The sequence below is a fragment of the Streptomyces sp. NPDC088746 genome (genome assembly GCF_044751065.1).
Taxonomy (GTDB): domain Bacteria; phylum Actinomycetota; class Actinomycetes; order Streptomycetales; family Streptomycetaceae; genus Streptomyces.
The window spans coordinates 1-57,058 of sequence record NZ_JBIVLA010000005.1 but is presented as its reverse complement, the minus strand read 5'-3'; the positions used below and the strand labels follow the sequence as shown (position 1 = coordinate 57,058).

Below are 57,058 nucleotides of genomic sequence, written 5' to 3'. Positions count from 1 at the left end.
GTGAGGCACCCCGTCACCCCCACCTCGCCGCCCGCTCCACCTACGTGGAGCACAGCGGACTCACCCAGCCCGCCCCCGCGCCGCGCTTCTCCGCGACGCCCGTCTCCGTGCGCAGCGCACCCGCCCTGCCCGGAGCGGACACCGAGGCCGTCGCCGAGGACTGGGACCTGCCGGGCCTGATGACCACCGGAAAGGAAACGACCGGCTGATGGAACTCTCCCTGCCGCTGAGCTACGCGGGCGACCCGCGCACCGCCTGCGACGAGGTCGCGGAACTCGAGTCCGCCGGACTCGACGCCGTCTGGGTCGCCGAGGCGTACGGTTTCGACTCGCCCACCCTCATGGGATACCTCGCCGCCCGCACCGACCGCCTGAAGATCGGCGCGGCGATCCTCAACGTCTACTCCCGCACCCCCGCCCTCATCGCCCAGACCGGCGCCGGGCTCGACGCCGTGTCCGGCGGCCGCGCCCTGCTCGGCCTCGGCGCCTCGGGCCCGCAGGTCGTGGAGGGCTGGCACGGCAAGCCGTACGACAAACCCCTCGGCCGGACCCGCGAGACCGTGGAGCTCTGCCGCCGGATCTGGCGCCGCGAGGTCATCGACCACCACGGCATCACCGACATGCCCCTGCCGAAGGAGAAGGGCGGCAAGCTCGGCAAGCCGCTGAAGATCCTCACCCGGCCGGTGCGCGACACCATCCCGCTCTACGTCGCCTCGCTGGGTCCGGCCAACGTCCGGCTGACCGCCGAGATCGCCGACGGCTGGCTGCCCACCCTCTACATCCCGGAGAAGGCCCAGCAGGTCTGGGGCACGGCCCTGGCCGAGGGCACGGCGAAGCGCGACCCGTCGCTCGGCCCGCTGCAGACCGTCGCGGGCGGCCTGCTGGCCATCGGCGACGACGCCGCCGCCCTCCGCGATCTCGCCCGTCCGCAGATCGCTCTCTACGTCGGCGGCATGGGCGCGCCCGGCAAGAACTTCTACAACGACCTCGCCGTCGCCTACGGCTACGAGAAGGAGGCCGCCACCGTCCAGGAGCTCTACCTCTCCGGGAAGAAGAGGGAGGCCGAGGCCGCCGTCCCGGACGAGTTCTGCGAGCTCATGACGCTCTGCGGCCCCGAGGGGTACGTACGCGACCGCATCGAGGCCTTCCGCGAGGCCGGCGTCACCATGCTCAACGTCACCCCCGTCGGTCCCGAGCCGGCGCGGCTGATCTCCACCGTCAAGAACTGGCTCCAGGGGGCTTGAAGTGCAGCGGCAGATCTTCACCGAAGAGCACGACGCGTTCCGCGAGACCGTCCGCACCTTCCTCGCCAAGGAGGTCCTCCCGCACTACGAGCAGTGGGAGAAGGACGGCATCGTCTCCCGCGAGGCCTGGCTCGCGGCCGGCCGCCAGGGACTGCTGGGGCTCGCCGTCCCCGAGGAGTACGGCGGCGGTGGCACCACCGACTTCCGCTACAGCGCCGTCCTCGCGGAGGAGTTCACCCGGGCCGGGGTCTCCGGGCTGGCGCTCGGCCTGCACAACGACATCATCGGCCCCTACCTCACCGGCCTCGCCACCGAGGAGCAGAAGCGGCGCTGGCTGCCCGGCTTCTGCAGCGGCGAGACCGTCACCGCCATCGCCATGACGGAACCCGGCGCGGGCTCCGACCTCCAGGGCATCCGCACGAGCGCCGAGGACAAGGGCGACCACTGGCTCCTCAACGGCTCGAAGACCTTCATCTCCAACGGCATCCTCGCCGACCTGGTGATCGTCGTCGCGAAGACCTCACCGGAGGGCGGCGCGAAGGGCCTGTCCCTGCTCGTCGTCGAGCGCGGCGCCGAAGGCTTCGAGCGGGGCCGCAACCTCGACAAGATCGGCCAGAAGTCCCAGGACACCGCCGAGCTGTTCTTCAACGACGTACGCGTCCCCAAGGAGAACCTCCTCGGCGAGCTCGACGGCGCGTTCATCCATCTCATGACCAACCTGGCCCAGGAGCGCATGGGCATAGCGGTCGCCGGGATCGCCGCCGCCGAACACCTCCTGGAGATCACCACCGAGTACGTCAAGGAGCGCGAGGCCTTCGGGCGTCCGCTCTCCAAGCTCCAGCACATCCGCTTCGAGATCGCCGAGATGGCCACCGAGTGCGCCGTCACCCGGGCCTTCCTCGACCGGTGCATCGTCGACCACTCCGAGGGGACGCTCGACGCCGTCCACGCCTCGATGGCCAAGTGGTGGGCCACCGAGCTCCAGAAGCGCGTCGCCGACCGCTGCCTCCAACTCCACGGCGGCTACGGCTACATGACGGAGTACCGGGTCGCCAAGGCCTTCACCGACGGCCGCATCCAGACCATCTACGGCGGCACGACCGAGATCATGAAGGAGATCATCGGCCGCTCGCTGCTCTCCTGACCTCCCCGCCCCGCACCGACCCCGAAAGGCAGCTGCCTTGAGTACCGAAGCATTCGTCTACGACGCGATCCGCACCCCGCGCGGCCGCGGCAAGGCCAACGGCGCCCTGCACGGCACCAAGCCGATCGACCTCGTCGTCGGCCTCATCCACGAGATCCGTGACCGTTTCCCAGGCCTCGACCCGGCGGCCATCGACGACATCGTCCTCGGCGTCGTCAGCCCGCTCGGGGACCAGGGCTCCGACATCGCCCGGATCGCCGCGATCGCCGCGGGACTCCCGGACTCCGTCGCCGGCGTACAGGAGAACCGCTTCTGTGCCTCCGGTCTGGAGGCCGTCAACCTGGCCGCCGCCAAGGTGCGTTCGGGCTGGGAGGACCTCGTCCTGGCCGGTGGCGTCGAATCGATGTCCCGGGTGCCCATGGGCTCCGACGGCGGTGCCTGGGCCATGGACCCGATGACCAGCTTCGAGACCGGCTTCGCCCCGCAGGGCATCGGGGCCGACCTCATCGCCACCATCGAGGGCTTCTCGCGGCGCGACGTCGACGAGTACGCCGCCCTGTCCCAGGAGCGCGCCGCGATCGCCTGGAAGGAGGAGCGCTTCGCCCGCTCCGTCGTCCCGGTCAGGGACCGCAACGGCCTGCTCGTCCTCGACCACGACGAGCACATGCGCCCCGGCACCACCGCCGACTCCCTCGCCTCGCTCAAGCCGTCGTTCGCGACGATCGGTGAGATGGGCGGCTTCGACGCGGTGGCCCTCCAGAAGTACCACTGGGTCGAGAAGATCGACCACGTCCACCACGCGGGCAACTCCTCCGGGATCGTGGACGGCGCCGCCCTCGTCGCGATCGGCTCGAAGGAGACCGGCGAGCGCTACGGCCTCACCCCGCGAGCCCGGATCGTCTCCGCCGCCGTGTCCGGCTCCGAGCCGACCATCATGCTCACCGGGCCCGCCCCCGCCACCCGCAAGGCACTGGCCAAGGCCGGGCTCACCATCGACGACATCGACCTCGTCGAGATCAACGAGGCCTTCGCGGGTGTCGTCCTGCGCTTCGCCAAGGACATGGGTCTGAGCCTCGACAAGGTCAACGTCAACGGCGGTGCCATCGCGCTCGGCCACCCGCTCGGCGCGACCGGCGCGATGATCCTCGGCACGCTCATCGACGAACTGGAGCGGCAGGACAAGCGCTACGGCCTCGCCACCCTCTGCGTCGGCGGCGGCATGGGCATCGCCACCGTCATCGAGCGTCTCTGACCGTCCCCGGCCCCTCTGCTTACGGAGAAAACAGCAATGACCGAGAGCACGACCATCCGCTGGGAACAGGACGAGACCGGCGTCGTCACCCTCGTACTCGACGACCCGAACCAGTCCGCCAACACCATGAACCAGGGCTTCAAGGAGTCCATCGCGGCCGTCGCCGAGCGCGCCGAGGCCGAGAAGGACTCCATCCGGGGCATCATCTACACCTCCGCCAAGAAGACCTTCTTCGCGGGCGGCGACCTCAAGGACATGATCAGGATCGGTCCCGAGAACGCCCAGGCGGCGTTCGACGCGGGTACCGCGATCAAGAACTCCCTGCGCCGCATCGAGACCCTCGGCAAGCCGGTCGTCGCCGCCGTCAACGGCGCCGCGCTCGGCGGTGGTTACGAGATCGCGCTCGCCGCCCACCACCGCATCGCGCTGGACGCCCCCGGCTCCCGTATCGGCCTGCCCGAGGTCACCCTCGGCCTGTTGCCCGCCGGCGGCGGTGTGACCCGCACCGTACGGCTGATGGGCATCACCGACGCGCTGCTGAAGGTCCTCCTCCAGGGCACCCAGTACACCCCCCGGCAGGCGCTGGAGAACGGCCTCGTGCACGAGGTCGCCGCCACCCGTGAGGAGATGCTCGACAAGGCCCGCGCCTTCATCGACGCCCATCCGGAGTCGCAGCAGCCGTGGGACGTCAAGGGTTACCGGATCCCCGGCGGCACCCCGTCCAACCCGAAGTTCGCGGCCAACCTGCCCGCCTTCCCGGCGAACCTGAAGAAGCAGCTGGCGGGCGCGCCCATGCCCGCGCCCCGCAACATCATGGCCGCGGCGGTCGAGGGGTCGCAGGTCGACTTCGAGACCGCGCAGACCATCGAGGCCCGCTACTTCACCGAGCTGGTCACCGGCCAGGTCGCCAAGAACATGATCCAGGCGTTCTTCTTCGACCTCCAGGCCGTCAACTCCGGCGCCAGCCGCCCGGCCGGCGTCGAGGAGCGCCAGGTCCGCAAGGTGGCCGTCCTCGGCGCCGGGATGATGGGCGCGGGCATCGCCTACTCCTGCGCCCGCGCGGGCATCGAGGTCGTCCTCAAGGACGTGACCGCCGAGGCGGCGGCCAAGGGCAAGGCGTACAGCGAGAAGCTCCTCGCCAAGGCGCTCTCCCGGGGCCGCACGACCGAGGCGAAGCGGGACGAACTCCTGGCCCGCATCACCCCGACCGGGGACCCGGCCGACCTCGCGGGCTGCGACGCCGTGATCGAGGCGGTCTTCGAGGACACCGCGCTCAAGCACAAGGTGTTCCAGGAGATCCAGGACATCGTCGATCCTGACGCTCTGCTCTGCTCCAACACCTCGACGCTGCCCATCACCGCGCTCGCCGAAGGGGTCACCCGCCCGGCGGACTTCATCGGGCTGCACTTCTTCTCGCCCGTCGACAAGATGCCGCTCGTCGAGATCATCAAGGGCGAGAAGACCGGCGACGAGGCCCTGGCACGCGCGTTCGACCTGGTGCGCCGGATCAAGAAGACGCCGATCGTCGTCAACGACTCGCGCGGCTTCTTCACCTCACGCGTCATCGGCCACTTCATCAACGAGGGCGTCGCCATGGTCGGCGAGGGTGCCGAGCCCGCGTCGGTGGAGCAGGCCGCGGCGCAGGCCGGCTACCCGGCCAAGGTGCTCTCCCTCATGGACGAGCTGACGCTCACCCTGCCCCGCAAGATCCGCGTCGAGACCCGGCGCGCCGTCGAGGAGGCGGGCGGCACCTGGGCCACGCACCCCGCGGACGAGGTCGTCGACCGGATGGTCGACGAGTTCGGACGGCCGGGACGCAGCGGGGGAGCCGGGTTCTACGAGTACGGCGAGGACGGCGGGCGGGGCGCGCTCTGGACGGGTCTGCGTGAGCACTTCACGAAGCCCGGCACCGACATCCCCTTCGAGGACATGAAGGAGCGGATGCTCTTCTCCGAGGCGCTGGACAGCGTCCGCTGCCTGGAGGAGAACGTCCTGATGACGGTCGCCGACGCCAACATCGGCTCCATCATGGGCATCGGCTTCCCCGCGTGGACCGGTGGTGTGCTCCAGTACATCAACGGCTACGAGGGCGGCCTGCCCGGTTTCGTGGCGCGCGCCCGGCAGCTTGCCGAGCGCTACGGGGACCGCTTCCTGCCGTCCGCGTACCTGGTGGAGAAGGCTGAGAAGGGCGAGACCTTCCACGACTGACGGCTGCCCCACGGGCCGCGTTCACTTCTCCTCGCTCGCGGTGAACGCGGCCCGCAGTTCCTCCTTCAGCGACCGCTGGAACGCTGTCAGCAGGGCCTGGAGCACCATCGGCTGCATATTGGCCGAGAGCGACTTCATCGCCTTCACGTGCTCCGGGTCCGACTCCCGCTCCCGGTAGGGGTTCCACACCTCGTCGCGGAACAGCCGCGTCAGCTCGTGGGCGGCCGACCGGGTGTGCTCCAGCAGGACCGTCCGTGCCGCCAGGATCGTCTCGTGGGCGATCGGTACGTCCAGGAGCTCCACGCCGAGCCGCAGCAGACCGGGATCCACCTGGAAGGGCGCCTCGGGCTTCCCGGGGCGCTCCAGTACGCCCATGGCCCCCAGCCGGTCCACGTCCTGCTCGCTGAGCGGCCGGCCCGCCCGGCGCTCCAGCTCCGCGCGCTCCATGTCCTCGGCCGCGTCCGGGGCCCACGACGCCACCAGGGCACGGTGGATGGCCAGGTCCTGCGCGCTCAGGTCGGGCGGCAGCTGCTGGAGATAGCGCTCGATCGCGGCCAGCGTCATGCCCTGGTGCTGGAGCTCCTCGATGAGGGCCAGCCGGGAAAGGTGGTCGTGCCCGTAGTGCCCGACGCGCCGGGGCCCGATCACCGGAGGGGGCAGCAGACCTCTGGTGCTGTAGAAGCGCACGGTGCGCACGGTGACTCCCGCGCGCGCCGCCAGTTCGTCGACGGTCAGCGTCGGCTCGTCGGTCCCGGTTGCCATGGCTGCTCCTTGTCGCGGGCAGGCCCGTCCTGCGGGGCCTGGGTCGATCAGGTGCAACAGTATTGCTGTATCACCACTGTTGTGAAAGTGCCGGTCGCGAAGCCGCGCTACCCGACGGGCACACCTACGTCGCCCACGGCCGCTGAACGTCCTCGCCGGCCTGAACAACTTCAGCCGCGTCTCCTGCTCCTCCGGCGCCCAGCCGGCCCCGTCCCTCGGTGACGGCCGACGTGTCACCTGGCCGGACACCACGGCGGCGGCCACCGATGTCGCGACCCGCGCGACCTTCGCCGGCAGCTGCGAGGAGTAGGCCCTCACCGACCCGTGCCAGGGCGTCCGCCGGAACTCCGGTGGGCGCCCTGGTCCGTCGACACCCACGGGGGTCCGCACCGGCGGAGTTGTACCAATCGGGTGCAACAGTATTGCTGTCTCACCGGTGGTGTGAAAGTCTCCGGCACCATCGAAGCGCGTCATTCCCTCCGGTACGGGCCCGTACAGCGCCCGGCCGACGGCAACAGGAGACGGCCGTGACCACGATCCTGCGAGTTCCCACCGAGACCGACCGGCTCACGCTGCCGGCCCTGCTGGCGCGTAACGCCGAGGACCACGGGGACCTGCCCGCCCTCTCCTGGCGGAGCCCGGGGGGCGGCGACGGATGGACCACCCTGACCTGGCGGGAGGTGCGCCGCGAGACCGCGGTGCTTGCCGCCGGGTACGGGGCCCAGGGCGTCCGGCGCGGCGAGCAGGTGCTGATGATGATGGGCAACCGCCCCGAACACTGGCTCAGCGACCTGGCCCTCACGCACCTCGGCGCGGTACCGGTCACCGTCTACGGCACCGCCGCCCCGGAGCAGATCGCCCACATCGCCCGGCACAGCGGTGCCCGGCTGGCGGTCGTCGAGGGGGCGCGGGAACGCGCACGCTGGGAGCCCCTCCTCGCGGACGGCACCGTCCCCCTGGAGGCGCTGCTCGTCGTGGAGCCGGAGGGTGCCGGTGACCGGACGTACGCCTCCCTGTACGCGACCGGGCAAGAGGCCTACGACGACAAGGAGTTCGAGGCGGCCTGGCAGGCATCGGTGGCCGACGACCCCCTCACGGTCGTCTACACCTCGGGCACCACCGGCGACCCGAAGGCCGTGCCCGTCACCCACCGCAGCGTGGTCGTCAACGCGCTGGCCCTGGACCGGGTGGTGGAACTCCCGGACCACGTCGCGCACATCTGCTACCTCCCCTTCGCCCACATCGCCGAGCGGATGCTGGGCATCTACCTGCCGGTCTTCCGGGCGTCCCACGTCCATCTCTGCGCCGACACCGCGGCCGTCGCGGCCACCGCGCGCGCCCTGCACCCCGCCCAGTTCTTCGGTGTGCCCCGGGTGTGGGAGAAGCTCGCCGCCTCCGTCAGGGCCGCGCTCGCCACCCTGCCCGAGGGGCAGCGGGCCGCGATCGAGGCGGCCGGGGACACCGCCCGCGAGCACGTGGCCTTCCGCGAGCGGGGCGAACAGCCGCCCGCGGAGCTGGAGACCGCCTACCGCCGCGCCAAGGAGACGGTCCTCGACCCGGTGCTCGCCCTCGCCGGCTTCGAGCGACTGGTGTGGACGGCCAGCGCCTCCGCGCCCATGCCGCTGGACGTGGTGCGCTTCTGGGCGGGCTTCGGCATCGTGATCATGGACGCCTGGGGACTGACCGAGACGGTCGGCGTGTTCACCACCAACAGCCCCTCCGGGTTCCGCCTCGGCTCGGTCGGCAGGCCGCTGGACGGGCTGGAGCTGAGGATCGCCGAGGACGGCGAGATCCTGGTCCGGGGCGAGACGGTGTTCGCCGGGTACCTGCGCGCCGACGGGACCGTCGAACGGGCGCTCGACGCGGACGGTTGGTTCCCGACCGGGGACATCGGCCGGATCGACGACGACGGCTACCTGTGGCTCACCGACCGCAAGAAGGAAATGATCATCACCTCGACCGGGAAGAACGTCTCCCCGGCCCTGGTGGAGAACGCCCTCAAGGAACACCCGCTGATCGGCCAGGCGTTCGTCCACGGCGACGGGCACTCCTACCTGGTGGCGCTCCTCGTCCTGGACGCGGAGATGGCACCCGCCTGGGCCGCGGCCCAGGGCATCGAGGCCGGCGAGGACTTGGCGGCGCTCGCCGACCACCCCGCCGTACGCGAAGAGGTGGACCGCGCCGTCCAGGCGGCCAACGCCCGGCTGAACCGCACCGAGCAGGTCAAACGCCACCGGCTGCTGGCCAGGGAATGGGGCCCCGACACCGGCGAGCTGACCCCCTCGCTGAAGCTGCGCCGCCGCGTGGTCCGCGAGCAGTACGGCAAGGTGCTGGACGCCCTCTACGAGGAGAGCGGCGCCTGACCCGGGGCCGGTTGTCGGTGGGGGGACGTACGGTGAGGGCATGTCGGGGATCACCTACGTACAGGGCGACGCCACCAGCCCCCGGGGCAAGGGCGTCAAGCTGATCGTGCACTGCTGCAACGACCTGGGCGGCTGGGGGAAGGGCTTCGTTCTGGCCCTCTCCCGCCGCTGGCCCGAGCCGGAGGCCGCGTACCGCCGCTGGCACCGCGAGCGCGCGGGCAACGACTTCGGCCTGGGCGCCGTGCAGTTCGTCCAGGCCGGCCCGTACACCTGGGTGGCGAATCTGGTCGGGCAGCGGGGGATACGCACCGGCAGCAAGGGCGTGCCGGTGCGTTACGAGGCGATCGACGCCGGCCTGGACAAGGTGGCCGCCAAGGCTGCCGAGCTGGGCGCGTCGGCCCACATGCCGAGGATCGGCTGCGGGCTGGCGGGCGGCACCTGGTCCCGGGTCGAGCCGCTCCTCACCGACCGGCTGGTGAGCCGCGGTATCGAGGTGACGGTGTACGACTTCGGCTGAGTGCCGCCCGCGTGGTGCCCTACAGGCCGTAGCTCTTGCCGATGATGTCGCGCTGGATCTCGCTCGTGCCGCCGTAGACGGTCGACACGACAGCCGCCCGCAGATGCCGCTCCATGTCGTACTCCGTCGCGTAGCCGTAGCCACCCATCATCTGCATGCCCTCCAGAGCCGCGTGCCGGGCCGTCTCGGTGGCCTTGAGCTTCGCCATCGAGGCCTGGCGGGGGAAGAGCCGCTCCGGCTCGGCGTCGCAGGCCGCCGCCACGTCGAAGACCAGCAGCCGGGCACACTCGATCTCCGTCGCCAGATCGGCCAGCCGGTGCCGCAGCGCCTGGAAGGAGCCGACCGGGCGGCCGAACTGCTCGCGTCCCCGCACGTACGCGACGGTGTCCTCCAGGATCCGCTCCGCCAGGCCCAGCATGTTCGCCGCCAGGAAGAGCCGCTCCGCGTCGAGGCCGGCCATCAGCTGGGTCCAGGCGCGGTCGGCCGTGCCCACCACCGCGTCGGCCGGCAGCGAGACATCGGTGAGGAAGACGTCGTTGACCTCGCGTCCCCCCATCGTCTCGATGGGCCGGATCTCGATCCCGGGCGTCCCGGCCGGGACGTGGAACATGGTCAGCCCCTCGTGCTTCGCGCCGCTCGCGTCGGTCCGGGCGACCAGCAGGATGTGCTCGGCCAGATGCGCGTTGGAGATCCAGGTCTTGTGACCGTTGACCAGCCAGCGCCCGTCCGGCGTCCGTTCGGCCTTGCACCGCAGCGCCGCCACGTCGGAACCGGCCTCGGGCTCGGACATCGCGATGGACAGCACCTGGCCGTCCACCGCACCACCGATCGCCGCCTTGCACTGGGCCTCGCTGCCGAAACGCTCGTACGCCTTCGCCGTGATCACGGAGGTGATGAACCCGCCCGCCGGTACGAGGCCGCGTGCCGTCTCCCGGAGGAAGAGGCAGGCGTCCGTCATGCCGCCGCCCGAGCCCCCGTACGCCTCGGGCAGGCACACGCCGAGCCAGCCGAGCTCCGCCAGCCGGGCGTAGAGGGACGGCGCGTGCGGGCCGCCCGCCTCCGCCGCCAGCGCGTCGCGCTGCTCACGCGTACCGCACTCGCGCCGGGCGAAGTCGCGCAGGGCGCCGACGAAGGCCCGCTGCTCGGCGGAGAGCCAGCGGGGGAGGGCGTGGTCGGTGGACATGGAAGCCTCCATAGGGGAGTGACGAAGAAGCGGGAGAGTTACAAAGAAGCGGACCAGGTAACTTTGTCGCGTTGTCGATATGGTTGAGTGGTCACGACGTACGGGGAGGGCTCATGGCGGCACCGGGTACCAACGAGACACTGCTGGCCGAGGCGCTCGGCGAGACCCCACCGTCCGACGCGCTGAGCGAGCAGATCCTGGACGCCGCACGCGAGCAGTTCATGACCTTCGGACTGCGCCGCTCGACCGTCGACGACGTGGCCAAGCGGGCCAAGGTCTCGCGGGTCACCGTGTACCGCCGGATCGGCAACAAGGACAGCCTGGTCTCCGCCTGCCTGCTGCGGGAGTACCGCCGATTCGTCCTGGACGTGGACAAGGCGGTGGCCGCACTGCCCACCATGGAGGAGCGGCTCGTCGCCGGCTTCGTCGCCGTCCTCAAGCACATCCGTGAACACCCGCTGGTGGGCGGGCTGCTGCGGCTGGAGCCGGAGATCATGCTCCCCTTCCTCACGCTGGAGAGCGGGCCCGCCTTCCTCGCGATGCGCGGATATCTGGCCGACCGGCTCCGCCACGCCCAGCGCGCGGAAGGGCGGCCGGAGACGGACACGACACCGGTCGCCGAGCTCATGGTGCGGATCACCGTCTCCTTCCTCCTCAACCCTGTGAGCTGCTTCGAGCTGGACGACGACGAGCAGGTGGGCACGTTCGCCAGGCGCTACCTGGTGCCGCTGCTCGGCGTCGGGTGAACGCCCTCAGAACCGGGCGTGCAGCCTCCTGCCCAGCTCGACGGCCCGGGCGACCTTCTCCCGGGGCGTCGAGAACGACGTCAGGTCCACCGCCGGCGCGAACCGCCGTACGGTGACCGAGTGCGGCGCGGCGAAGGCCCGCAGCCCCTCCTCACCGTGGATCCGTCCGTACCCCGACTCGCCCGCGCCGCCGAACGGCAGGGACGGGATCGCGGCGAAGCCCAGCACCGAGTTCACCGACACGGCGCCGGAGCCGAGGCGTTCGGCCAGTGCGAGCCCGGCCGCCCGGGAGCGGGTGAAGACGGCGGCGCCCAGGGAGTACGCCGACGCGTTGGCCCGCTCCACCGCCTCGTCCATGTCGCGCACCGGGTTCACCACGACGACCGGGCCGAAGGTCTCCTCCGTGACGGCCGGTGAGTCCTCCGGGACACCCGACAGGACCACCGGCCCGAGCACGCGGTTCCGCAGGGCGTCGGGCCCGCCCAGTTCGGCGGTGCCGCCGTCCACCAGCGCCTGTTTCACATGGCGCTCCACCACACCGAGCTGGGACGGCAGGGTGAGCGGGCCGTAGGCGTCACCCGGCACCAGCGCCCGCGCACGGCTCACGATGCGCGCGCACAGCGCCTCGTGCACCGAGGCCACCGCGTACACCCGCTCCACACCGGCGCAGGTCTGGCCCGCGTTGCCCATCGCGCCCCACACGATCGCGTCGGCCGCCGCGTCCAGATCGGCGTCCGCCGCGACCAGCACCGCGTCCTTGCCCCCGCACTCGGCGAGCAGCGGTGTGAGCGTGGCAGCGCAGGCCGCCGCGACCTTGCGCGCGGTGCCGGGCGAGCCGGTGAAGGCGACCTTGTCCACGCCGGACGGCCCTTCCGCTCCGGCCAGTGCGGCCCCGGTGGACCCCGGCCCGGTGACCGTCCGCAGCAGACCCGCGTGGTCCGGCACTGCCTCCCCGAAGCTCCGGGCCAGCAGGACCCCGACCCCGGGAGTGAGTTCGGACGGCTTGAACACCACGGCGTTGCCCGCCGCGAGGGCGTAGCCGATCGAGCCCATCGGGGTGTAGAGCGGGTAGTTCCACGGGCCGATCACGCCGATCACCCCGAGCGGGCGGTAGGCCAGAAGTGCCCGCTGATGGACCGACAGCAGACCGGACGACACCCGCCGCCTGCCCAGCACCCGGCGGGCGTTGCGGGCCGCCCAGTCCAGATGGACCAGCGTCAGCAGCACCTCGGAGCGGGCGTCATGCGCCGGTTTGCCGGTCTCCGCAGCGATCACCTCGGCGAACTCGTCCGCGCGTCCGGCCAGTTCACGCTTCCAGCGCAGGAGCGACGCGCGCCGTTCCCGCGCCCCGAGCGCTGCCCAGCCGCGGCCGGCGCTCCTGGCCTGCGCCACCGCGGCGCGGATGTCGTCGATGCCGTGCACCGCACGGTCTGTTCCGGTCGTCATGACTTCTCCATCGGCAGTGGTTCCAGCGGGCGGCTCTGCGCCCAGTGCGGTCCGAGGTCGTCGAGCTGGTATCCGAAGGGGTAGCTGCGTGGCCGGGGGCGGGAGGGCAGCCACCGGGGCCGCGCGGGCAGCAGTCGTACGCCGTACGAGCGGGCGTGCACCAGGCGGACGGCCGCCGCCCGCACCCACCGCGGCTGCGCCGGGAAGCCCAGCGCGCGCAGTAACGGCTCGTCCAGCAGCGCCAGCGAGAACCTGGCCACCAGAGGGCGCAGCGGGGCGGGGTACCAGGCGGCCATGACCCGGAAGGTGGCGTTGGCGACGCGCCGGTTCGCCGGGTCGTACGCGAACATCCGGGCCTCGTAGGAGTCGTGCAGCTCCTCGAACCCCTCGTAGGTGCCGGGTGCGCCCTCGATGCCCATCATGGCCGCCATCCGCCGCCCCACCTCCGCCAGCGCCCCCGCCTCCTGCGCGCACAGGGGCCGCCACCCGAACCGGTCGATCCAGCGTCTGGGGCCGACCACCGTGGTGGCCAGCACATAGAGGTAGTCCTCGTTCGGGATGCGGTACCTGCCGTGGATCCGGTTGAGGTGCCGGGCGGCGGCCCTGGCGCGCTCCGAGTCGAAGCCCTCGGCCGCCATCTCGTACCCGAACAGGACGGTGTCGTCGTAGCGCTTCTGGCCGTTGCGCTCGAACTCCTGGGTGCGGTCGAGCAGTACGGAGATCCTCGGAACCCCGTAGTCGCGCAGGAAGGCGACGCTGATGCCCTGCCGGTAGTCCCACGGGAACTCGTACTGGGACATCAGCCGGAGTATCTCGGCGCAGTCGGCGGCGGGGTCCATCCGGCGTATCTCGCGCAATCGGCTGTAGCGGCCCATGGTGTGTGCCCTCCTCTGCTCAACACACGTGCTGCACAAGGCATATGGCCGAACCTCTCGCCCTGGAGAGTCAAAGTTACAAATACTATTGACTTGTTTCACGCGGCGCGTCAACACTGCTGCGGGATCGCATACTGGAACACACACGGTCCGGGCGCCGCCCGAGCGCCCGCCGACCTCTGGGAGCATCCGCATGACCAGCGCAGGAGAGCCCGCACCGCCCCCGCCCGGCGGCGTCCTGTGGAGCCTCGCGGGCGATATCCGGGGACTGCTGATGCTGCCCGCCGCCCTCACGCTCCAGGTCGCCCACCCGGCCGTCGGCGCCGGCGTCGACGACCACTCGGTCTTCCGTACGGACCCCTGGGGGCGCGGCGAGCGGTCCCTGAGTTCGCTCCAGCTCTGGGTGTACGGGGGAGAGGCCGCCGCCGAGGAGGGGCGCAGGCTCAGGAAGCTGCACCGCACGATCCAGGGGACCGACACCCGCGGCCGCCGCTACCACGCGCTCACCCCCGCGAACTACGCGTGGGTGCACGCCACGGGCTTCCCCGTCTACCAGCACGCGTCGCGCTACCTGGTCCGCCCGCTCACCGAGGCGCAGGAACGCGCCCTGTACGGGGAGTGGCTCCAGGTCGGCCGGATCCTCGGCATCCACGACCGGGACATGCCGCAGACGATCGAGGAGTTCTGGCCGTACTACCGCGCGATGCTGGCCGACGAGGTGGAGGCCACCGTCGTCGTACGGGAACTGGTCGCCACGGACGCTCCCGTGCCACCGCCCGACCGGGGGCCCCTCGCCCTGCGCGTGGTCCTGAAGGCGCTGTGGCCGGTGCTCCTCCCGCCGCTGGCGCGGTTCCGCAGGTTCATCACCGTCGGGCTGATGCCGCCGGACGCCCGCGAGGCCATAGGGCTCGACTGGACCCCGGACCAGGAGCGCCGCCTCCGGCGCTTCGGCGCCGTGGTGCGGCGGATCGTGCCCCTGCTCCCGGAGCGGCTGCGCTACCTGCCGCTCGCCAGGTCGGCGCGGGCCGAGTGGCGGGCCGGGGGAGGGCTCAGGCCGAGGCCCGGCGGACCAGTTCGGTCGGGGTGATCACGGACTCGGGCCACGCCCCGGTGTCGCTGTTCAGCCGCTCCATCAGCAGCCGCACCATCAGCCTCCCCATGCCCTCCACGTCCTGACGGACCGTCGTCAGCGGGGGCACGGAGGCCTCCGCGACCGAGGTCATGTCGTCGAACCCGACCACGGCCACGTCCTCCGGCACCCGGACGCCCCGCTCGCGCAGCACCCGCAGGGCACCCGACGCCATCAGATCGTTGGACACGAAGACGGCGTCGAGATCCGGATGGGCGTCCAGCAGGTCCGACATGGCCCGGGCTCCGCCCTCCGCGGTGAAGTCCCCGTCCGCGACGAGCTCCGCTCCCGCGTCCGGCAGCACGTCGTGGTATCCGTCGATCCGGTCGAGCGCCGACGTCTGGTCCCGGGGCCCGGCGATGTGCGCGATGCGCCGCCGGCCGAGCGAGACCAGATGACGCACGGCCTCGCGGGCACCGCCCCGGTTGTCGCAGTCGACGTACGGCACCTGCGTCGTGTCCTCGCCCGCCGCCGAGTGTTCCGGGCGGCCCCCGTAGACCGTCGGGACGCGGAACCGCCGGATGATCGCGGGCAGTTCGTCGTCGGTGTGCAGGGAGAAGGCCAGTACGCCGTCCACGTGACCGCCGGCCAGGTAGCGGGTGACCCGGTCGAAGTCGCCGCTGCCCTCCACCAGGAGCAGGACCAGCTGCGCGTCGTGGGCGTTGAGCTCGCGGCTGATCCCGCGGATCTGGCGGGAGAAGAAGGGGTCGGAGAAGATCCGGAACTCGGGCTCGTCGATGATCACGGCGACGGCGCCGTTGCGCCGCGTGACCAGTGTCCGCGCCGCGTGGTTCGGGATGTAGCCGAGCTCGTCGACCGCCTTGCGCACCTGGTCCACCAGGGGCTGGCGTACGCCCGCGCCGCCGTTGACGACGCGGGACGCCGTCGCCCTGGACACTCCGGCGCGGGCCGCCACGGCCTCCAGGGTGGGCCGGGCGTCACGGTGCGGATCGGGGGTCGGGTCGGGCAAGGTCGCTCCTCGTACACGCGCGCCCGGGGCTGGGAACGGCTGGGACCGGAGGGTTCGGGCACGGACGCCGTCAGCCTATCGGCCCGGCCGGAGGCGGCCGATGCCGGAGACGCGGACCCGTTCACTCCGAAACGGCCGCGCGTGTACCGCTCGGGGATCCCGGAAGACGCGCACCGAGTGTGGTACTGCCTACGGAGAGCGAAATACTCGCATTGCGTGAAAGGTGCCATTTGTGTCACACGATGAGCAGAGAACGGGTGGGCGAGGGGAGTATCTGCCGGTAACGGCCGATCTGCCCACCGATCCGCACCACGGCCGCCGTGCCACGACCGACCGGGTGGTGTTCGGCGTCTCCGCAGTGCTCACCATCGCCTTCGTGATCTGGGGCGCCACGGCCACCGACTCGCTGACGGACGTCTCCAGCACACTGCTCACCGGACTCATCCACAACGGCGGCTGGGCCTTCATGCTGGCGGCCTCCTGCTTCGTGGTCTTCGCCCTCTGGCTCGCGATCAGCCGCTACGGGAAGATCTCGCTGGGTCAGGAGGGGGAGAAGCCCGAATTCAAGACGGTCTCCTGGGTCGCGATGATGTTCAGCGCCGGCATGGGCATCGGCCTGATGTTCTACGGAGTGAGCGAACCGCTGGCCCATTTCGTCAATCCGCCCCCGGGCACGCACCCCGCCGACGCGGCCGAGGCCATGCAGACGGCCATGGCGACCACCCTCTTCCACTGGACGCTCCACCCCTGGGCGATCTACGCGGTCGTCGGGCTGGCCATCGCCTACAGCGCCTACCGGCGGCACCGGCGCCAGACCATCAGCGCGGTGTTCATCCCGCTCATCGGCGAGCGGCACTCCCACGGGGTCGTGGGCCGCATCATCGACATCCTCGCCATCTTCGCGACGCTCTTCGGCTCCGCGGCCTCGCTGGGCCTCGGGGCCCTGCAGATCGGCAGCGGCTTCCAGGAGCTCAACTGGATGGAGAAGACCGGGACCGGCCTGCTGGTCGCGATCATCGCGGTCCTGACGGCCGCCTTCGTCGCATCGGCGGTCTCCGGTGTGGAGAAGGGCATCCAGTGGCTCTCCAACATCAACATGGTGCTCGCGCTGATCCTGGTGATCTTCGTGTTCGTCGTCGGCCCCACCATCATCATCCTGGACCTGCTGCCCACCTCGATCGCGGCGTACTTCGGTGACCTCGCCCAGCTCGCCGGCCGGACCGAGGCGACGGGAGAGGGCGAAGTCGCCGACTGGCTCGCCAGCTGGACCGTCTTCTACTGGGCGTGGTGGATTTCCTGGACGCCCTTCGTCGGCATGTTCATCGCGAGGATCAGCCGCGGTCGCACGATCCGGCAGTTCGTCGGCGGCGTGATCCTGGTGCCCAGCACGGTCAGCCTCATCTGGTTCGCCGTCTTCGGCGGCTCGGCGATCGAGCTGCAGAGGGACGGAAAGCTCGGGGGCGTCGGTGACACCCCCGAGGCCCAGCTCTTCGGGGTCCTCCACGAATACCCGATCGCCACCGTGATGAGCATCCTCGTCATGATCCTGGTCGGCATCTTCTTCGTATCCGGCGCCGACGCCGCCTCGATCGTGATGGGGACGCTCTCCCAGAAGGGCGTCCTCGAACCCGCGAAGTGGGTGGTGATCTTCTGGGGTGTCGTCACCGGGGCCGTCGCGGCGATCATGCTGCTCATCGGCGACGGGCAGGGGGACGCCCTGGCCGGCCTCCAGAACCTGACCATCCTGGTGGCCGCCCCCTTCACCATCGTGATGATCGGGATGTGCGTCGCGCTCATGAGGGACCTGCGCCAGGACCCGATGATCGTCCGCAGGGAGTTCGGCGTGGAGGCCGTCGAGTCCGCCGTCATCGAGGGGCACGCCAAGTACGACGGGGACTTCGAGATCCGGATCGGGCCCGGCACCGCGGAGATCACCACCGACGAACGCCACAAGCACGACCCACCGGCCTGACGGGACCGCGGCTCAGTCCACCAGCTGGGCCGCAGCCCGCGCACAGCCCCGGGCCACCGTCACCCCGGCGCCGCCGTGGCCGTAGTTGTGCACCAGCAGTCCGCCGCCCGGCAGCTCCTCCGCCTCGATGCGCACCCCCGCGTCGCGGGCCGGCCGCAGCCCCACCCGGTGGCCGAGGACCCGGGCCCCCGCGATCTCCGGCCGTATCCGCGCGCACCGCGCCACGATCTCCGCGGCCGTACGCGGATCGGGCGCGGTGCGCGCGTCGTCCGTCTCGGCCGTGCCTCCCAGCACCAGCCCGTCCGGCTGCGGGAAGAGATACGTCGTCGCGCTCGACGCCGGATCCGCCTCGGTGAACCACTCCTCGATGCCCGGGTTCTCCACGACCACCAACTGCCCTCGGACCGGCCGGACCCCGGGGTCGGGAACCAGGTCGCGCGCGCCGAGCCCGGTGCAGTTGACGACCACCCGCGCCTCGGCCGCCGCCTCCGCGAAGCCACGCACCGTACGCCGCTCGACCACGCCCCCCGCGGCGGACAGCCGGCCCTCCAGCCAGTTCAGATGGGCCGGCATGTCGATCAGCGGAAGCGTGACCCGCAGCCCCTCCGGCACCTCGGACGCGCCCTCCAGGCGGCGGGCCCACGGCCCGAGCGCGGCCAGGCGCTCGCCCCCGTGCACCCCGGCGACCATGCGGACGCCCGTCTCGGCGGGGGCGGCGGCCAGCTCCTCGTAGACCCGGAGGGTTTCGAGCGACCAGTCACCCACCAGAGCCTCGGGCTCGATCCGGTACGGCCACCAGAGCGCACCGGCCACGGCCGAGGTCGTGGCCGCTGCCGGGTCCCTGGACCAGACGCGCACCCGCAGGCCGCGCTCCGCCAGCAGCAGCGCCGTGGTCAGCCCGCTGACCCCGCCGCCCACCACGATCACGTCCGCCACCGTGCTCACCCCCGTCTCCGTGCCGCCCTCGCGTGTGCCGAGGACGGGAAGGGCCATGGTCGCACCCTCGTAGGGCGGGAGAACCGGCCCCCGCGGTTGGTTAGGATCAGCACCCTGATGACTGCCACCCTCGTCGCCAAGGAACTCGCCGCCGGGCACGGCGACCGCACACTCTTCGCGGGACTCGACCTCGTGGTCGCGCCCGGCGACGTGATCGGTCTCGTCGGAGCCAACGGAGCCGGCAAATCCTCGCTGCTCCGCCTGCTCGCGGGGCTCGACCGGCCGGAGGAGGGCGAGCTGAGGCTCTCCCCGCCCACCGCGACCGTCGGGCACCTCCCGCAGGAGCCCGAGCGCCGTGCGGGTGAGTCCGTACGGGAGTTCCTCGCGCGCCGTACCGGGGTCGCCGACGCCCAGGCCGCCATGGACGCCGCCACCCAGGCACTGGTCGACGGGGCGCCTGGCGCGGACGACGCGTACTCCGAGACGCTGGAGCGCTGGCTCTCCCTCGGTGGCGCCGACCTGGACGAACGCGCTGAGGAGGTCGCCGCAGACCTCGGTCTGACCATCGGTCTCGACCTCCCGATGACGGCGCTCTCCGGCGGCCAGGCCGCCCGCGCCGGCCTGGCCTCGCTGCTGCTGTCGCGCTACGACGTCTTCCTGCTCGACGAGCCCACCAACGACCTGGACCTCGACGGCCTGGAGCGCCTGGAGCGCTTCGTGTCAGGCCTGCGCGCCGGCACCGTCGTCGTCAGCCACGACCGTGAGTTCCTGATGCGTACGGTCACCAAGGTCCTGGAACTCGATCTCGCCCAGCAGGAGATCAACCTCTACGGTGGCGGTTACGCCTCCTACCTGGAGGAGCGCGAACGCGCCCGCACCCACGCGCGCGAGGAGTTCGAGGAGTACGCCGACAAGCGCTCCGCGCTGGAGGGCCGCGCCCAGATGCAGCGGGGCTGGATGGACAAGGGCGTCAAGAACGCCCGCCGCAAGGCCACCGACAACGACAAGATCGGCCGCAAGTTCCGCAGCGAGGCCAGCGAGAAGCAGGCCGCCAAGGCCAAGCAGACGCAGCGCATGATCGAGCGCCTCGACGTCGTCGAGGAACCCCGCAAGGAGTGGGAGCTGCGGATGGAGATCGCCTCCGCACCGCGCTCCGGCTCCGTCGTGGCCACCCTCCGCGACGCCGCCGTCGTCCGCGGGGACTTCTCCTTCGGGCCGGCCACCCTGCAGATCGACTGGGCCGACCGGGTCGCCATCACCGGGGCCAACGGGGCGGGCAAGTCCACCCTGCTCGCCGCCCTCCTCGGACGGCTCCCCCTCGACGCGGGCCACGCCTCGCTCGGCTCGGGCGTCGTGGTGGGCGAGGTCGACCAGGCCCGCGAGCTGTTCCACGGCCCGGAGAGCCTGCTGGACGCCTTCTGCGCGGCCGTCCCCGACACCGAGCCCGCCGAGGTGCGCACCCTGCTCGCCAAGTTCGGTCTGCGCTCCGGCCATGTGCTGAGGCCGGCCACGACCCTCTCCCCGGGCGAGCGCACCCGTGCGGGGCTCGCGCTCCTGCAGGGCAGGGGGGTCAACCTGCTCGTACTGGACGAGCCGACGAACCACCTGGACCTGCCGGCGATCGAACAGCTGGAGTCCGCGCTGGAGGCGTACACCGGGACGCTGCTGCTGGTCACGCACGACCGGCGCATGCTCGACGCCGTCCGGACGACCCGCCGCGTCGAGATCGCCGGCGGCAAGGTCACCGAGACCGCCTGACGCGAAGGCCCCGCCCGTCCCGTCGTACGGGAGGAGCGGGGCCGGTACACCGGTGCCTCAGTCGACGTAGCTGATCTCGGACGAGGAGTAGATGCAGTTCGTGCCGTCCGCGCCCGAGCCGATCTCGCTCGGCTCGCCGCTCGTCGTGCCCTTGTACTTGGTGCAGATCTTCATGTCACGGTCGCCGTCCTCGTAGATCGTGACGTCCGAGATCCGGGCCGTGTCGCCGTAGTTCGTGTTGATGCCGACCAGGCTCGTGCCGGGGGCCGTCGCCCAGATGTTCTGGAGCTGGATGTGCCGGGCGTTCTGCGTGGAGCAGTTGCCGCAGGAACGGACCAGCTTGCCGAAGTCGTCCACCTGGAAGTTCTTCACGACCAGGGTGCCGACGCCGTTGTGCTGGAACACCTTGTCCTCGGCCAGCTTCGCGCCGCCGCCGTCGATCGTGCGGACCGTCGAGGAGGAGCCGCCGCGGAAGGTCGCGGCGTCCTCGCCCACGTCCTCCCACCACACGTTCTTGATCGTGCAGGTGCCCGCGCAGTGCACACCGTCGGCGGCCGGGGCACCCAGGATGACGTTCTGCAGGGTGGCGCCGTCCGCCAGCTTGATCATCGGCGGCTGGTCCTCGTCCTGACCGCCGCTGCCCAGGTCACCGCTGCCGTACAGGCGCTTCATGCCCCCGTCGTACGTGCCCGAGACCTCGATGGTCGACGAGACGGCCTGGCTGCCGTTGGCGGCCGGCCACGACGGCCGGTCCGTGGGCGGCTCGGTCGGCGGGTCCGTCGGGTCGGTGGGCGGGTCCGTCGGAACGGTGCCCGCGGCGGTGAAGGTCCAGTTCTTGCTGCTCACCGAGTCGCAGGAGTTCTGCTGGACCAGGGCGCCGGACGCCGTCGAGCTGTCCTTCACGTTCAGGCACTTGCCGCCGTTGCTGTTGACGACGCGGTAGGTGCTGCCGCTGACCGCGGTCAGGGTCCACACCTGGGTGGCCGTACCGCCGCAGTTCTGCTGCTCCACGGCCTTGCCGGCACTCGTGGAGGCGTCCCGCACCCCGGCGCACTTGGCGCTGTGCGCGGCGACCAGGGTGTAGCCGCTGCCCGAGGCGGTGAGCTTCCAGGTCTGTGCGGCGGCGCCGTTGCAGGCGCTCTGCGCGAGCTGCGTCCCGGCGGAGGTGCTGGAGCTCGGCACTCCCAGACACAGACCGCTGGCGGCGTTCGCCAGGCTGTACGAGCCGACGGCGGGAGCTGCCGAGGCGGAGCCGGTCGCGAAGAGTGCGGTGAGTCCTGCGGCGAGCAGTGAGACGATGGCGACGAGGGTGGCGGCCGCTCGACCGCCCCGTCTTCTGACCTGCTGATTCTCTGTATTCACGAGCATCCCTTTCACCGCCCGCGGTATTCTCCGCAGGCACCTGACGGTGGGTGGTGCGGTGGTTGGCGCAGTGGTGAAGCCGTCCCCCGGCTCCGGTGCAGAAATCTGCATGGTGAACCGAGTTCGCGTACATGAATCGCCGTGACCGTACGTCACTCACCCGTAGCGGTCAATACAGCGGGACGGACGATCAGTAACGGCGACGGGCGGGCAGGAGAAGTTCCTGCCCGCCCGTCGCCGCGTCCCGGCTCAGCGCTTGCGGCCGCCCGAGTCGGAGCCGCCCAGTCCGGCCCGCCGCAGCGCGTCCGCCATCGCGCTGTTGGCCGGCGCGGCCGCCGGACGCGGTGCGCCGCCCTGGCCACCGCCCCCACGCCGGTCACGGCCCTGGCCGCCGCCCTGGCCACCGCCCTGGCGGGCCCCCTGGCCACCGCCCTGCGCCTGCCGCTGGCGCGGCGGGCGTTCCCCGCCGCCCTGGCCGCCCTTCTCGCGCCGCGGCCCCTGTCCGCCGCTCCGGTCCGCCCCGGCCTCGTCGTCGAGCCGCAGGGTCAGGGAGACGCGCTTGCGCGGGATGTCGACGTCCATGACCTTCACCTTGACGATGTCGCCGGGCTTCACGACATCCCTCGGGTCCTTGACGAACGTCCGCGACATCGCCGACACATGGACGAGACCGTCCTGGTGGACACCGACGTCCACGAACGCGCCGAACGCCGCGACGTTCGTGACGACACCCTCCAGCACCATCCCGGGAGCCAGGTCCCCGAGCTTCTCCACACCCTCCTTGAAGGTGGCCGTCCGGAAGGCGGGCCGCGGGTCCCGGCCCGGCTTCTCCAGCTCCCTGAGGATGTCCGTGACCGTCGGCAGACCGAACTTCTCGTCCACGAAATCGTCCGGCCGCAACGACCGGAGGACCTCGGTGCTGCCGATCAGCGAGGCCACGTCGCCGCCCGTACGCTTCACCATCGTCCGCACCACGGGGTACGCCTCGGGGTGCACGCTCGACGCGTCCAGCGGGTCGTCCCCGCCCCGGATCCGGAGGAAGCCCGCGCACTGCTCGTACGCCTTCGGGCCCAGCCGTGCCACGTCCTTGAGCGCCCGGCGGGAGCGGAACGGGCCGTTCGTGTCCCGGTGGGCCACGATGTTCTCGGCCAGCCCGGAGCCGATGCCCGACACCCGCGAAAGCAGCGGCGCCGATGCCGTGTTGACGTCGACGCCGACGCCGTTCACACAGTCCTCGACCACGGCGTCCAGGGAGCGCGACAGCTTCACCTCGGACAGGTCGTGCTGGTACTGGCCGACGCCGATCGACTTCGGGTCGATCTTCACCAGCTCGGCCAGCGGGTCCTGGAGCCGGCGCGCGATCGAGACCGCTCCGCGCAACGACACGTCCATGTCCGGGAGTTCCTGCGAGGCGAAGGCCGACGCCGAGTACACGGAGGCGCCCGCCTCCGAGACCATCACCTTGGTGAGCTTCAGCTCCGGGTGCCTGTCGCACAGTTCACCCGCGAGCTTGTCGGTCTCGCGGGACGCGGTTCCGTTCCCGATCGCGATCAGGTCGACCTGGTGCTCCCTGGCGAGGCGCTCCAGCGTGGCGAGCGACTGGTCCCACTTGTTCGCCGGCACGTGCGGGTGGATGACGTCCGTCGCGACGACCTTGCCGGTCGCGTCCACGACGGCGACCTTCACACCCGTACGGAATCCGGGGTCGAGCCCCAGCGTCGCCCGGGTGCCGGCCGGGGCGGCGAGCAGCAGATCGCGCAGGTTCGACGCGAAGACGCGCACGGCCTCGTCCTCCGCCGCGGTGCGCAGCCGGAGCCGCAGGTCGATCCCCAGGTGCACGAGGATCCGGGTCCGCCAGGCCCAGCGGACCGTGTCGCCCAGCCATTTGTCCCCCGGCCGGCCGCGGTCCGCGACCCCGAACCGGCGGGCGATCATGTTCTCGTACGAGGAGGGGCCGGGCTGCTCCGACGGCTCCTCCGGCTCCAGGACCAGGTCGAGCACGTCCTCCTTCTCGCCCCGGAGCATCGCGAGGACGCGGTGCGAGGGCAGCGCCGTGAAGGGTTCGGCGAAGTCGAAGTAGTCGGCGAACTTCGCGCCCGCCTCCTCCTTGCCGTCCCGCACCTTCGCGACGACCCTGCCGCGCGACCACATGCGTTCGCGCAGTTCGCCGGTCAGATCGGCGTCCTCCGAGAAACGCTCGGCCAGGACCGCCCGGGCGCCCTCCAGCGCCGCAGCCGGGTCCGCCACCCCCTTCTCGGCGTCGACGAACGCCGCGGCGGCGACGAGCGGGTCCACGGACGGGTCGCCGAGCAGCCCGTCGGCGAGGGGCTCCAGGCCGGCCTCGCGTGCGATCTGTGCCTTCGTCCGGCGCTTCGGCTTGAAGGGCAGATAGATGTCCTCCAGGCGCGCCTTGGTGTCGGCCGCCCGGATCCGCGCTTCCAGGGCGGCGTCGAGCTTGCCCTGCTCACGGACGGACTCGAGGACCGCCGTACGGCGGTCCTCGAGTTCTCGCAGGTACCTCAGCCTCTCCTCGAGCGTGCGCAGTTGCGCATCGTCGAGCATCTCGGTCGCTTCCTTGCGGTAGCGCGCGATGAACGGCACGGTCGACCCGCCGTCGAGCAGGTCGACGGCCGCCTTCACCTGACGCTCACGTACGCCGAGCTCCTCGGCGATCCTGCCTTCGATGGACGTCGTCACGGTTTTCCCGACTCGCCTTCTCGTACTGGCTGTGCTGGCTGTGCCACTGGGGTGCTCCACACCCGGTGGGCCCCTTCGCCTGCATTGTGCCGGGTGGCCGGGGGCCGTGTCGCGTGACCTGCTCGATCACGGCCCCGGCGTCCTGCCGAAGGACCGGCTACGCGCGCCGGGTCCTGCCGCTGCGCGAGGCGCCGCCGAAGAGGCTCGCCAGGAGGCGGAAGGGCAGAGTCACCACGGTGGCGATGGCCGAGCCGACGGTACTCAGAGCGTTTGCGATCGCACGGAACACGGTGTGCCTCCTTCGTAGGGTGTCTCTGCCGCCTGGCCGGTTCCCCGCCTCGTAAACGTGTACGGGCTCAGCCCTTGCCGACCAGGTCTTCCGGGAAAGCGCCCGCCGAGGCCGCGGCGAACAGGAATCCCCGGCCCAGCTCGGTGAGCCTCTCCACGCCGTCGGCGCCCAGGTGTTCGTACGGCGCGGAGTCCATCCGGTCGGTCGCCTCCTCCAGGTCCGCCCTGAGCGTGGTGCCCGCCTCGGTCAGCTCGCCCGCCGCGTCCAGGACACCCCGCTCACGCAGCCGCTCCACCGCCGCGTCCCAGTCGGTGCGCCGCCAGCCGCGGGTGGCGAGGATCCAGCGCGGCGCCATGCCCTTGCCGGTGGCGGTGTGGCTCACCAGGGCCTCGACGGGATCGAGACCGGCGGTCAGGAGGGCGGCCAGGTGCCCGTCGCCGCGGTGCTCGCGCAGCAGCGTCGTCGCGTGCCAGTAGGCAAGGTGCGGCTGCTCCGGCACCTCCAGATCCGCGTGCGCGGCGTACAGGGGCCGGGCGTGGCGGGTGCAGGCCTCGGCGGCCGTGAGGGCCAGGCGGGCCGCCTCCGCCATCTCCGGGGACGCGAGGGTCTCCTCGCCGAGCACCCGGCGCAGGGTCGAGTCGGCGGCCCGCAGGCGGGCGTCGAGTGCCGCCTGCGGGGTGATGTCCGACCAGACGGCCGGCAGATGGCGGCCCACCAGCTCGTGGTTGAAGTTGTAGAAGGTCGCGGTGACCGCACCCGCTCCGACCGCACCCAGGGCGGCGCCGCGCGCGGCGAAGTAGACCCGGCTCTCGTTGTCGATGCCGAGCTCCCCGAACTCCTTGCCGAGGTCGGGGGAGAAGTAGACACAGGAGTGCATCGGATTGAGCGCGTTGTGGCAGCGGCGTCCGGCACGTGGCGGAAGAGTACTCATGCCCGCACGTTACCGACTGGTTGGTACGTGGAACAGGGCCGGGGCGGCCGTGAGGCACTCGTGGCAGGAAAGGTGGGAAATTCGTCATTGCGGCCATCGGGCCGTCCGCCCAGGATGAGGGGCATGAAGCAGCGATCCGTACTCGTCGTCCTCTTCGAGGGCGTTCAGAGCCTCGACGTGAGCGGCCCCATGGAGGTCTTCGCCGGCGCCTCCCGCTTCCCCGGCGTCTCGTACGACCTGCGCACCGCCTCGCTGGACGGAGCCCCGGTCCGCTGCTCCAGCGGCCTCACCCTCGTCCCCGACGGCACACTCGCGGACGCCCCGGCGCCCGATCTGCTCCTCGTGCCGGGAGGCGCGGGGACGAGGACACCCGCCCCGGAGCTGGTCGACTGGATCCGCGCCCACGGCCCCCGGGCCCGGCAACTGGTGTCGGTGTGCACCGGCGCCCTCCTCCTCGCCGAGGCGGGCCAGCTCGACGGCCACCGGGTGACCACCCACTGGTCCGTCTGCGAGACGCTCGCCCGGACGTACCCGGCGGTGCGTGTGGACCCGGACCCGATCTTCGTACGCGACGGACGGCTGGCGACCTCCGCCGGCGTCACCGCCGGCATCGACCTCGCGCTCGCCCTGGTCGAGGAGGAACACGGCCGGGACGTGGCGCTCACCGTCGCCCGCCATCTCGTCGTGTTCCTGCGGCGCCCCGGCAACCAGGCGCAGTTCAGCGCCCAGCTCACCGCCCAGACCGCCGTCCGTGAACCCCTCCGCGAGCTCCAGCACTGGATCTCCGAGCACCCGGACGCCGACCTCTCCGTGGAGGCACTCGCGGAACGCGCGCGGCTCTCGCCGCGCCACTTCGCCCGCGCCTTCCAGGCCGAGACGGGGCTCACCCCCGGCCGGTACGTCGAGCGCGTCCGCCTCGAACAGGCCCGCCGGCTGCTGGAGGACACGACCGACGGCGTCACCGGGATCTCCCGGGCCAGCGGTTACGGCACTCCGGAAGCGATGCGGCGCGCCTTCGTCAAGGCACTCGGGACCGCGCCCGCCGAATACCGGCGCCGCTTCCGGTCCCAGCCCGCCTGACACGCCCCGACCATCACGGCACCGACGGAAGGAACACCATGCGGATCGCCATCGTGCTCTTCGACCGCTTCACCGCGCTCGACGCAGCAGGCCCCTACGAGATGCTCAGCCGGGCCCCCGGCGCCGAGACGGTCTTCGTCGCCGAGCGGCCCGGGCCCGTGCGCAACGACAGCGGCAGCCTCTCGCTCGTCGCCGACCGGGCTCTCGCCGACGTGCCCGCTCCCGATGTGGTGATCGTGCCGGGAGGGCCCGGGCAGAGCGGCCAGATGGAGAACGAGGCGTTGCTCGGCTGGCTGCGGACCGCGGATGCCACCAGCACCTGGACGACCTCGGTCTGCACGGGCTCCCTGCTGCTCGCCGCGGCCGGGCTGCTCACCGGCCGGCGTGCCACCTCGCACTGGCTGGCCCTCGACGTCCTGAAGACCTTCGGGGCCGAGCCGACGGACGAGCGGGTGGTGACGGACGGGAAGTACGTCACCGCCGCCGGTGTCTCCTCCGGCATCGACATGGGCCTGACCCTGCTCGGCAGGATCGCGGGTGACGACCACGCCCGGACCGTCCAGCTGCTGACCGAGTACGACCCCCAGCCGCCCTACGACTGCGGTTCGCCCGCCAAGGCCCCGGTGGCCATGGTCGAGGAGTGGCGGGCGAGGAGCCGCTTCATCCTGACGTAGGCGCGGCTCCGGCTTCCCCCGTCGTCCAGGTGAAACGGGGAGCGCGGCGCTCCAGGAAGGCGGCGACCCCCTCGGCGGTGTCGCCGCTGCCTCGTGCCTGCCGCGCCCAGTACGCGTCCCGGTCCTCGCGGCCGTCGGCGAACTCCTTCGCCGCGGCCTGGGTCAGCTGTGAACGCGAGGCGAGGACCCGCGCGAACGCGGAGACCCGGGCCGCCAGCCCGCCCTCCGGCAGTACCTCGTCCACCAGCCCCGTGCGCAGGGCCCGTTCCGTCCCGATCAGCTCCCCGGAGAACAGCAGGAACTTCGCGGCGGCCGGGCCGACCAGCGCGACCAGCCGGCGTGTGGACGAGGAGGGGTAGACGATCCCGAGCTTGGCCGGGGTGACGCCGAAGGAAGCGCCCTCCTCGGCGAACCGCAGATCGCAGGCGGCGGCCAGCTGGCTGCCGCCGCCCACGCAGTACCCGCGTACGGCGGCCAGCGTGGGCCGGGGGAAGGCCGCCAGGGCCTCCTCGGCCCGGACGGCGAGTGCCTGCGGCCGCCCGCGGGGGTCCTGGAGGGACGCGATGTCCGCACCCGCGCAGAAGGTGTCACCGGCGCCGGTGAGCACGAGGACCCGCACGCCGGGGTCGGCGGCCAGCCCCTCCAGCAGCACCGGGAGCGCCTGCCACATCTCCGCGCTCATGGCGTTGCGCTTGGCGGGGTTGCTGATGACGACGGTGGCGACGCCGTCCACGACCGTGTGCTCCAGTCGCGGCTCCGTCCGAACCGCCTGCTCCCTGAGGTCCATGCGCCGGATGTTATCCGTGCGGCCCGAATCCGTGAGCGGCGGCCGCCGGCAACGGCGGGCGACGGGGCGTCAGTCCGGTGACGGACCAGATGACGCCCGAAAAGGGCGAGAAGTAGTCCAATCACCTGACGCTGTCATACTCACTCGGTCAAATTGCTTACAGAAGTGAGCACTTGTGGTCAGAGCTGCAGTCCGGACCACGCTCTTCCCGACACTCATTACTCGATAGTCAGCGACATGCGAATCGAGAGCGGGTGGCGGTCCATGGAGAGCCGTGGGAGTGTTCCGGCCCATCCCGTGCCGTACGAGGGGGTGTGGCGCTTCACAGCCCCCGCCGTCGACGTCTCGGTGCCGCAGGCGCGGCACGCCGTCCGGGACCTGCTCGACCGGCAGGGCGTACCCGTCGAGGACGACATCCTCCAGGGGCTGCTGCTGATCGTGTCGGAACTGGTCACCAACGCGGTCCGGCACGCGGCGCTGCTCTCGCCCGAGCTGGCCGTCGAGGTGGCCATCGGCGCGGAGTGGATCAGGGTCTCCGTCGAGGACAACCACCCCTACCGCCCCACGGCGCTGGTCACCGACTACGCGCAGACCGGTGGCCGCGGGCTGCTCCTGGTGCGTGAGATCACCGCCGAGGCGGGTGGCACCTGCGACGTGGAGCACACCGCGGGCGGCGGCAAGATCATCTGGGCGGCGCTGCCACTCAAGACGCAGCTCTGACCGCCCCCGGCGCCGTGAGCGGCTTCACCAGCCCGCGGACGGTCCCGTCAGCTCCCTGATCGCGGGCCGGGCGGCATCCAGCACGGTCATGAACCACGCCGAGAACGGCGCGGCGGCGTGCCGCTCCGCCAGCTCACCGGCGGTCACGAAGGCCGTCTCGCCGACCTCCTCCTCGTCCGGCCGCAGGCGCTCCTGCACCATGCCGACGAACAGGTGGTTGAACTCCTGCTCCACCAGACCCGACATGGGGTCGGGGTGGTTGTAGCGGACCGTGCCCGCCGCGGCGAGCAGCGAGGGCGAGACCCCCAGCTCCTCGTACGTACGCCGGGCGGCCGCCGCGAACGGCGCCTCTCCCGGGTACGGGTGGCCGCAGCAGGTGTTCGACCACACGCCGGGGGAGTGGTACTTGCCGAGCGCACGGCGCTGCAGCAGCAGCCGCCCCTGCTCGTCGAAGAGGAAGACGGAGAACGCCCGGTGCAGCTGGCCGGGGGCCTGGTGAGCGGCGAGCTTCTCCGCCGTGCCGATGGTGGTGCCGTTCTCATCGACCAGTTCGAGCATGATCGCGTCTGCTGTGCCGTTCGACGAGCTGTTCGCCGCGGTTGCTGGTGTGGTCGGCATACCCATCCTTCGCTTTGGTTCCCGGCCTCGTGCGCCGGACCCCTCGAGTGCGGTCAAGTCTGCCGTACAAAAGCCGCTTGTCCGCACTTCGGGTGCTGGCATGTCCGCCCCGCCCCGCCCCGAGGGCGCGGCGGGACGGACACGGCGTCAGACTCCGAAGGCCGCCGGGTAGTGGATCATTCCCTTCGGCACCGGTACGGAATCGTCGAGGACCAGCGCCATCATCGCCTCGTCGGGAACCTCGAAGCCCGGCCGGATGCCGAACCGCGACGCCGTGACGAATCCGAAGGCGGGGTAGTACTCCGGATGCCCGAGCACCAGGACGAGTGACTCGCCCCGCAGCCGTGCGGCGTCCAGCACCGCCCGGACCACCGCACGCCCGGCACCGCCGCGCTGGTGTTCGGGAGAGGTCGCCACGGGCGCCAGCGCGAGCGCCGGGGCGTCCCCCACACGGCACCGGGTCAGCAGGGCGTGGGCCGCAACGGAACCGTCCGGAGCCTCGGCGACGTACGACAGGCCGGGCATCCAGGCACCGGGGTCGGTGCGCAGGGCGTCGACCAGATCGGCCTCGTCCCGGGTCGGGAAGGCCGCAGCCACGACCCGGTGGACCGCGGCGCGGTCCGCCGGCGTCTCGGGACGTGTCCTCCAGCGGGGATCGAAGGGGCGCAGCACATAGCCGTCCCGGTCGCTGCCGGGACCCGTCGGCACCCCGAGCACATGGAAGCCCGCCGCCACGGCAGCCGACGACGAGCCGGTGGTCCGGCCGCGCCCGGTGATCACGATCGAGCCGCCGGGCGCGAGCAGCCGCCGCCAGTCCCGCAGCGCGGTGTCGAACCCGGTGACGTACGCCGAACCCTCGGCCCAGACCAGGTCGTAGGACCCGTCGGCGAGGCAGGCCCCGGCGAGGCCGGCCGTGTCCGCCCGGACCGTACGGATCCGGTCACCGAGCCCGCGCTCGCCGGCGGCTGCGGAGAGCTCGTCGAGGAACGGCTGGTGCGGATCGACCGCCGTCACCCGGGCGCCCGCCTCGGCGGCGAGCAGCAGAGCGGCCCCGCCCGGGCCGCAGCCCAGGTCGAGGACGCGCGGACGGTCCGGCAGCGGGCCCGCCATGGCGAGCAGCCGCAGTGTGGTGGCGTCCGAACCGGGGTCCCGCGGGAGCAGCCGGTGACGCCGTTCGGGGAAAGCGTTGTACGTGTGGTCGGTCAAGGTGGGAACCCTTGGGTGAGAGGGCCCCGGCCGACGCGGCGTATGAAGAGCCGAGCGGTCAGCCGGTGACCCGGGAGACGATGAGGGAGGACCGTTCGCTGCGCCGGGCAGCCGTCGTCGCGACAGTCATCGACCTCAGCTCCTTCTCTCTCACGGGTTCCGGACCCGCCGACCCTAGCACCGGGCGCCGGAGCGGCTGTCAGTGGCAGAGCCGTGCCTCGTGCTCCTGGTGACCGCTGGGCTCCAGCTGGAAGGTGCAGTGCTCGACGTCGAAGTGGCTGCCGAGGCAGCTCTGGAGGTCGTGCAGGAGCTTCTCGTGACCGATCGAGTCCAGCATCTCCTGGTGCACCACCACGTGGGCGGAGAGGACGGGCATGCCCGAGGTGATCGTCCAGGCGTGCAGGTCATGGACGTCCAGCACACCGGGCAGGGCCGTGATGTGGGCGCGTACCTCGTCCATGTCGACCCCCTTGGGCGCCGACTCCAGCAGTACGTCGAGCGTCTCCCGCAGGAGTTTCACCGTACGGGGGACGATCATCAGACCGATCAGCAGCGAGGCGATGGGGTCGGCGGCCTGCCAGCCGGTGGCCATGATGACGCCCGCCGCCACCAGCACCGTCACCGAGCCGAGCGTGTCGGCGACGACCTCCAGATAGGCACCCCGGACGTTGAGGCTGTCCCGCTGCCCGCGCATCAGCAGGGACAGGGAGACGACGTTGGCGACCAGGCCGACAGCGGCGAACGCGATGGCCAGGCCGCCCCTGGTCCCGGCCGGAGTGATGAAGCGCTCGACCGCCTCGAAGACCAGGTAGCCGCCGACGCCGAGGAGCAGCACACAGTTGGCCAGCGCGGCGAGGATCTCGGCGCGGGCGAAACCGAAGGTGCGGTTGGGGCCCGCGGGCCTGTTGGCGAAGTGGATGGCCAGCAGGGCCATCCCCAGCCCCAGCGCGTCGGTGGCCATATGGGCCGCGTCCGCGATCAGGGCGAGCGAGTTCGCGAGCAGCCCGCCGACGATCTCCAGGACCATGACGCCGAGCGTGATGCCCAGGGCGACCCGGAGCCGGCCCCGGTACGCGGCGGCGGCCGTCCCGGTCGGGGGCGGCCCTCCGTGCGTGTGTCCGTGATCGTGGCCAGCCCCCATGTGAACGCCTCCGTACAGCCGTCGTGTCCCTCGGACACGTCTGACGCGCCTCGCCCGATGCGGCCAGTGAACTACGGGGGCGGGGTAGGGGGCAACACGGCACTGAACACCGTTGTCATGAGCTCTGACCTGCGGAAACGATCGCAGGTCAGAGTGTCGCCGGGGCCTGGGCCCTCACTGCGCGGCGCGGGCCCCGGGGTGGCGCAGGCACCAGCCCTCCCAGGCCGACTCCACCATCTCGCGCACGTCCCGGCGTGCCGTCCAGCCCAGCTCCCCGGTCATCCGCGCCGCGGACGCGACCGCCCGGGCCGCGTCCCCGGGCCTGCGCGGGTCGACCACCGGCTCCGTACGCAGGCCGGTGACCTCGCCCACCAGCTCGGCGAGACGGCGCACGGACACGCCCTCGCCCCGGCCGATGTTCACGGTGAGGTCTCCGCCGTCCGAGGTCCTGTCCAGGTGCCTGGCGACCGCGAGGTGCGCCTCCGCCAGATCGGCGACATGGATGTAGTCGCGTACACAGGTGCCGTCCGGCGTCGGATAGTCGTCACCGAAGACCCGCGGCGCCTCGCCCCGCGTCAGCCGGTCGAAGAACATCGGTACGACGTTGAAGACACCCGTGTCGGACAGCTCGGGCTCGGCGGACCCCGCCACGTTGAAGTAGCGCAGGCAGGCCGTCGAGATGCCGTGGGCCCGGCCCGTCGCGCGCACCAGCCACTCCCCGGCGAGCTTGGTCTCGCCGTACGGATTGATCGGCGCGCACGGCGTCTCCTCCGTGATGAGCTCCACGTCCGGGACGCCGTACACCGCCGCCGACGAGGAGAGGAGGAAGCGCGGTACACCGGCCGCGACCACGGCCTCCAGCAGCACTCCGAGCCCGGCCACGTTCTCCCGGTAGTAGAGCAGCGGCTTCTCGACGGACTCGCCGACCTGCTTCTTCGCCGCGAGATGTACCACACCCGTGACGGCGTGTTCCGTCAGGACCCCGTCGAGGACCTCGCGGTCCGAGGCCGACCCCCGCACGAGCGTGACGTCCGCGGGCAGCCGTGCCTCTATGCCGGTCGAGAGGTCGTCGAGCACGACGACCTGTTCCCCGGCCCCTATCATGGCCTTCACCACATGTGCCCCGATGTAACCGGCCCCGCCAGTGATCAACCACGTCATGCGGGTCAGCTTATGCGTTCCCCCGACGCGGTTTGTGGGGCGAGGCCTTGATCGACGATGATGATCGCGAACGGCGCCGCATGATGGCCGATTCGGCCGAACGGAGCACGAACGGGCGGTGAACTCGGTCTTCCGTTCATCCGATAGCCTCAGCCGACGCGCCACCGGCCCACCCCCGGGCCGCTTGTCCGCGCGCCGTTCCCGTTCAGTGCCAAGGAGTGAGTTCGTCTGTCGACCGCCATCCTCACCGGTGCGCCGGTACCCGGATCGTCGCTCGAGGACGATCTGCGGTCACTCGGCTTCGACGTGACTGCCGCAGCCGACGCCTCCGAGGCCGCCGACCTGCTCGCCGCAGTCCCCGCGAGCAGGCGCGTCGCGCTCGTGGACCCCCGCTTCGTCGGCCATGTCCACGCGCTCAGGCTCGGACTCACCGACCCCCGCTTCGTCGCCGCGTCGATCCCCGGAGCGCTCACCGCGCAGCCCGAGGCCCGCCCCGCGCTGCTCCGTGCCCTCCAGCGGGCCGTGGCCGCCGTCGGCGCGGGGAGCCCCGTCGCGCCCCCCGGCGCCGAACCCGTCGCCGAGGACCGCACCGTGCCCGGCCGGCTGGCCGTCGCGCTGGACGCGGAGGGCACCGCGGTGCAGCGCCCCGAACTCGGTTCCCTCACCGCCTCCGTGCCCACCGGACCCGGGGAGCGGAGCGCCGCGCAGGCCGCCGTCTCCGCCGTCGACGACGAAGCCGTACGGCTGCGCAGCGCGGTCAAGGCCCACGACGGCTTCTTCACCACGTTCTTCATCAGCCCGTACTCCCGCTACATCGCCCGCTGGTGCGCCCGCCGGGGCCTCACCCCGAACCAGGTCACCACCGCCTCGCTGATCACCGCGCTCATCGCGGCCGGCAGCGCGGCGACCGGCACCCGCGGCGGCTATGTCGCGGCCGGAGTGCTCCTGCTCCTCTCCTTCGTCCTGGACTGCACCGACGGGCAGCTCGCCCGCTACTCGCTCCAGTACTCGACGATGGGCGCCTGGCTGGACGCCACCTTCGACCGGGCCAAGGAGTACGCGTACTACGCGGGGCTCGCCCTCGGCGCCGCCCGGGGCGGCGACGACGTATGGGTCCTCGCGCTCGGCGCGATGGTGCTCCAGGCCTGCCGCCATGTCGTCGACTTCTCGTTCAACGAGGCCAACCACGACGCGGTCTCCAACACGAGCCCCACCGCCGCGCTCTCCGACAAGCTCGACAGCGTCGGCTGGACGGTCTGGCTGCGCCGGATGATAGTGCTGCCCATCGGCGAACGCTGGGCCATGATCGCCGTCCTCACCGCTGTGACCACGCCCCGGATCGTCTTCTACGCCCTGCTCATCGGCTGTGCCCTGGCCGCCTGCTACACCACCGCCGGCCGGCTGCTCCGCTCGCTGACCCGCAAGGCGAAGCGCACCGACCGGGCCGCCCGGGCGCTGGCCGAGCTGGCCGACTCCGGCCCGGCCGCCCAGGCCGTCGCCGCCGTGCTCCGGCGTCCGGGCGGCGGCTTCACGGCCCCGCTCCTGGCGTTCGCCGGAGCCGTGGTCATGGTCGCCGCGGCGCTGTTCGCCCCCTACGGCGGCTGGCTGACCGTGGGCGCCGCCGCGGTGTACGCGGCCCTCTCGGGGCTGGCCGTCTCCCGGCCGCTCAAGGGCGCGCTCGACTGGCTCGTCCCCCCGTTCTTCCGGGCCGCCGAATACTGCACGGTCCTGGTGCTGGCCGCCCGCAGTGACGTACCGCACGCCGTTCCCGCGGCATTCGGCCTGGTTTCGGCCGTCGCCTACCATCACTACGACACGGTGTACCGCATCCGGGGCGGCACCGGAGCGCCGCCCCAGTGGCTGGTGCGCACCATCGGCGGGCACGAGGGCCGGACCCTGGTCGTGGCCGTACTCGCTGCCGTACTGACCTCCGGTTCAGGTTTCACCACGGCTCTCACCGCGTTCGCGGCCGCCGTGGCTCTGGTGGTGCTCGTGGAGTCCATCCGCTTCTGGGTGTCCTCCTCGGCCCCCGCCGTACACGACGAAGGAGAACTCGCATGATCGGCCTCGTACTGGCTGCCGGTGCCGGACGCCGTCTGCGTCCGTACACGGACACGCTGCCCAAGGCCCTGGTGCCGGTGGACGGCGAGAAGACGGTCCTGGACCTGACACTGGCCAACTTCGCCGAGGTCGGACTCACCGAGGTCGCGGTCGTCGTCGGTTACCGCAAGGAGGCGGTCTACGCCCGCAAGGCCGAGTTCGAGGCGAAGTACGGCGTGACGCTGACGCTCATCGACAACGACAAGGCCGAGGAGTGGAACAACGCCTACTCCCTCTGGTGCGCGCGTGAGGTCCTGAAGCAGGGCGTCATCCTCGCCAACGGCGACACCGTGCACCCCGTCTCCGTCGAGAAGACCCTCCTGGACGCACGCGGCAGGGGCCAGAAGATCATCCTCGCCCTCGACACGGTGAAGACCCTCGCCGACGAGGAGATGAAGGTCATCACCGAGGACGGCAAGGGCGTCCGCCGGATCACCAAGCTGATGGACCCGGCCACCGCGACCGGCGAGTACATCGGCGTCACACTGATCGAGCCCGAGGCGGCCGAGGAGCTCGCCGACGCGCTGAGGACCACCTTCGAGCGCGATCCCGACCTCTACTACGAGGACGGCTACCAGGAGCTCGTGAACCGCGGCTTCACCGTCGACGTCGCGCCCATCGGCGAGGTGACCTGGGTGGAGATCGACAACCACGACGACCTCGCCCGCGGCAGGGAGATCGCGTGCCGGTACTGACCCGCCTCATCCCGTCCCCGGTCGTCGTCGACATCCGGCGCGGCGCGATGGACGATCTGGCCGGTCTCCTCGCCGACCAGCGGATCTCCGCCTCGGGCAAGCTCGCCATCGCGATCAGCGGAGGCTCCGGGCGCGCCCTGCGCGAGAGGCTGGCCCCGGTGCTGCCGGGGGCCGACTGGTACCCGGTCGCCGACGGCACGATCGACTCCGCGGTGCGGCTGGCCGACGGCATCAAGGGCAACCGCTACGACGCCGTGGTCGGCCTCGGCGGCGGCAAGATCATCGACGTGGCGAAGTACGCCGCGGCGCGTGTGGGCATGCCCATGGTCGCCGTCGCGACGAACCTGTCCCACGACGGGCTCTGCTCCCCGGTCGCGACCCTGGACAACGACAACGGACGGGGCTCCTACGGGGTCCCCACGCCGATCGCCGTCGTCATCGACCTCGACGTGATCCGCGAGGCGCCCGCACGCTACGTGCGCTCGGGCATCGGAGACGCGGTCTCCAACATCTCGTGCGTCGCCGACTGGGAGCTCGCCCACGAGGTCAGGGGCGAGGACATCGACGGGCTCGCGGCCGCCATGGCCCGCCAGGCCGGCGAGGCCGTGCTGCGCCACCCCGGCGGGATCGGCGACGACGCCTTCCTCAAGGTGCTGGCCGAGGGCCTCGTCCTGACCGGCATCTCGATGTCGATCGCGGGGGACTCGCGTCCGGCCTCGGGCGGATGCCACGAGATCAACCACGCCTTCGACCTGCTGTACCCGAAGCGCGCGGCCAGCCACGGCGAGCAGGTCGGCCTCGGCGCCTGCTTCGCCATGCACCTGCGGGGCGCCCACGAGGAGTCGCTGCTCATGGCGTCCGTACTGCGGCGTCACGGGCTGCCGGTGCTGCCGGACGAGATCGGCTTCACCCCCGAAGAATTCGTGCGGGCGGTCGACTACGCCCCGCAGACGCGCCCGGGACGCTTCACGATCCTGGAACACCTCAACTTGTCCACCGACCAGATCAGGGACGCGTACGCCGACTATGCAAAAGCCATCCATAGCTGAACTCCGTCCGGTCGTGCACCCTCCGGGCGTGAAGGACCGGCGCAGTGGCGAGCACTGGGCGGGGCGGCTCTACATGCGCGAGATCTCCCTGCGCATCGACCGGCACATCGTCAACACCAAGATCACGCCCAACCAGCTGACCTACGTGATGACCGTCGCCGGTGTCCTCGCGGCGCCCGCCCTGCTGGTCCCGGGCATCCCCGGGGCCCTGCTCGGCGTGGTCGCGGTCCAGCTCTACCTGCTGTTCGACTGTGTCGACGGCGAGGTGGCCCGCTGGAAGAAGCAGTACTCGCTGGGCGGGGTCTACCTGGACCGGGTGGCCGCCTATCTGTGCGACGCGGCGGTGCTGGTCGGCTTCGGCCTGCGCGCCGCCGATCTGTGGGGCCCGGGACGCATCGACTGGCTGTGGGCCTTCCTGGGCACGCTCGCCGCGCTGGGCGCCATCCTGATCAAGGCGGAGACCGACCTCGTCGGCGTGGCCCGTCACCAGGGCGGACTGCCGCCCGTCAAGGAAGCCGCTTCCGAGCCGCGCTCCTCCGGTATGGCGTTCGCCCGACGGGCCGCCGGCGCGCTCAAGTTCCACCGGCTGATCCTCGGCATCGAGGCGTCGCTGGTCATCCTGGTCGTCGCCGTCCTCGACACGGTCAGGGACGACCTCTTCTTCAGCCGCCTCGCGGTCGCCGTGCTGGCCGGCATCGCCCTTCTCCAGACCGTCCTGCACCTGGTGTCGATCCTGGCGTCCAGCAGGCTGAAGTGAGCTCACCCATGAAACTCGGCGCGGTCATCATCACCATGGGCAACCGCCCCGACGAACTGCGCGCCCTTCTCGATTCGGTCGCCAAGCAGGACGGCGACCGGATCGAGGTGGTCGTCGTCGGCAACGGCGCTCCGGTCCCGGACGTCCCCCCGGGCGTACGGACCGTCGAGCTGCCCGAGAATCTGGGGATCCCCGGCGGCCGCAACGTCGGCATCGAGGCGTTCGGCCCGTCCGGAGCCGACGTGGACGCCCTGCTCTTCCTCGACGACGACGGGCATCTGCCGAACACCGACACCGCCGAGCTCTGCCGGCAGGCGTTCGAGGCGGACCCGAAGCTGGGAATCGTCACCTTCCGCATCGCCGACCCCGACACCGGCGTCACCCAGCGGCGGCACGTGCCGAGGCTGCGTGCCTCGGACCCGATGCGCTCCTCCCGCGTCACGACGTTCCTCGGCGGCGCGAACGCCGTGCGGAGCCAGGTGATCGCCGAGGCGGGCCCCCTCCCCGCCGAGTTCTTCTACGCGCACGAGGAGACCGACCTCGCCTGGCGGGCCCTGGACGCCGGCTGGATGATCGAGTACCGCTCGGACATGGTGCTCAACCACCCCACGACCGCTCCCTCGCGGCACGCGGTCTACCACCGCATGGTGGCCCGGAACCGCGTCTGGCTCGCCCGCCGCAACCTGCCCGCACCGCTGGTCCCCCTCTACGTCGGGGTCTGGCTGCTCCTCACGCTGGTCCGCAGGCCCTCCCTGCCCGCCCTGAAGGCGTGGTTCGGGGGTTTCCGGGAAGGCTGGACCAAGCCCTGCGGGCCCCGGCGCCCCATGAGGTGGCGTACGGTATGGCGGCTGACCAGGCTGGGCCGGCCACCGGTGATCTGAGAGGCTCTTCCTCTGAGACCATGAACCGTATTCATTCCGTACGGGGAACCTGTCCGCCTCGGCCGCGCCCGCGACCGGCCGCGCATCGTGAAGACGAGAGTTCTTAACTGTGAGTGACACGACCCATGACGGCGGGATTGCGCTGAGCAGCCCGCCGTCCGCCGACGAGGGACTGAGCGCGTCCCAGCTGGCCGACAAGTACGGCTTGACGGTGAGCGGCGCCCGGCCAGGGCTGTTCGCGTACATCCGGCAGCTCTGGGGCCGTCGGCATTTCATCCTGGCGTTCTCGAGGGCGAAGCTGACCGCGCAGTACAGCCAGGCCAAGCTCGGCCAGCTCTGGCAGGTCGCCACGCCGCTGCTGAACGCCCTGGTCTACTTCCTGATCTTCGGGCTGATCCTGGGCACCCGGAAGGGGATGACCCAGGAGGTCTTCATCCCGTTCCTGGTGACCGGTGTCTTCGTCTTCACCTTCACCCAGAGCTCGGTCATGGCGGGGGTGCGCTCCATCTCGGGGAACCTCGGCCTGGTCAGGGCGCTGCACTTCCCCCGGGCGTCGCTGCCCGTCTCGTTCTCGCTCCAGCAGCTCCAGCAGCTGCTGTACTCGATGATCGTGCTGGTGGCCGTGGCGGTGGGCTTCGGCAGCTACCCGGCGCTCTCCTGGCTGCTCGTCGTCCCGGCGCTGGCCATGCAGTTTCTCTTCAACACCGGCCTGGCGCTCGTCATGGCACGGCTGGGCAGCAAGACTCCGGACCTCGCCCAGCTGATGCCGTTCGTGATGCGTACCTGGATGTACGCCTCGGGCGTCATGTTCTCGATTCCCGTAATGCTGGCGGACAAGCCGCAGTGGATCGCCGACGTGCTGCAGTACAACCCGGCGGCCATCTACATGGACCTGGTCCGCTTCGCACTGATCGACGGCTACGGCTCGGAGAACCTGCCGCAGCACGTCTGGGCCGTCGGGCTCGCCTGGGCGCTCGTGGTGGGCGTCGTGGGCTTCGTGTACTTCTGGAAGGCAGAGGAACGGTACGGCCGTGGCTGAGGAAAAGTCCCAGGGACACATCCCCACCGTGATCGCGGACGACGTGCACATCGTGTACCGGGTCAACGGCACAGGTGGCGGCAAGGGAAGCGCCACCGCGGCACTGAGCCGGATCATGCGCCGGGGCAAGGGCGAACCGCGCGGCGTGCGCAAGGTGCACGCGGTGCGGGGTGTCTCCTTCACCGCCTACCGCGGCCAGGCCATCGGTCTCATCGGTACCAACGGTTCCGGCAAGTCCACCCTGCTGCGGGCCATCGCCGGCCTGCTGCCGACGGAGCACGGCAAGGTGTACACCGACGGCCAGCCTTCGCTGCTCGGTGTCAACGCGGCTCTGATGAGCGACCTGACCGGTGAGCGCAACGTCGTGCTCGGCGGTCTCGCGATGGGCATGAGCCGCGAGGAGATCCGCGCGCGCTACAAGGACATCGTGGACTTCTCCGGGATCAACGAGAAGGGCGACTTCATCACGTTGCCCATGCGGACGTACTCGTCCGGCATGGCGGCCAGGCTGCGCTTCTCGATCGCGGCCGCCAAGAACCACGACGTCCTCATGATCGACGAGGCGCTGGCCACCGGTGACCGCAAGTTCCGCGTCCGCTCCGAGGAACGGATCCGCGAGCTGCGCAAGGAGGCCGGCACCGTCTTCCTGGTCAGCCACAACAACAAGACCATCAGGGACACCTGCGACCGGGTCCTGTGGCTGGAGAAGGGCGAGCTCCTGATGGACGGCCCCACCGAAGAGGTGCTGAAGGCCTACGAGCGGGAGACGGGCAAGTAACCGTCGCGTACGTGTGGCCCCCGCCGGAGCGAAGCGGCGGGGGCCCCGCGGTGTGCGGGCCCGCGCTGGAGGACCCGCGGGGCCGTAGGCGTCCCGGGTGGATCTCCTCCCGGCGGATGACGTCAATTGCCCGGGATCCGGGGAAGGTTGACGGCGGCCGATGCGTTGCACGAGGGCGCGCTGTACCCCGGCGCAGTCCTGTGAGCTGTACAACGTAAGCTGGGACGGTGCTGATTCGCGGCTATGTGGGGTGATACGCCCCCGCGCATCGCCCGTTGTGTGCGTGTCGCACTCGGCCGGACGAGCGGCGTGTCCGAAAAGGGATGTTTTGGGTCAGCAGTGTAGAACGGGAGATATGACGGCAATGATGGAAAATCTCCAGCTCCGACGTGGTTTCGCCGTCCCCGCGTCGGGCGGTACGCAGTGACCCGTACCCAGCAGGCGCGCTCGGACGCCGCCACCGCCACGCTCGACAAGGCCGCCGACGAGAACTTCCCCGTGGCCCCCTTCTTCCTGCCCCGGGCATGGCGCGACGACCTGATGGCCGTCTACGGATTCGCCCGCCTCGTCGACGACATCGGTGACGGCGACCTGGCTCCCGGTGGCGCCGACGCCCGCCACCTCGGGCTCGAACCCGGACAGGCCGAGGACCGGCTCGCCGTCCTGGACGCGCTCGAAGCCGATCTGTACCGCGTCTTCCGGTCCACCGGCGACGACCCGCACCACCCCCTGATGCGCGCCCTGCGCCCCACCGTGCGGCGCTGCGCCCTCACCCCCGAACCCTTCCTCGGGCTCGTCGAGGCCAACCGGCAGGACCAGAAGGTCCGCCGCTACGGGACCTACGGGGATCTGCTGGCCTACTGCGAGCTCTCGGCCAACCCCGTCGGCCGCCTCGTCCTGCAGATCACCGGCACCGCGAGCCCCGAGCGGATCCGTCGCTCCGACGCCGTCTGCACCGCGCTGCAGATCGCCGAGCACCTCCAGGACGTCGCCGAGGACCTCGGCCGCGACCGGATCTACCTGCCCGCCGAGGACATGGCCCGCTTCCACGTCGGCGAACCGGACCTGGCGGCACCGTCCGCGGGCGCGGCGGTGCGGTCGCTGATCGCCTTCGAGGCGGAGCGCGCCCGCGACCTGCTGGACGAGGGAGTCCCCCTGGTGGGCAGCGTCCACGGCCGGCTCAAGCTGCTGCTCGCCGGATTCGTCGGCGGAGGACGGGCCGCCCTCGGCGCGGTCACGGCCGCCGGTTTCGACGTACTGCCCGGACCGCCCAGACCCACCGCGCCCAGGCTGCTGCGCGAGGTGGGAGACGTCCTGCGAAGAGCGCACAGAGAGGGGTGAGCCGGACCGTGGAGGGACAGACGACGTACATGTCGGCACCGGTACAGGCCGCGTACAGCTACTGCGAGGCCGTGACCGGACAGCAGGCCCGCAACTTCGCGTACGGCATCCGACTGCTGCCGTACGAGAAGCGGCAGGCCATGTCGGCGTTGTACGCCTTCTCCCGTCGGGTCGACGACATCGGCGACGGCGAGCTGGATCCGGAGACGAAGCGCACCCGGCTGGAGGACACCCGGGGACTGCTCGTCCGGATCCGGGACAACGCGGTCGAGGAGGACGACACCGACCCGGTCGCGGTCGCCCTGGCCGACGCCGCGCACCGGTTCCCGCTGCCGCTCGGCGGTCTCGACGAGCTCATCGACGGTGTCCTGATGGACGTGCGCGGAGCGACGTACGAGACGTGGGACGACCTCAAGGCGTACTGCCGGTGTGTCGCGGGTGCCATCGGGCGGCTCAGCCTGGGCGTTTTCGGGACGGAAGCGGGCGCACCGGGCGCCGAACGGGCCGCGGAGTACGCCGACACCCTCGGCCTCGCACTCCAGCTCACCAACATCCTGCGCGACGTCCGCGAGGACGCGGGCAACGGGCGTACGTACCTGCCCGCCGACGACCTCGCGAAATTCGGCTGTTCCGCCGGATTCCACCGGGCCACCCCGCCCCCCGGGGCCGACTTCGCCGGGCTGGTGCACTTCGAGGTCCGGCGCGCCCGGGCGCTCTTCGCCGAGGGCTACCGGCTGCTGCCCATGCTGGACCGGCGCAGCGGTGCCTGCGTGGCCGCCATGGCCGGCATCTACCGCCGGCTCCTCGACCGGATCGAACGCGATCCCGAGGCGGTCCTGCGCGGCAGGGTCTCGCTGCCCGGCCATGAGAAGGCGTACGTTGCGGTGCGCGGCCTGTCGGGTCTCGACGCGCGTTACATCTCACGCCGGACGGCGAGGGGGAGGGTCTGATGACGGGTCCGATCCGGGTCCGGGGGCGGGCAACCCCGGGGCGCCGCGGTGCGTCCCTGTCTGCGACGACACGGCGAAGGGAGCAGGCATGACCGGCCGGAACCCCCGGTCCTCCCGGGCAGTGGTCGTCGGCGGCGGGCTCGCGGGCGTCACCTCGGCGCTGCGTCTCGCGGACGCGGGGCTCGACGTGACCCTGCTCGAAGGCCGCCCCCGGCTCGGCGGGCTCGCCTTCTCCTTCCGGCGCGGCGACCTGTCCGTCGACAACGGCCAGCATGTCTACCTGCGCTGCTGCACCGCCTACCGCTGGTTCCTGGACCGGATCGAAGGGGCCCACCTGGCCCCTCTTCAGGACCGCCTCGACGTGCCCGTGCTCGACGTGGGCCGGACCGCGGGTCCGCGGCTCGGGCGGCTGCGCCGCACCGGACTGCCCGTACCGCTGCACCTCGCCGGCGGGCTCGCCGCCTACCCGCACCTCTCGCTCGCGGACAAGGCCGGGGTCGCCCGCGCCGCACTGGCGCTGGGCCGTCTCGACCCCGCCGACCCCGCGCTCGACGGCATCGACTTCGCCACCTGGCTCCGCCGCCACGGACAGTCGAGCCGCGCCATCGAGGCCCTCTGGGACCTCGTCGGCGTCGCGACACTCAACGCCACCGCGCCCGACGCCTCGATGGCGCTGGCCGCGAAGGTCTTCAAGACGGGCCTCCTCTCCGAGCCGGGCGCCGCCGACATCGGCTGGGCGGCCGTGCCGCTCGGCGACCTCCACGACACCCTCGCCCGCAAGGCGCTCGAGTCGGCGGGTGCCGAGCTCCGTGTGCGCACCCGGGCCGGCTCCCTCACCCGCACCGAGGACGGCCGCTGGGCCGTCGGGACCGACGGCGAACGATTCGAGGCGGACACCGTCGTCCTCGCCGTGCCGCAGGGGGAGACCCACCGGCTGCTGCCCGACGGAGCGCTCGACGACCCCGGCCGGCTGCTCGACCTCACCGACGCACCGATCCTCAACGTGCACGTCGTCTACGACCGCGAGGTGCTGCGCAGACCGTTCTTCGCCGCCCTCGGCTCACCCGTGCAATGGGTCTTCGACCGCACGGCGTCCTCCGGACTCCAGGGCGCCGGGCAGTACCTCGCGGTGTCCCAGTCCGCGGCGCGGGACGAGATCGACCTGCCCGTCGCCGAGCTGCGCAAGCGGTACCTGCCCGAGCTCGAACGGCTCCTCCCCGCAGCCCGAGGGGCCGGGATCCGCGACTTCTTCGTCACCCGCGAGCGCACCGCGACCTTCGCACCCACGCCGGGCGTGGGCCGCCTGCGGCCGGGCACGCACACCCGCGCCCCCGGGCTGCACCTGGCGGGAGCATGGACCGCCACCGGCTGGCCCGCCACGATGGAGGGTGCCGTCCGCAGCGGCTTCAGTGCCGCGGACGCCGCGCTCCAGGCCCTCGGCCGGCCACACGAACATCCGCTGCAGGAGGCGGCATGAGCAGTACCACCGGAACAAGAGGAGAGTCTGTGACCCCGGCGAATCCGGCTTACGACACCGTGGCGGACACCACGGACGTCACCGCGCTTCTGGAGCGCGGAAGGGCCCTGTCAGCGCCGGTGCTGCGAGCTGCCGTGGACCGGCTGGCGCCGCCCATGGACACCGTCGCGGCCTATCACTTCGGCTGGATCGATGCCCAGGGCAGGCCGGCCGACGGCGACGGGGGCAAGGCGGTGCGTCCCGCGCTGGCCCTGCTGTCCGCGGAAGCGGCGGGTGCCCCGGCGGAGGCCGGCATCCCCGGAGCCGTAGCCGTCGAACTCGTGCACAACTTCTCGCTGTTGCACGACGACCTGATGGACGGCGACGAGCAGCGCCGGCACCGTGACACCGTGTGGAAGGTGCACGGCCCCGCCCAGGCGATCCTCGTCGGCGACGCGCTCTTCGCGCTGGCCAACGAGATCCTGCTGGAGCTCGGCACCGTCGAGGCCGGCCGGGCCGCCCGCCGGCTGACCACGGCCAGCCGCAAGCTGATCGACGGTCAGGCCCAGGACATCTCCTACGAGCACCGCGAGCGGGTCACCGTCGAGGAGTGCCTGGAGATGGAGGGCAACAAGACGGGCGCCCTGCTCGCCTGCGCCGTCTCCATCGGCGCCGTGCTCGGCGGAGCCGACGACCGTACGGCCGACGTCCTGGAGGCCTACGGTTACCACCTCGGCCTCGCCTTCCAGGCGGTCGACGACCTGCTCGGGATCTGGGGAGACCCGGAGTCCACGGGCAAGCAGACCTGGAGCGATCTGCGCCAGCGCAAGAAGTCCCTGCCCGTCGTGGCCGCGCTCGCCGCCGGCGGACCGGCCTCGGAGCGCCTGGGCGAGCTGCTCGCCGCCGACGCGAAGAGCAACGACTTCGACAGCTTCTCCGAAGAGGAGTTCGCCGCCCGTGCGGCACTCATCGAGGAGGCGGGCGGCCGTGAATGGACCGCCCAGGAAGCCCGCCGTCAGCACGCGGTAGCCATCGAGGCGCTGCACGGCGTCGACATGCCGGAACGAGTACGGGCGCAGCTCACCGAGCTCGCCGACTTCGTGGTCGTACGAAAGAGATGATGACCATCCAGATATGACTCGCAGTCGCCGGCGGGCGCCCCACGGGGCGCCCGCCGACGGAGACCCCAGCACAGCAGAGGACCAGACTGCACGAAGGGGAAGCCATGACAGCGACGACCGACGGAAGCACCGGGGCCGCGAACCTCCGCGCAGCCTCGGCCAGCGATCCGACCGAATCAACCAACGCCGCGGACGACATCCTGGCCGTCGCGCGGCAGGCCGCGGAACGCTCGGTGGAGCACCTCCTCGGCAGGCAGGACGAGCAGGGCTGGTGGAAGGGAGACCTCGCCACCAACGTCACCATGGACGCGGAGGACCTGCTGCTGCGTCAGTTCCTGGGCATCCAGGACCCGGACACCGTCAAGGCCGCCGCCCGTTTCATCCGGGGCGAGCAGCTGGGCGACGGCACCTGGAACACCTTCTACGAGGGGCCGCCCGACCTCTCCGCCACCATCGAGGCGTACGTCGCGCTGAGGCTGGCCGGCGATCTGCCGGACGACCCCCACATGATCCGCGCGGCGGGCTGGGTCAGGGAACAGGGCGGCATCGCGGAGTCCCGGGTCTTCACCCGGATCTGGCTCGCGCTCTTCGGCTGGTGGAAGTGGGACGACCTGCCCGAGCTCCCGCCCGAGCTGATGTTCTTCCCGAAGTGGGTCCCGCTCAACATCTACGACTTCGGATGCTGGGCCCGCCAGACCATCGTGCCGCTCACCATCGTGTCCGCGAAGCGGCCCGTACGCCCCGCCCCGTTCACCCTGGACGAGCTGCACACCGATCCGGCGTGCCCCAATCCGCCCAAGCCCGCCGCCCCGGCCGCGAGTTGGGACGGAGTCTTCCAGCGGCTCGACCGGGCGCTGCACCTCTACCACAAGGTGGCCCCGCGCAGGCTGCGGCGCAGCGCCATGAACGCCGCCGCCCGCTGGATCATCGAACGCCAGGAGAACGACGGCTGCTGGGGCGGCATCCAGCCTCCCGCGGTGTACTCCGTCATCGCCCTGCACCTGCTCGGCTACGACCTCGACCATCCGGTCATGCGGGCGGGGCTCGAGTCGCTCGACCGGTTCACCGTGTGGCGTGAGGACGGCGCCCGCATGATCGAGGCCTGCCAGTCCCCGGTCTGGGACACCTGTCTCGCCACCATCGCTCTCGCCGACGCGGGTGTGGGCGCCGACCACCCGGCGCTCGTGAAAGCGGCCGACTGGATGCTCGGCGAGGAGATCGTGCGGCCCGGCGACTGGTCCGTACGCAAGCCCGAACTGGCGCCGGGCGGCTGGGCGTTCGAGTTCCACAACGACAACTACCCGGACATCGACGACACCGCCGAAGTCGTCCTGGCGCTGCGCCGCGTCCGCCACCCGGATCCGGCCAGGGTCGAGGCCGCCATCGCGCGCGGAGTGCGCTGGAACCTCGGCATGCAGTCACGCAACGGTGCCTGGGGAGCCTTCGACGCGGACAACACGAGCCCGTTCCCCAACCGCCTGCCGTTCTGCGACTTCGGCGAGGTCATCGACCCCCCGTCGGCCGATGTCACCGGACACGTGGTGGAGATGCTCGCCGTCGAGGGGCGGGCGGACCATCCCCGTACCCGCCGGGGCATCGAGTGGCTGCTCGCCGAACAGGAGGCGAACGGCGCCTGGTTCGGCCGGTGGGGCGTCAACTACATCTACGGGACGGGCTCCGTGGTGCCCGCGCTGATCGCCGCCGGGCTGCCGGCCGCGCACCCGTCGGTGCGGCGGGCCGTCGATTGGCTGAAGTCCGTCCAGAACGACGACGGAGGCTGGGGCGAGGACCTGCGCTCCTACCGTGAGGAGAAGTGGATCGGCCACGGCACCTCGACCGCGTCCCAGACCGCGTGGGCGCTCCTCGCCCTCCTGGCCGCGGGGGAGCGGGAGAGCAGGTCCGTGGAACGGGGCGTCGCCTGGCTGGCCGGGACCCAGCAGCCGGACGGATCCTGGGACGAACCGCACTTCACCGGGACCGGTTTCCCGTGGGACTTCTCCATCAACTACCACCTGTACCGGCAGGTGTTCCCCCTCACCGCCCTCGGCCGGTACGTCTACGGGGACCCCTTCGCCACCGCGGCCGGTATCGGCGCGGGCACCGGCAAGGGGGCCTGAGCCGATGGGTGGTCCACAGGAGCCGCCCGCTCCCACCACGCCGCTGCTGATCGCCTGCGCGCTCGGCATCGAGCGCTTCGCCCTGCGCACCGGCAGGAGAGGCGGCGCCCCGGGCCCCGGGCCCGTGACCATCATCAGGTCCGGGATGGGCCCCCGGGCCGCCGAGAGCGCCGTCCGGCTCGCCCTGGGACAGGACGGGGCCGGAGGCGCCGCGGTCATCGCCTCCGGCTTCTGCGCCGGGCTGGAACCCGGCATGCACCCGGGCGATCTGGTGGTGGCCGAGGAGACCCGCGACCACGGCGGCACCACCAGCTGCACGGGCACCGGCCTGCTGGTCGACGCACTGGTCAGGGCGGCGCCCGGACGTACCGTCCACACGGGTCCGCTGGGCGGGTCCGCACATGTCGTCCGGGGTCCGGAACGGGCCTCGCTCCGGGCCACCGGCGCCATCGCGGTGGACATGGAGTCCGCCGCCACCCTCCGCACCGCCGTACGGACGGGGCCACGCCCCGTTGCCGCCGTACGGGTGGTCGTGGACGCCCCAGAGCATGAGCTCGTCCGCATCGGCACGGTCCGCGGTGGAATATCGGCATTCCGCGTTCTCCGTGCTGTCCTTCCGGCTTTCCATGAATGGCACCGATCTTTGCTGCTCCCCAGGAGGTGAGCCCAGATGGCCATGCCGCTCCGTCAGTCCATCAAGGTTGCGACGTATCTCTTCGAACAGAAGCTCCGCAAGCGTGAGAAGTTCCCGCTGATCGTCGAATTGGAGCCCTTGTTCGCCTGCAATCTCGCGTGCGAGGGCTGTGGGAAGATCCAGCATCCGGCCGGGGTGCTCAAGCAGCGCATGCCGGTCGCCCAGGCGGTCGGGGCGGTGCTGGAATCAGGCGCCCCGATGGTCTCCATCGCCGGTGGCGAGCCGCTGATGCACCCGCAGATCGACGAGATCGTGCGTCAGTTGGTGGCGAAGAAGAAATACGTCTTCCTCTGCACCAATGCCATGCTGATGCGCAAGAAGCTCGACAAGTTCACCCCGTCGCCGTACTTCGCCTTCGCGGTGCACATCGACGGGCTGCGCGAGCGGCACGACGAGTCGGTCGCCAAGGAAGGCGTCTTCGACGAAGCGGTGGAGGCGATGAAGGAGGCCAAGCGGCGCGGCTTCCGGGTCACGACCAACTCCACCTTCTTCAACACCGACACCCCGCAGACCGTCATCGAGGTGCTGAACTTCCTCAACGACGAGATCAAGGTCGACGAGATGATGATCTCGCCCGCCTACGCCTACGAGAAGGCCCCCGACCAGGAGCACTTCCTGGGTGTCGAGCAGACCCGCGAGCTCTTCAAGAAGTCCTTCGCGGGCGGCAACCGGAGCCGCTGGAGGCTCAACCACTCGCCGCTCTTCCTGGACTTCCTGGAGGGCAAGGCCGACTTCGCCTGCACGGCCTGGGCGATCCCCAACTACTCGCTCTTCGGCTGGCAGCGGCCCTGTTACCTGATGAGCGACGGGTACGTCCCCACCTACCGGGAGCTCATCGAGGACACCGACTGGGACAAGTACGGCCGCGGCAAGGACCCACGCTGCGCCAACTGCATGGCGCACTGCGGCTACGAGCCCACCGCCGTGCTCGCCACCATGGGGTCGCTGAAGGAATCCCTGCGAGCGGCCCGGGAGACGATCGGCGGGAACCGGTGACGTCATGAGAGCAGGAGAGCCGGTCGTACTGGGTCTCCCCGAGCTGCCGGCCCGGCCCCTCGCGGTGCGCCGCCCCTCGCGGCGCATCCAGGTCGGGTCGGTGGCGGTCGGCGGGGACGCACCGGTGTCGGTGCAGTCGATGACGACGACGCGTACGTCGGACATCGGTGCGACGTTGCAGCAGATCGCGGAGCTGACGGCTTCGGGCTGTCAGATCGTGCGGGTGGCGTGTCCGACGCAGGATGACGCGGACGCGTTGGCGACGATCGCGAAGAAGTCGCAGATCCCGGTGATCGCGGACATCCACTTCCAGCCGAAGTACGTGTTCGCGGCGATCGACGCGGGCTGTGCGGCGGTCCGGGTGAATCCGGGCAACATCAAGCAGTTCGACGACAAGGTCAAGGAGATCGCGAAGGCGGCCGGTGACGCGGGTACTCCGATCCGTATCGGGGTGAACGCGGGTTCGCTGGACGCGCGGCTGCTGAAGAAGTACGGCAAGGCGACGCCGGAGGCCCTGGTGGAGTCGGCGCTGTGGGAGGCGTCGCTGTTCGAGGAGCACGGTTTCCGGGACATCAAGATCTCGGTGAAGCACAACGATCCGGTCGTGATGGTGAACGCCTACCGTCAGTTGGCCGCGCAGTCGGACTATCCGCTGCACCTGGGTGTGACGGAGGCCGGTCCGGCGTTCCAGGGGACGATCAAGTCCGCGGTGGCGTTCGGTGCGCTGCTCTCGGAGGGCATCGGGGACACCATCCGGGTGTCGTTGTCGGCGCCTCCGGCGGAGGAGGTCAAGGTCGGGCTGCAGATCCTTGAGGCGCTGAATCTGAAGCAGCGGCGGCTGGAGATCGTGTCGTGTCCGTCGTGCGGGCGTGCGCAGGTGGACGTGTACAAGCTCGCGGACCAGGTCAGTGCGGGTCTGGAGGGCATGGAGGTCCCGCTGCGGGTCGCGGTGATGGGCTGTGTCGTGAACGGTCCGGGTGAGGCCCGTGAGGCCGATCTGGGTGTGGCGTCCGGCAACGGCAAGGGCCAGATCTTCGTGAAGGGCGAGGTCATCAAGACCGTCCCGGAGTCGAAGATCGTGGAGACCCTCATCGAGGAAGCAATGAAGATCGCGGAGGGTATGGAGGAAGCGGGGGCGCCCGGCGGGGCCCCCGCCGTGACCGTGAGCCGATAGCAGGAGCAGAGAGAGGGGCCCGGGCGTGACGATGCTGGAATCCATCAAGGGGCCGCAGGATCTCAAGGCACTGAGCCGACCGGAACTCGGTGAACTCGCCGAGGAGATCAGGGCGTTCCTCATCCGGGCGGTGGCGAGGACGGGCGGTCATCTCGGCCCCAACCTCGGCGTGGTCGAACTCACCATCGCCCTCCACCGGGTCTTCGACTCACCGGTGGACCGGATCCTGTGGGACACCGGGCACCAGAGTTACGTGCACAAGCTGCTGACCGGGCGGCAGGACTTCTCCAAGCTGCGCAGCAAGGGGGGCCTCTCGGGCTACCCCTCCCGCGAGGAGTCCGAGCACGACGTCATCGAGAACTCCCACGCCTCCACCGTGCTCGGCTGGGCCGACGGCCTCGCCAAGGCCGACGAGGTGCTGGAGCGCGGGCGCCATGTCGTGGCGGTCATCGGCGACGGGGCCCTCACCGGCGGAATGGCCTGGGAGGCGCTCAACAACATCGCCGCGGCCAGGGACCGCCCGCTGATCATCGTCGTGAACGACAACGAGCGCTCCTACGCCCCCACCATCGGCGGGCTCGCCGACCACCTCGCCACCCTCCGCACCACCGACGGCTACGAGCGCTTCCTGTCCTGGGGCAAGGAGGTGCTCCAGCAGACGCCGGTCATCGGACAGCCGCTGTACGGGTCGCTGCACGGCGCGAAGAAGGGCTTCAAGGACACCTTCGCGCCGCAGGGGATGTTCGAGGACCTGGGCCTCAAGTACGTCGGCCCGGTCGACGGGCACGACACGGCGGCGGTCGAGTCCGCACTGCACCGGGCCAAGCGTTTCCACGGCCCGGTGCTGGTGCACTGCCTCACCGAGAAGGGACGTGGCTTCGCGCCCGCCCTGGCCGACGACGCCGACCGGTTCCACACCGTCGGCAGGATGGACCCGATGACCTGCGAACCACTCGTCGTGCCCGCCGCGCCCTCCTGGACGTCGGTGTTCGGCGACGAGATCGCGGAGATCGGGGCCGAGCGCCCGGACGTCGTCGCGATCACCGCGGCGATGCTGCATCCGGTCGGGCTGACCCGCTTCGCGGCGGAGTTCCCCGACCGGGTCTGGGACGTCGGGATCGCCGAGCAGCATGCGGCGGTCTCCGCCGCCGGGCTGGCCACCGGAGGCCTGCACCCGGTCGTCGCCGTCTACGCGACCTTCCTCAACCGGGCCTTCGACCAGCTGCTGATGGACGTCGCCCTCCACCGCTGCGGGGTGACCTTCGTGCTGGACCGGGCCGGTGTCACCGGGGTCGACGGCCCCTCGCACAACGGCATGTGGGACATGTCCGTGCTCCAGGTCGTCCCGGGTCTGCGGATCGCGGCCCCGCGCGACGCCGACCGGCTCCGTGAGGAGCTGCGCGAGGCCGTCGACGTCGACGACGCCCCCACGGTGGTCCGGTTCCCCAAGGAGTCGGTGGGGGAGCCGGTCGCGGCCGTCGGGAGGATCGGCGGGATGGACGTCCTGCACCGGGCTCCCGACCCGGACGTCCTGCTGGTGGCCGTCGGCGTGCTCGCGCCGGTCTGTCTGCAGGCCGCCGACCTGCTCGCCGGATCCGGGATCCGCTGCACGGTCGTCGACCCGCGCTGGGTCAAACCGGTCGACGAGCAGCTGCCCGCACTCGCCGCGCAGCACCGGCTGGTGGCGGTCGTCGAGGACAACAGCCGGTCGGGCGGGGTCGGCTGGGCCGTCGGCCAGGCCCTGCGGGACGCCGGAGTCGACGTACCGCTGCGGACGTTCGGCATCCCCGAGCAGTTCCTCGCGCACGCCGGGCGCGGTGAGGTACTCGCCGAGATCGGGCTCACCCCGGTGGAGATCGCCGGACGCATCAGCGCGGCGCTGGAGCGCCGCACGGCGGTGCGAGAGCGGAACACGCCGAAGGAGAACGGGGCATGAAGGACGAACAGCCGGGCTTCGACCTGACGCGGCTCCTCGCGGAACGGGGGGCCGAACGCTACGAGCTCCACACCCGGCACCTCAACCACCAGCTGCCGCGAATGCTGCACACCCTCGGTTTCGACAAGGTCTACGAGCGGGCCGAGGGCGCGTACTTCTGGGACGCGGAGGGCAACGACTACCTCGACATGCTCGCCGGCTTCGGTGTGATGGGGCTGGGCAGGCACCACCCCGTCGTACGCAAGGCGCTCCACGACGTCCTGGACGCCTCGACGGCCGACCTCACCCGCTTCGACTGCCAGCCGCTGCCCGGACTGCTGGCCGAGAAGCTGCTGGCGCACAGCCCGCACCTCGACCGGGTGTTCTTCGGCAACAGCGGTACGGAGGCGGTCGAGACCGCGCTGAAGTTCGCCCGCTACGCCACCGGGAAGCCGCGGATCCTCTACTGCGACCACGCGTTCCACGGACTGACCACCGGCTCGCTCTCCGTCAACGGTGAGAAGGGCTTCCGCGACGGATTCGCACCCCTGCTGCCCGACACGGCCATCGCGCTCGGCGACCTCGACGCGCTGCGGCGCGAGCTGAAGCGCGGCGACGTGGCCGGGCTGGTCGTGGAGCCGATCCAGGGCAAGGGCGTCCACGCCTCACCGCCCGGCTTCCTGCGCGAGGCGCAGGAGCTGCTGCACCGGCACAAGGCCGTGCTCATCGCCGACGAGGTGCAGACCGGACTGGGCAGGACCGGTGACTTCTACGCGTACCAGCACGAGGGGGGCGTCGAACCCGACCTGCTCTGTGTCGCCAAGGCGCTCTCCGGCGGCTATGTCCCGGTCGGGGCGACACTCGGCAAGGACTGGATCTTCAAGCGTGTCTACTCCTCGATGGACCGGGTCCTCGTCCACTCCGCCAGCTTCGGGTCCAACGCCCAGGCCATGGCGGCCGGGCTCGCCGTCCTCGCGGTGATGGAGCAGGAGGAGACCGTCGCGAACGCCCGCCGCACCGGTGATCTCCTGCGCGAGCGGCTCGCCGCGCTGGTCGGCCGTTACGAGCTGCTGCACGAGGTGCGCGGCCGGGGCCTGATGATCGGCATCGAGTTCGGCCGGCCGTCCTCCCTCAAGCTCCGCAGCCGATGGACGATGTTGCAGGCCGCCCGCAAGGGGCTCTTCGCCCAGATGGTGGTCGTGCCGCTGCTCCAGAAGCACCGGATCCTCACCCAGGTATCCGGTGATCACCTGGAGGTGATCAAGCTGATTCCGCCCCTGGTCATCGGGGAGCCGGAGGTCGACCGCTTCGTCACCGCCTTCACCGCCGTCATGGACGACGCACACAGCGGGGGCGGGCTGATGTGGGACTTCGGCAGGACGCTGGTGAAACAGGCCGTGGTCAACCGTTGATGTTGCCTCTGAGGCAAATTATTTGCCTCAGAGGAAAAATCCTGGCCCAATGGAGGCATGAAACCTCCTGACGGAGGGGTGGCCGACGAACTCCCGGGGGTCGCGCCGCGCCTACGCGACCTGCGCCGCAACCGCGGCCTCACCCTGGAGAGCGCGGCGGGACGGGCGGGGCTCTCCCCGGCCCACCTCTCCCGGCTCGAAACGGGCCGGAGGCAGCCTTCGCTGCCGATGCTGCTCGGCCTCGCCCGGGTCTACGGTACGACCGTCTCCGAACTCCTGGGCGAGATGCCGCCCGAACGTGACGCGATCGTCCGCGGCGGCCCGCCCGCCGGCACGCCCCGCTCCACCGAGCAGGGCGGCTGGCTCTACCGGCAGGCGGGCGGGCCGGGCCGCGCCATGCAGGCGCTGCACGTCCGCGTCCCGTACGGCGTGGAGGACGACCTCGTGCGCGTCCACCCCGGAGAGGAGTGGCTCTACGTCCTCGACGGCAGGCTGCGGGTCGTGCTCGGCGAGACCGTGCACGACCTCGATCCGGGTGACAGCGCGCACTTCGACTCGCTCACCCCGCACCGGATCGCGGCTCTCGACCCCGGTGGGGCGCGACTGCTCTTCGTCCACACGCTGCTGCAGAGCCCGGCCGCCGAGTTGTGCCTGGGCAGCGGGATCCACCGGCTCTGATCCCGCGCACCCGCACCGCGCGCCCCCTTCGCCACCCCGGCCCGAGCGGCCGGAAGAGAGGACTGTCATGTCCGATTCGGAGTACTACGACCCGCTCACCCCGCGCAGGCCGAAGAGCAAGGACACGCAGGAGAGGCGGATGCCCCGCGGCGTCGTGATCCGGCTCTTCGCCTACCTCGTGGCCGGACACGTCATCGCGGGCTTCCTCTTCCTTCTCTTCACCGTGGCCGGCAAGGGCTGACGCCCAGGCGTCACGCGCCCTCGACGAGTCGCGCACGCAGCTTCGCGCGGGTCCCGTCGCTGATCTTCAGCCCTTCCAGGAGATACCGGTCGGTGCCGCCCCAGACCTCGTCGATGGTGTCGAACGCCGCGGCGAGGTATTCGGCGCGGGCGCCGAAGAGCGGATTGAGCAGTTCCATCACCTCGTCGGACATCCCCACCGGCGAGGTGTCGCTGCGGCGCACCTTGTAGCGGCGGTGCGCGTCGTTCGACTTGAGGTAGTCGGCCTCGATGGCCTCCTTCTCGACGCCGACCGCGAGCAGGGAGACCGCGATCGACAGCCCGGCCCGGTCCTTGCCCGCCGCGCAGTGCATCAGGGCCGGCACGCTGTCCTCGGCCAGCGCGTGCAGCACACGGCTGTGTTCGGCGGTGCGGTCCTTGATGATCGAGCGGTACGAGGCGATCATCCGCCCCGTCCCCTTGCCGTCGGCCAGGATCGAGCGCAGCTGCTGGATGTTCCCGTCGCGCACCAGCCGCCAGAACTCCGCGCCGTCCGCCGGGTCGGAGAGAGGAATGCTGACATTCCGGACGCCGGGCAGCTCCACGTCGAGACCGTCGAGCTTGTGGTCCGCCGCGTTGCGGAAGTCGAAGATCGTGTGCAGGCCGAGCCCGGCGAGGAAGGCGGCGTCGGCCTTCGTGGCGTGGGCGAGATGGCCGCTGCGGTAGAGGCGCCCGTACCGCACGGTGCCGCCGTCGACGGTCGGAAGCCCGCCGACGTCGCGGAAGTTGCGGACACCGGTCAGGTCGACGTCCGTCGGCTCGGGGCCGACCGGCGGGACCTCTGGCAGCTGCGTCACAAGGGCTCCTGGGGTGTCGGGCGTCGGCGCCGCTCGCCGACGGGGGCACGCCCGCGACGATACGACATGGCTGCATCGGGCAACCGTCTCGGCGGCCGTGGTCCTGGTCTCCCCGGGCGGACGAGATCACGTCATGTCCGTATTGGTGTATTTAGCGGAACATGCCCTGCTTGTGCGGGAGATGGGGTGAGGCAGGTGAGCGGGATCATATCCGTGACGGTGTGTGGCGAAGGTGCCGGGGGGTATTCCGGACGCCGTGCGGAAAGCCAAGATCCGTAATCCACGGAGTGTGACGGTAATTCCGCGCCGGAATTGAAGCGTGGATTCCGGTTCGGAATCCACGGCTTGTTCGCGACGTCCCGGCTCGCTTACGGTCACGGTCCATCCGGACGGAACGCCTAATCCTGCCGCCGCCCGGAATCCGCACCGACTCACGTGTGGCAGGAGCGGGGGAACCAGGTAAGCCGCCGGCCGGAGGGATCCGGTACGGCTCGGGGTCAAGACGCGCACCGCGCGGCCGGGCATCTCCAGTCCGAACCCGACAGCTCACCTCGCAGGCGCCGGAGAGGACATCCCCATGCCCGCAAAAGGCAAGCACCGTCGTACGAGGACCGGCCCGATCTCCCGAGGCGTCCTTGCCGCAGGGACCGGCGGCGCCGTACTCGCCCTCCCGCTGATCGGCGCCACCGGCGCGCACGCCGCCGAGCAGGCCGCGCCGGCCGCCAAGTCCGCAGCCGCGCACAGCGCCCCGGCGTCGGCGAAGAGCGCCCCGAAGACCTACTCCGTGGTCTCCGGCGACTACCTGGCGAAGATCGCGGGCGACCAGAAGATCAAGGGCGGCTGGCAGAAGCTGTACCAGGACAACCGCGAAGTCGTCGGCGAGAACCCCAGCCTGATCCTCCCGGGTATGAAGCTGACCCTCGGCGCCAAGGCTTCCGGCTCCGCCGAGGCCGCGCCCTCCAAGTCCGCCCCGTCGGCGGCGAAGAAGGCCGCCCCGGCCGAGAAGAAGGCCGCGCCGGCCGAGGCGGCTTCCGCTCCGGCGGCCGAGACCGCCGACTCCGGCGCGTCGCAGGAGAGCACCGGCTCCGGCTGGGTCACCCCCGTCGAGAACGCCAACGTCACCACCCAGTACCGCGCCTCGGGCGCCAGCTGGTCCAGCGGCTACCACACCGGCTCCGACTTCCAGGCGGCCTCCGGCACCAGCGTCCGGTCCATCGGTCCGGGCACCGTGGTCTCCGCCGGCTGGAGCGGCTCGTACGGCAACGAGGTCGTCATCCAGCACAGCGACGGCATGTACTCCCAGTACGCCCACCTGTCCTCGCTCGAGGTCTCGGCCGGCCAGACCGTCACCGGCGGACAGCAGATCGGCCTCTCCGGGACCACCGGCAACTCCACCGGCCCGCACCTCCACTTCGAGGTCCGGACCGGCCCGAGCTACGGCTCCGACGTCGACCCGATCGCCTACCTGCGCTCGCACGGCGTCTCCATCTGAGACACGCCGCCTGAGGGTGTCATCCCGGGCTGAAGGAGAGGGGCGGGGGGGCCCGGGGGCCCCCCCCCCCCCCGAATAAGGGGGTTAAAAAAAAAAAAAAGGGGGGGGTTTTAAAAACACCCCACCCCAAAATAAAAATGGGGGGGGGAAAAAAAAAAAGGGGAAAA

Annotated in this window: 50 protein-coding genes and 1 riboswitch (1 of these 51 cut by a window edge); of the genes, 34 read left to right on the top strand and 16 right to left on the bottom strand. The window is 71.2% G+C overall.

Annotated elements, in window-relative coordinates:
* The 5 genes in view from ACIP63_RS22685 to ACIP63_RS22665 are tightly spaced (at most 37 nt apart) and all read left to right on the top strand, a layout consistent with a single transcriptional unit that may run on beyond the window.
* Window positions 1-209, top strand: partial view of a CaiB/BaiF CoA transferase family protein gene (locus ACIP63_RS22685; RefSeq protein ID WP_401518414.1) — the 3' portion only. 943 nt of this gene lie to the left of the window's left edge; only the last 209 of its 1,152 coding nucleotides appear in the window; its start codon lies beyond the left edge, outside the window; the stop codon is at window positions 207-209.
* The gene (locus ACIP63_RS22680; RefSeq protein ID WP_401518411.1) at window positions 209-1,243 is read left to right on the top strand and encodes an LLM class F420-dependent oxidoreductase; all 1,035 of its coding nucleotides are present in this window, start codon (window positions 209-211) and stop codon (window positions 1,241-1,243) included. Before ACIP63_RS22685 ends, ACIP63_RS22680 begins: the two co-directional genes overlap by 1 nt.
* A gap of 1 nt (window position 1,244) precedes the next feature.
* The gene (locus ACIP63_RS22675) at window positions 1,245-2,387 is read left to right on the top strand and encodes an acyl-CoA dehydrogenase family protein (RefSeq protein WP_401518410.1); all 1,143 of its coding nucleotides are present in this window, start codon (window positions 1,245-1,247) and stop codon (window positions 2,385-2,387) included.
* Between the two features lie 37 nt (window positions 2,388-2,424).
* Window positions 2,425-3,639 carry an acetyl-CoA C-acetyltransferase gene (locus tag ACIP63_RS22670; protein WP_356715905.1) on the top strand — a complete coding sequence of 405 codons (1,215 nt, stop codon included), beginning with the start codon at window positions 2,425-2,427 and terminating at the stop codon, window positions 3,637-3,639.
* A 36-nt stretch (window positions 3,640-3,675) separates the two neighbouring features.
* Entirely contained in the window at window positions 3,676-5,847 is a 2,172-nt protein-coding gene (locus ACIP63_RS22665; RefSeq protein ID WP_401518406.1) for a 3-hydroxyacyl-CoA dehydrogenase NAD-binding domain-containing protein, read from the top strand.
* Between the two features lie 21 nt (window positions 5,848-5,868).
* Here ACIP63_RS22665 and ACIP63_RS22660 read toward each other — a convergent pair whose 3' ends face one another.
* Window positions 5,869-6,609, bottom strand: a complete 741-nt coding sequence (locus ACIP63_RS22660; protein WP_362937314.1) for a MerR family transcriptional regulator — start codon at window positions 6,607-6,609, stop codon at window positions 5,869-5,871.
* 527 nt (window positions 6,610-7,136) lie between these two features.
* Here ACIP63_RS22660 and ACIP63_RS22655 point away from each other — a divergent pair.
* Window positions 7,137-8,972 (top strand): AMP-dependent synthetase/ligase, encoded by a 1,836-nt coding sequence (locus tag ACIP63_RS22655; protein ID WP_401518403.1) that lies wholly within the window; start codon window positions 7,137-7,139, stop codon window positions 8,970-8,972.
* Between the two features lie 40 nt (window positions 8,973-9,012).
* On the top strand, window positions 9,013-9,489 hold the full coding sequence (locus ACIP63_RS22650; protein WP_401518400.1) for a macro domain-containing protein: 477 nt from the start codon (window positions 9,013-9,015) through the stop codon (window positions 9,487-9,489).
* A 19-nt stretch (window positions 9,490-9,508) separates the two neighbouring features.
* Here the strand turns inward: ACIP63_RS22650 and ACIP63_RS22645 are convergent, their stop codons facing one another.
* Entirely contained in the window at window positions 9,509-10,672 is a 1,164-nt protein-coding gene (locus ACIP63_RS22645; protein WP_401518398.1) for an acyl-CoA dehydrogenase family protein, read from the bottom strand.
* Between the two features lie 113 nt (window positions 10,673-10,785).
* Here ACIP63_RS22645 and ACIP63_RS22640 point away from each other — a divergent pair, with 113 nt between their 5' ends.
* Window positions 10,786-11,418 (top strand): TetR/AcrR family transcriptional regulator, encoded by a 633-nt coding sequence (locus tag ACIP63_RS22640; RefSeq protein ID WP_401518396.1) that lies wholly within the window; start codon window positions 10,786-10,788, stop codon window positions 11,416-11,418.
* A gap of 6 nt (window positions 11,419-11,424) precedes the next feature.
* On the opposite strand, the gene ACIP63_RS22635 is transcribed toward ACIP63_RS22640, so the two are convergent.
* On the bottom strand, window positions 11,425-12,864 hold the full coding sequence (locus tag ACIP63_RS22635) for an aldehyde dehydrogenase family protein (protein ID WP_401518393.1): 1,440 nt from the start codon (window positions 12,862-12,864) through the stop codon (window positions 11,425-11,427).
* Complete coding sequence (locus ACIP63_RS22630; RefSeq protein WP_401518391.1) at window positions 12,861-13,739, bottom strand: oxygenase MpaB family protein; 879 nt, start codon at window positions 13,737-13,739, stop codon at window positions 12,861-12,863. Before ACIP63_RS22630 ends, ACIP63_RS22635 begins: the two co-directional genes overlap by 4 nt.
* Window positions 13,740-13,932: 193 nt before the next feature.
* Between ACIP63_RS22630 and ACIP63_RS22625 the strand changes: the two genes are divergently transcribed.
* The gene (locus ACIP63_RS22625) at window positions 13,933-14,826 is read left to right on the top strand and encodes an oxygenase MpaB family protein (RefSeq protein WP_401518388.1); all 894 of its coding nucleotides are present in this window, start codon (window positions 13,933-13,935) and stop codon (window positions 14,824-14,826) included.
* Here the strand turns inward: ACIP63_RS22625 and ACIP63_RS22620 are convergent.
* On the bottom strand, window positions 14,789-15,838 hold the full coding sequence (locus ACIP63_RS22620; RefSeq protein WP_401518386.1) for a LacI family DNA-binding transcriptional regulator: 1,050 nt from the start codon (window positions 15,836-15,838) through the stop codon (window positions 14,789-14,791). The two genes, ACIP63_RS22625 and ACIP63_RS22620, sit on opposite strands and share 38 nt — an antisense overlap.
* Before the next feature lie 232 nt (window positions 15,839-16,070).
* Between ACIP63_RS22620 and ACIP63_RS22615 the strand changes: the two genes are divergently transcribed.
* The gene (locus ACIP63_RS22615) at window positions 16,071-17,810 is read left to right on the top strand and encodes a BCCT family transporter (RefSeq protein ID WP_401518383.1); all 1,740 of its coding nucleotides are present in this window, start codon (window positions 16,071-16,073) and stop codon (window positions 17,808-17,810) included.
* A 12-nt stretch (window positions 17,811-17,822) separates the two neighbouring features.
* Here the strand turns inward: ACIP63_RS22615 and ACIP63_RS22610 are convergent, their stop codons facing one another.
* A complete protein-coding gene (locus ACIP63_RS22610) occupies window positions 17,823-18,755 on the bottom strand; it encodes an FAD-dependent oxidoreductase (protein WP_401519533.1) in 933 nt (310 codons plus the stop codon).
* A gap of 108 nt (window positions 18,756-18,863) precedes the next feature.
* Between ACIP63_RS22610 and ACIP63_RS22605 the strand changes: the two genes are divergently transcribed.
* Entirely contained in the window at window positions 18,864-20,504 is a 1,641-nt protein-coding gene (locus ACIP63_RS22605; protein ID WP_401518380.1) for an ABC-F family ATP-binding cassette domain-containing protein, read from the top strand.
* A 57-nt stretch (window positions 20,505-20,561) separates the two neighbouring features.
* On the opposite strand, the gene ACIP63_RS22600 is transcribed toward ACIP63_RS22605, so the two are convergent.
* The 4 genes from ACIP63_RS22600 to ACIP63_RS22585 form a co-directional block, all read right to left on the bottom strand.
* On the bottom strand, window positions 20,562-21,866 hold the full coding sequence (locus tag ACIP63_RS22600; protein ID WP_401518377.1) for a pectate lyase: 1,305 nt from the start codon (window positions 21,864-21,866) through the stop codon (window positions 20,562-20,564).
* Window positions 21,867-22,115: 249 nt separating this feature from the next.
* Window positions 22,116-24,563, bottom strand: a complete 2,448-nt coding sequence (locus ACIP63_RS22595; protein ID WP_401518374.1) for a Tex family protein — start codon at window positions 24,561-24,563, stop codon at window positions 22,116-22,118.
* Between the two features lie 157 nt (window positions 24,564-24,720).
* Window positions 24,721-24,852: an LPFR motif small protein gene (locus tag ACIP63_RS22590; protein WP_356715874.1), complete on the bottom strand. Its 132-nt coding sequence runs from the start codon at window positions 24,850-24,852 to the stop codon at window positions 24,721-24,723.
* Between the two features lie 67 nt (window positions 24,853-24,919).
* Window positions 24,920-25,783, bottom strand: coding sequence for a hypothetical protein (locus ACIP63_RS22585; protein ID WP_401518371.1), 864 nt, complete (start codon window positions 25,781-25,783; stop codon window positions 24,920-24,922).
* A gap of 123 nt (window positions 25,784-25,906) precedes the next feature.
* Between ACIP63_RS22585 and ACIP63_RS22580 the strand changes: the two genes are divergently transcribed.
* Both ACIP63_RS22580 and ACIP63_RS22575 read left to right on the top strand, forming a co-directional pair.
* The gene (locus tag ACIP63_RS22580; protein ID WP_401518368.1) at window positions 25,907-26,863 is read left to right on the top strand and encodes a GlxA family transcriptional regulator; all 957 of its coding nucleotides are present in this window, start codon (window positions 25,907-25,909) and stop codon (window positions 26,861-26,863) included.
* A gap of 38 nt (window positions 26,864-26,901) precedes the next feature.
* Window positions 26,902-27,537 carry a DJ-1/PfpI family protein gene (locus ACIP63_RS22575; RefSeq protein WP_401518367.1) on the top strand — a complete coding sequence of 212 codons (636 nt, stop codon included), beginning with the start codon at window positions 26,902-26,904 and terminating at the stop codon, window positions 27,535-27,537.
* On the opposite strand, the gene ACIP63_RS22570 is transcribed toward ACIP63_RS22575, so the two are convergent.
* Entirely contained in the window at window positions 27,524-28,324 is an 801-nt protein-coding gene (locus tag ACIP63_RS22570) for an enoyl-CoA hydratase/isomerase family protein (protein ID WP_401518364.1), read from the bottom strand. The two genes, ACIP63_RS22575 and ACIP63_RS22570, sit on opposite strands and share 14 nt — an antisense overlap.
* Window positions 28,325-28,588: 264 nt before the next feature.
* Between ACIP63_RS22570 and ACIP63_RS22565 the strand changes: the two genes are divergently transcribed.
* Window positions 28,589-29,044 carry an ATP-binding protein gene (locus tag ACIP63_RS22565; protein WP_376374950.1) on the top strand — a complete coding sequence of 152 codons (456 nt, stop codon included), beginning with the start codon at window positions 28,589-28,591 and terminating at the stop codon, window positions 29,042-29,044.
* A gap of 24 nt (window positions 29,045-29,068) precedes the next feature.
* Here the strand turns inward: ACIP63_RS22565 and idi are convergent, their stop codons facing one another.
* From idi to galE, 4 genes are all read right to left on the bottom strand, one after another.
* On the bottom strand, window positions 29,069-29,662 hold the full coding sequence (idi, locus tag ACIP63_RS22560; protein WP_401518361.1) for an isopentenyl-diphosphate Delta-isomerase: 594 nt from the start codon (window positions 29,660-29,662) through the stop codon (window positions 29,069-29,071).
* A 147-nt stretch (window positions 29,663-29,809) separates the two neighbouring features.
* A complete protein-coding gene (locus ACIP63_RS22555; protein WP_401518358.1) occupies window positions 29,810-30,868 on the bottom strand; it encodes a GNAT family N-acetyltransferase in 1,059 nt (352 codons plus the stop codon).
* Window positions 30,869-31,067: 199 nt separating this feature from the next.
* Entirely contained in the window at window positions 31,068-32,009 is a 942-nt protein-coding gene (locus ACIP63_RS22550) for a cation diffusion facilitator family transporter (protein WP_401518356.1), read from the bottom strand.
* Window positions 32,010-32,183: 174 nt separating this feature from the next.
* Window positions 32,184-33,170, bottom strand: coding sequence for a UDP-glucose 4-epimerase GalE (galE, locus tag ACIP63_RS22545; RefSeq protein WP_401518353.1), 987 nt, complete (start codon window positions 33,168-33,170; stop codon window positions 32,184-32,186).
* Window positions 33,171-33,476: 306 nt separating this feature from the next.
* Here galE and ACIP63_RS22540 point away from each other — a divergent pair, with 306 nt between their 5' ends.
* From ACIP63_RS22540 to ACIP63_RS22450, 19 genes are all read left to right on the top strand, one after another.
* Window positions 33,477-35,231, top strand: a complete 1,755-nt coding sequence (locus ACIP63_RS22540) for a DUF5941 domain-containing protein (protein WP_401518351.1) — start codon at window positions 33,477-33,479, stop codon at window positions 35,229-35,231.
* Window positions 35,228-35,965 (top strand): sugar phosphate nucleotidyltransferase, encoded by a 738-nt coding sequence (locus ACIP63_RS22535; protein WP_401518348.1) that lies wholly within the window; start codon window positions 35,228-35,230, stop codon window positions 35,963-35,965. The genes ACIP63_RS22540 and ACIP63_RS22535 overlap by 4 nt, the downstream gene beginning before the upstream one ends.
* Entirely contained in the window at window positions 35,953-37,014 is a 1,062-nt protein-coding gene (locus ACIP63_RS22530) for an iron-containing alcohol dehydrogenase family protein (RefSeq protein WP_401518347.1), read from the top strand. The genes ACIP63_RS22535 and ACIP63_RS22530 overlap by 13 nt, the downstream gene beginning before the upstream one ends.
* Window positions 36,992-37,771 (top strand): CDP-alcohol phosphatidyltransferase family protein, encoded by a 780-nt coding sequence (locus ACIP63_RS22525; protein ID WP_401518344.1) that lies wholly within the window; start codon window positions 36,992-36,994, stop codon window positions 37,769-37,771. The genes ACIP63_RS22530 and ACIP63_RS22525 overlap by 23 nt, the downstream gene beginning before the upstream one ends.
* A gap of 8 nt (window positions 37,772-37,779) precedes the next feature.
* The gene (locus ACIP63_RS22520) at window positions 37,780-38,652 is read left to right on the top strand and encodes a glycosyltransferase family 2 protein (RefSeq protein WP_362941509.1); all 873 of its coding nucleotides are present in this window, start codon (window positions 37,780-37,782) and stop codon (window positions 38,650-38,652) included.
* A 109-nt stretch (window positions 38,653-38,761) separates the two neighbouring features.
* Window positions 38,762-39,691, top strand: a complete 930-nt coding sequence (locus ACIP63_RS22515) for an ABC transporter permease (protein ID WP_362941512.1) — start codon at window positions 38,762-38,764, stop codon at window positions 39,689-39,691.
* Window positions 39,684-40,469 carry an ABC transporter ATP-binding protein gene (locus ACIP63_RS22510; protein WP_362941515.1) on the top strand — a complete coding sequence of 262 codons (786 nt, stop codon included), beginning with the start codon at window positions 39,684-39,686 and terminating at the stop codon, window positions 40,467-40,469. Before ACIP63_RS22515 ends, ACIP63_RS22510 begins: the two co-directional genes overlap by 8 nt.
* 423 nt (window positions 40,470-40,892) lie before the next feature.
* Window positions 40,893-41,810, top strand: coding sequence for a squalene synthase HpnC (hpnC, locus tag ACIP63_RS22505; protein WP_401518340.1), 918 nt, complete (start codon window positions 40,893-40,895; stop codon window positions 41,808-41,810).
* A 29-nt stretch (window positions 41,811-41,839) separates the two neighbouring features.
* Window positions 41,840-42,760 (top strand): presqualene diphosphate synthase HpnD, encoded by a 921-nt coding sequence (hpnD, locus tag ACIP63_RS22500; protein WP_401518337.1) that lies wholly within the window; start codon window positions 41,840-41,842, stop codon window positions 42,758-42,760.
* Window positions 42,761-42,848: 88 nt separating this feature from the next.
* Complete coding sequence (hpnE, locus tag ACIP63_RS22495; protein ID WP_401518334.1) at window positions 42,849-44,237, top strand: hydroxysqualene dehydroxylase HpnE; 1,389 nt, start codon at window positions 42,849-42,851, stop codon at window positions 44,235-44,237.
* A complete protein-coding gene (locus ACIP63_RS22490; protein ID WP_398966268.1) occupies window positions 44,234-45,337 on the top strand; it encodes a polyprenyl synthetase family protein in 1,104 nt (367 codons plus the stop codon). The genes hpnE and ACIP63_RS22490 overlap by 4 nt, the downstream gene beginning before the upstream one ends.
* Before the next feature lie 104 nt (window positions 45,338-45,441).
* Window positions 45,442-47,454 (top strand): squalene--hopene cyclase, encoded by a 2,013-nt coding sequence (shc, locus tag ACIP63_RS22485; protein ID WP_401518331.1) that lies wholly within the window; start codon window positions 45,442-45,444, stop codon window positions 47,452-47,454.
* A 4-nt stretch (window positions 47,455-47,458) separates the two neighbouring features.
* Window positions 47,459-48,118: a 1-hydroxy-2-methyl-2-butenyl 4-diphosphate reductase gene (locus ACIP63_RS22480; RefSeq protein ID WP_401518329.1), complete on the top strand. Its 660-nt coding sequence runs from the start codon at window positions 47,459-47,461 to the stop codon at window positions 48,116-48,118.
* Between the two features lie 6 nt (window positions 48,119-48,124).
* Window positions 48,125-49,144, top strand: a complete 1,020-nt coding sequence (gene hpnH / locus ACIP63_RS22475) for an adenosyl-hopene transferase HpnH (protein WP_401518326.1) — start codon at window positions 48,125-48,127, stop codon at window positions 49,142-49,144.
* Between the two features lie 4 nt (window positions 49,145-49,148).
* The gene (ispG, locus tag ACIP63_RS22470; protein WP_401518324.1) at window positions 49,149-50,318 is read left to right on the top strand and encodes a flavodoxin-dependent (E)-4-hydroxy-3-methylbut-2-enyl-diphosphate synthase; all 1,170 of its coding nucleotides are present in this window, start codon (window positions 49,149-49,151) and stop codon (window positions 50,316-50,318) included.
* A gap of 25 nt (window positions 50,319-50,343) precedes the next feature.
* Window positions 50,344-52,254, top strand: coding sequence for a 1-deoxy-D-xylulose-5-phosphate synthase (gene dxs / locus ACIP63_RS22465; RefSeq protein WP_401518321.1), 1,911 nt, complete (start codon window positions 50,344-50,346; stop codon window positions 52,252-52,254).
* Window positions 52,251-53,645, top strand: a complete 1,395-nt coding sequence (locus ACIP63_RS22460) for an aspartate aminotransferase family protein (protein WP_401518318.1) — start codon at window positions 52,251-52,253, stop codon at window positions 53,643-53,645. Before dxs ends, ACIP63_RS22460 begins: the two co-directional genes overlap by 4 nt.
* Before the next feature lie 57 nt (window positions 53,646-53,702).
* Window positions 53,703-54,323, top strand: coding sequence for a helix-turn-helix domain-containing protein (locus ACIP63_RS22455; RefSeq protein WP_401518316.1), 621 nt, complete (start codon window positions 53,703-53,705; stop codon window positions 54,321-54,323).
* Window positions 54,324-54,390: 67 nt separating this feature from the next.
* Window positions 54,391-54,564, top strand: a complete 174-nt coding sequence (locus ACIP63_RS22450; RefSeq protein ID WP_393767442.1) for a DUF6126 family protein — start codon at window positions 54,391-54,393, stop codon at window positions 54,562-54,564.
* A 10-nt stretch (window positions 54,565-54,574) separates the two neighbouring features.
* Here the strand turns inward: ACIP63_RS22450 and ACIP63_RS22445 are convergent, their stop codons facing one another.
* Window positions 54,575-55,399 carry a tyrosine-protein phosphatase gene (locus tag ACIP63_RS22445; protein WP_401518313.1) on the bottom strand — a complete coding sequence of 275 codons (825 nt, stop codon included), beginning with the start codon at window positions 55,397-55,399 and terminating at the stop codon, window positions 54,575-54,577.
* 414 nt (window positions 55,400-55,813) lie between these two features.
* Window positions 55,814-55,972, top strand: a riboswitch (cyclic di-AMP (ydaO/yuaA leader).
* 4 nt (window positions 55,973-55,976) lie between these two features.
* Here ACIP63_RS22445 and ACIP63_RS22440 point away from each other — a divergent pair.
* Complete coding sequence (locus ACIP63_RS22440) at window positions 55,977-56,891, top strand: peptidoglycan DD-metalloendopeptidase family protein (protein WP_401518311.1); 915 nt, start codon at window positions 55,977-55,979, stop codon at window positions 56,889-56,891.
* The last annotated feature ends 167 nt before the right edge of the window (window positions 56,892-57,058 follow it).

What these genes read in the sequence shown, in the direction of transcription:
- ACIP63_RS22680 (WP_401518411.1), top strand. Translation starts at nt 209, where the DNA reads ATGGAACTCTCCCTGCCGCTGAGCTACGCGGGCGACCCGCGCACCGCC.
- ACIP63_RS22665 (WP_401518406.1), top strand. Translation starts at nt 3,676, where the DNA reads ATGACCGAGAGCACGACCATCCGCTGGGAACAGGACGAGACCGGCGTC.
- ACIP63_RS22660 (WP_362937314.1), bottom strand. Translation starts at nt 6,609, where the DNA reads ATGGCAACCGGGACCGACGAGCCGACGCTGACCGTCGACGAACTGGCG.
- ACIP63_RS22650 (WP_401518400.1), top strand. Translation starts at nt 9,013, where the DNA reads ATGTCGGGGATCACCTACGTACAGGGCGACGCCACCAGCCCCCGGGGC.
- ACIP63_RS22645 (WP_401518398.1), bottom strand. Translation starts at nt 10,672, where the DNA reads ATGTCCACCGACCACGCCCTCCCCCGCTGGCTCTCCGCCGAGCAGCGG.
- ACIP63_RS22640 (WP_401518396.1), top strand. Translation starts at nt 10,786, where the DNA reads ATGGCGGCACCGGGTACCAACGAGACACTGCTGGCCGAGGCGCTCGGC.
- ACIP63_RS22635 (WP_401518393.1), bottom strand. Translation starts at nt 12,864, where the DNA reads ATGACGACCGGAACAGACCGTGCGGTGCACGGCATCGACGACATCCGC.
- ACIP63_RS22630 (WP_401518391.1), bottom strand. Translation starts at nt 13,739, where the DNA reads ATGGGCCGCTACAGCCGATTGCGCGAGATACGCCGGATGGACCCCGCC.
- ACIP63_RS22625 (WP_401518388.1), top strand. Translation starts at nt 13,933, where the DNA reads ATGACCAGCGCAGGAGAGCCCGCACCGCCCCCGCCCGGCGGCGTCCTG.
- ACIP63_RS22605 (WP_401518380.1), top strand. Translation starts at nt 18,864, where the DNA reads ATGACTGCCACCCTCGTCGCCAAGGAACTCGCCGCCGGGCACGGCGAC.
- ACIP63_RS22585 (WP_401518371.1), bottom strand. Translation starts at nt 25,783, where the DNA reads ATGAGTACTCTTCCGCCACGTGCCGGACGCCGCTGCCACAACGCGCTC.
- ACIP63_RS22580 (WP_401518368.1), top strand. Translation starts at nt 25,907, where the DNA reads ATGAAGCAGCGATCCGTACTCGTCGTCCTCTTCGAGGGCGTTCAGAGC.
- ACIP63_RS22575 (WP_401518367.1), top strand. Translation starts at nt 26,902, where the DNA reads ATGCGGATCGCCATCGTGCTCTTCGACCGCTTCACCGCGCTCGACGCA.
- ACIP63_RS22570 (WP_401518364.1), bottom strand. Translation starts at nt 28,324, where the DNA reads ATGGACCTCAGGGAGCAGGCGGTTCGGACGGAGCCGCGACTGGAGCAC.
- ACIP63_RS22565 (WP_376374950.1), top strand. Translation starts at nt 28,589, where the DNA reads ATGGAGAGCCGTGGGAGTGTTCCGGCCCATCCCGTGCCGTACGAGGGG.
- idi (WP_401518361.1), bottom strand. Translation starts at nt 29,662, where the DNA reads ATGCCGACCACACCAGCAACCGCGGCGAACAGCTCGTCGAACGGCACA.
- ACIP63_RS22550 (WP_401518356.1), bottom strand. Translation starts at nt 32,009, where the DNA reads ATGGGGGCTGGCCACGATCACGGACACACGCACGGAGGGCCGCCCCCG.
- galE (WP_401518353.1), bottom strand. Translation starts at nt 33,170, where the DNA reads ATGACGTGGTTGATCACTGGCGGGGCCGGTTACATCGGGGCACATGTG.
- ACIP63_RS22535 (WP_401518348.1), top strand. Translation starts at nt 35,228, where the DNA reads ATGATCGGCCTCGTACTGGCTGCCGGTGCCGGACGCCGTCTGCGTCCG.
- ACIP63_RS22525 (WP_401518344.1), top strand. Translation starts at nt 36,992, where the DNA reads ATGCAAAAGCCATCCATAGCTGAACTCCGTCCGGTCGTGCACCCTCCG.
- ACIP63_RS22520 (WP_362941509.1), top strand. Translation starts at nt 37,780, where the DNA reads ATGAAACTCGGCGCGGTCATCATCACCATGGGCAACCGCCCCGACGAA.
- hpnD (WP_401518337.1), top strand. Translation starts at nt 41,840, where the DNA reads ATGTCGGCACCGGTACAGGCCGCGTACAGCTACTGCGAGGCCGTGACC.
- hpnE (WP_401518334.1), top strand. Translation starts at nt 42,849, where the DNA reads ATGACCGGCCGGAACCCCCGGTCCTCCCGGGCAGTGGTCGTCGGCGGC.
- ACIP63_RS22490 (WP_398966268.1), top strand. Translation starts at nt 44,234, where the DNA reads ATGAGCAGTACCACCGGAACAAGAGGAGAGTCTGTGACCCCGGCGAAT.
- shc (WP_401518331.1), top strand. Translation starts at nt 45,442, where the DNA reads ATGACAGCGACGACCGACGGAAGCACCGGGGCCGCGAACCTCCGCGCA.
- ACIP63_RS22480 (WP_401518329.1), top strand. Translation starts at nt 47,459, where the DNA reads ATGGGTGGTCCACAGGAGCCGCCCGCTCCCACCACGCCGCTGCTGATC.
- hpnH (WP_401518326.1), top strand. Translation starts at nt 48,125, where the DNA reads ATGGCCATGCCGCTCCGTCAGTCCATCAAGGTTGCGACGTATCTCTTC.
- ispG (WP_401518324.1), top strand. Translation starts at nt 49,149, where the DNA reads ATGAGAGCAGGAGAGCCGGTCGTACTGGGTCTCCCCGAGCTGCCGGCC.
- ACIP63_RS22460 (WP_401518318.1), top strand. Translation starts at nt 52,251, where the DNA reads ATGAAGGACGAACAGCCGGGCTTCGACCTGACGCGGCTCCTCGCGGAA.
- ACIP63_RS22455 (WP_401518316.1), top strand. Translation starts at nt 53,703, where the DNA reads ATGAAACCTCCTGACGGAGGGGTGGCCGACGAACTCCCGGGGGTCGCG.
- ACIP63_RS22450 (WP_393767442.1), top strand. Translation starts at nt 54,391, where the DNA reads ATGTCCGATTCGGAGTACTACGACCCGCTCACCCCGCGCAGGCCGAAG.
- ACIP63_RS22440 (WP_401518311.1), top strand. Translation starts at nt 55,977, where the DNA reads ATGCCCGCAAAAGGCAAGCACCGTCGTACGAGGACCGGCCCGATCTCC.